This window comes from Maricaulis sp., assembly GCF_048269565.1.
GTDB lineage: Bacteria > Pseudomonadota > Alphaproteobacteria > Caulobacterales > Maricaulaceae > Maricaulis.
In genome coordinates this window covers 114,124-168,335 of sequence record NZ_JBLXIK010000004.1, presented here as the reverse complement: position 1 = coordinate 168,335, position 54,212 = coordinate 114,124, and the positions used below count along the sequence as shown (strand labels likewise).

Annotated in this window: 55 protein-coding genes and 1 tRNA gene (1 of these 56 running past the window's edge); 30 read left to right on the top strand and 26 right to left on the bottom strand. The window is 63.4% G+C overall.

Annotated elements, in window-relative coordinates:
- The 5 genes in view from ACN0YL_RS10075 to ACN0YL_RS10055 are tightly spaced (at most 11 nt apart) and all read right to left on the bottom strand, a layout consistent with a single transcriptional unit that may run on beyond the window.
- Window positions 1–2,641, bottom strand: the 5' portion of a protein-coding gene (locus ACN0YL_RS10075) for a tetratricopeptide repeat protein (RefSeq protein ID WP_417497885.1). Its footprint begins 800 nt before the window's first position; the window shows 2,641 of its 3,441 coding nt (coding positions 1–2,641); the start codon lies at window positions 2,639–2,641; its stop codon lies off the left edge, out of view.
- On the bottom strand, window positions 2,625–3,353 hold the full coding sequence (locus ACN0YL_RS10070; protein ID WP_417497884.1) for a MotE family protein: 729 nt from the start codon (window positions 3,351–3,353) through the stop codon (window positions 2,625–2,627). The genes ACN0YL_RS10075 and ACN0YL_RS10070 overlap by 17 nt, the downstream gene beginning before the upstream one ends.
- 6 nt (window positions 3,354–3,359) lie before the next feature.
- Window positions 3,360–3,749 (bottom strand): DUF6468 domain-containing protein, encoded by a 390-nt coding sequence (locus ACN0YL_RS10065; RefSeq protein WP_417470050.1) that lies wholly within the window; start codon window positions 3,747–3,749, stop codon window positions 3,360–3,362.
- Window positions 3,746–4,876: a flagellar motor switch protein FliM gene (gene fliM / locus ACN0YL_RS10060; protein ID WP_417470049.1), complete on the bottom strand. Its 1,131-nt coding sequence runs from the start codon at window positions 4,874–4,876 to the stop codon at window positions 3,746–3,748. The genes ACN0YL_RS10065 and fliM overlap by 4 nt, the downstream gene beginning before the upstream one ends.
- Window positions 4,877–4,887: 11 nt before the next feature.
- Entirely contained in the window at window positions 4,888–5,502 is a 615-nt protein-coding gene (locus ACN0YL_RS10055; RefSeq protein ID WP_417497883.1) for a flagellar basal body-associated FliL family protein, read from the bottom strand.
- Between the two features lie 255 nt (window positions 5,503–5,757).
- Here ACN0YL_RS10055 and flgF point away from each other — a divergent pair, with 255 nt between their 5' ends.
- The 4 genes from flgF to flgH are packed head-to-tail and all read left to right on the top strand — an operon-like array spanning window position 5,758 to window position 9,008.
- Entirely contained in the window at window positions 5,758–6,507 is a 750-nt protein-coding gene (gene flgF, locus ACN0YL_RS10050) for a flagellar basal-body rod protein FlgF (protein WP_417491319.1), read from the top strand.
- Between the two features lie 17 nt (window positions 6,508–6,524).
- Window positions 6,525–7,310: a flagellar basal-body rod protein FlgG gene (flgG, locus tag ACN0YL_RS10045; RefSeq protein ID WP_417491318.1), complete on the top strand. Its 786-nt coding sequence runs from the start codon at window positions 6,525–6,527 to the stop codon at window positions 7,308–7,310.
- 12 nt (window positions 7,311–7,322) lie between these two features.
- Window positions 7,323–8,252: a flagellar basal body P-ring formation chaperone FlgA gene (flgA, locus tag ACN0YL_RS10040; RefSeq protein WP_417497882.1), complete on the top strand. Its 930-nt coding sequence runs from the start codon at window positions 7,323–7,325 to the stop codon at window positions 8,250–8,252.
- Between the two features lie 15 nt (window positions 8,253–8,267).
- On the top strand, window positions 8,268–9,008 hold the full coding sequence (gene flgH, locus ACN0YL_RS10035) for a flagellar basal body L-ring protein FlgH (RefSeq protein ID WP_417491316.1): 741 nt from the start codon (window positions 8,268–8,270) through the stop codon (window positions 9,006–9,008).
- Between the two features lie 93 nt (window positions 9,009–9,101).
- Here the strand turns inward: flgH and dksA are convergent, their stop codons facing one another.
- Both dksA and ACN0YL_RS10025 read right to left on the bottom strand, forming a co-directional pair.
- A complete protein-coding gene (gene dksA, locus ACN0YL_RS10030) occupies window positions 9,102–9,530 on the bottom strand; it encodes an RNA polymerase-binding protein DksA (protein WP_417470038.1) in 429 nt (142 codons plus the stop codon).
- 175 nt (window positions 9,531–9,705) lie between these two features.
- Complete coding sequence (locus ACN0YL_RS10025; protein WP_417491315.1) at window positions 9,706–10,116, bottom strand: flagellar assembly protein FliX; 411 nt, start codon at window positions 10,114–10,116, stop codon at window positions 9,706–9,708.
- Window positions 10,117–10,363: 247 nt separating this feature from the next.
- Between ACN0YL_RS10025 and ACN0YL_RS10020 the strand changes: the two genes are divergently transcribed.
- Genes ACN0YL_RS10020 through ACN0YL_RS10010 form a run of 3 tightly spaced genes read left to right on the top strand, consistent with a single transcriptional unit; the run spans window position 10,364 to window position 12,281 of the window.
- On the top strand, window positions 10,364–11,479 hold the full coding sequence (locus ACN0YL_RS10020; RefSeq protein WP_417497881.1) for a flagellar basal body P-ring protein FlgI: 1,116 nt from the start codon (window positions 10,364–10,366) through the stop codon (window positions 11,477–11,479).
- Entirely contained in the window at window positions 11,479–11,835 is a 357-nt protein-coding gene (locus ACN0YL_RS10015) for a rod-binding protein (RefSeq protein WP_417497880.1), read from the top strand. The genes ACN0YL_RS10020 and ACN0YL_RS10015 overlap by 1 nt, the downstream gene beginning before the upstream one ends.
- Window positions 11,832–12,281, top strand: a complete 450-nt coding sequence (locus ACN0YL_RS10010) for a flagellar basal-body protein FlbY (protein ID WP_417497879.1) — start codon at window positions 11,832–11,834, stop codon at window positions 12,279–12,281. Before ACN0YL_RS10015 ends, ACN0YL_RS10010 begins: the two co-directional genes overlap by 4 nt.
- A gap of 54 nt (window positions 12,282–12,335) precedes the next feature.
- Here the strand turns inward: ACN0YL_RS10010 and ACN0YL_RS10005 are convergent, their stop codons facing one another.
- A complete protein-coding gene (locus ACN0YL_RS10005; RefSeq protein ID WP_417497878.1) occupies window positions 12,336–15,062 on the bottom strand; it encodes a hypothetical protein in 2,727 nt (908 codons plus the stop codon).
- Between the two features lie 99 nt (window positions 15,063–15,161).
- Entirely contained in the window at window positions 15,162–15,947 is a 786-nt protein-coding gene (locus tag ACN0YL_RS10000) for a cytidylyltransferase domain-containing protein (RefSeq protein WP_417497877.1), read from the bottom strand.
- A 122-nt stretch (window positions 15,948–16,069) separates the two neighbouring features.
- Between ACN0YL_RS10000 and pseB the strand changes: the two genes are divergently transcribed.
- The 5 genes from pseB (at window position 16,070) to ACN0YL_RS09975 (ending at window position 20,634) form a co-directional block, all read left to right on the top strand.
- A complete protein-coding gene (gene pseB / locus ACN0YL_RS09995; protein ID WP_417497876.1) occupies window positions 16,070–17,143 on the top strand; it encodes a UDP-N-acetylglucosamine 4,6-dehydratase (inverting) in 1,074 nt (357 codons plus the stop codon).
- On the top strand, window positions 17,143–18,186 hold the full coding sequence (gene pseG, locus ACN0YL_RS09990; protein ID WP_417497875.1) for a UDP-2,4-diacetamido-2,4,6-trideoxy-beta-L-altropyranose hydrolase: 1,044 nt from the start codon (window positions 17,143–17,145) through the stop codon (window positions 18,184–18,186). The genes pseB and pseG overlap by 1 nt, the downstream gene beginning before the upstream one ends.
- A 48-nt stretch (window positions 18,187–18,234) precedes the next feature.
- Window positions 18,235–18,843 (top strand): formyltransferase family protein, encoded by a 609-nt coding sequence (locus tag ACN0YL_RS09985; RefSeq protein ID WP_417497874.1) that lies wholly within the window; start codon window positions 18,235–18,237, stop codon window positions 18,841–18,843.
- A gap of 76 nt (window positions 18,844–18,919) precedes the next feature.
- Window positions 18,920–20,005 carry a pseudaminic acid synthase gene (pseI, locus tag ACN0YL_RS09980; protein WP_417497873.1) on the top strand — a complete coding sequence of 362 codons (1,086 nt, stop codon included), beginning with the start codon at window positions 18,920–18,922 and terminating at the stop codon, window positions 20,003–20,005.
- Window positions 20,002–20,634 carry a pseudaminic acid biosynthesis-associated methylase gene (locus tag ACN0YL_RS09975; protein ID WP_417497872.1) on the top strand — a complete coding sequence of 211 codons (633 nt, stop codon included), beginning with the start codon at window positions 20,002–20,004 and terminating at the stop codon, window positions 20,632–20,634. Before pseI ends, ACN0YL_RS09975 begins: the two co-directional genes overlap by 4 nt.
- Here the strand turns inward: ACN0YL_RS09975 and pseC are convergent.
- From pseC to flbT, 7 genes are all read right to left on the bottom strand, one after another.
- Window positions 20,631–21,797, bottom strand: coding sequence for a UDP-4-amino-4,6-dideoxy-N-acetyl-beta-L-altrosamine transaminase (gene pseC / locus ACN0YL_RS09970; RefSeq protein WP_417497871.1), 1,167 nt, complete (start codon window positions 21,795–21,797; stop codon window positions 20,631–20,633). The two genes, ACN0YL_RS09975 and pseC, sit on opposite strands and share 4 nt — an antisense overlap.
- A 112-nt stretch (window positions 21,798–21,909) precedes the next feature.
- On the bottom strand, window positions 21,910–22,740 hold the full coding sequence (locus ACN0YL_RS09965) for a flagellin (protein ID WP_417470015.1): 831 nt from the start codon (window positions 22,738–22,740) through the stop codon (window positions 21,910–21,912).
- Window positions 22,741–22,938: 198 nt separating this feature from the next.
- Window positions 22,939–23,307, bottom strand: a complete 369-nt coding sequence (locus tag ACN0YL_RS09960; protein WP_417491303.1) for a flagellar protein FlaG — start codon at window positions 23,305–23,307, stop codon at window positions 22,939–22,941.
- A gap of 107 nt (window positions 23,308–23,414) precedes the next feature.
- On the bottom strand, window positions 23,415–24,239 hold the full coding sequence (locus ACN0YL_RS09955) for a flagellin (RefSeq protein WP_417470011.1): 825 nt from the start codon (window positions 24,237–24,239) through the stop codon (window positions 23,415–23,417).
- Between the two features lie 344 nt (window positions 24,240–24,583).
- Window positions 24,584–25,408 (bottom strand): flagellin, encoded by an 825-nt coding sequence (locus tag ACN0YL_RS09950; RefSeq protein ID WP_417491302.1) that lies wholly within the window; start codon window positions 25,406–25,408, stop codon window positions 24,584–24,586.
- 354 nt (window positions 25,409–25,762) lie between these two features.
- Window positions 25,763–26,143 (bottom strand): flagellar biosynthesis regulator FlaF, encoded by a 381-nt coding sequence (flaF, locus tag ACN0YL_RS09945; protein WP_417470008.1) that lies wholly within the window; start codon window positions 26,141–26,143, stop codon window positions 25,763–25,765.
- Complete coding sequence (gene flbT, locus ACN0YL_RS09940; RefSeq protein ID WP_417491301.1) at window positions 26,143–26,529, bottom strand: flagellar biosynthesis repressor FlbT; 387 nt, start codon at window positions 26,527–26,529, stop codon at window positions 26,143–26,145. The genes flaF and flbT overlap by 1 nt, the downstream gene beginning before the upstream one ends.
- A 190-nt stretch (window positions 26,530–26,719) precedes the next feature.
- Between flbT and ACN0YL_RS09935 the strand changes: the two genes are divergently transcribed.
- The 6 genes from ACN0YL_RS09935 to ACN0YL_RS09910 are packed head-to-tail and all read left to right on the top strand — an operon-like array spanning window position 26,720 to window position 33,228.
- A complete protein-coding gene (locus ACN0YL_RS09935) occupies window positions 26,720–28,504 on the top strand; it encodes a tetratricopeptide repeat protein (protein ID WP_417491300.1) in 1,785 nt (594 codons plus the stop codon).
- Complete coding sequence (locus ACN0YL_RS09930) at window positions 28,501–29,517, top strand: hypothetical protein (protein ID WP_417497870.1); 1,017 nt, start codon at window positions 28,501–28,503, stop codon at window positions 29,515–29,517. The genes ACN0YL_RS09935 and ACN0YL_RS09930 overlap by 4 nt, the downstream gene beginning before the upstream one ends.
- Window positions 29,518–29,577: 60 nt before the next feature.
- Window positions 29,578–30,555 carry a sulfotransferase family protein gene (locus tag ACN0YL_RS09925; RefSeq protein ID WP_417497869.1) on the top strand — a complete coding sequence of 326 codons (978 nt, stop codon included), beginning with the start codon at window positions 29,578–29,580 and terminating at the stop codon, window positions 30,553–30,555.
- Complete coding sequence (locus ACN0YL_RS09920; RefSeq protein WP_417497868.1) at window positions 30,552–31,601, top strand: hypothetical protein; 1,050 nt, start codon at window positions 30,552–30,554, stop codon at window positions 31,599–31,601. The genes ACN0YL_RS09925 and ACN0YL_RS09920 overlap by 4 nt, the downstream gene beginning before the upstream one ends.
- Window positions 31,598–32,326: a cytidylyltransferase domain-containing protein gene (locus ACN0YL_RS09915; protein WP_417497867.1), complete on the top strand. Its 729-nt coding sequence runs from the start codon at window positions 31,598–31,600 to the stop codon at window positions 32,324–32,326. Before ACN0YL_RS09920 ends, ACN0YL_RS09915 begins: the two co-directional genes overlap by 4 nt.
- The gene (locus ACN0YL_RS09910) at window positions 32,323–33,228 is read left to right on the top strand and encodes an N-acetylneuraminate synthase family protein (RefSeq protein ID WP_417497866.1); all 906 of its coding nucleotides are present in this window, start codon (window positions 32,323–32,325) and stop codon (window positions 33,226–33,228) included. Before ACN0YL_RS09915 ends, ACN0YL_RS09910 begins: the two co-directional genes overlap by 4 nt.
- Before the next feature lie 5 nt (window positions 33,229–33,233).
- Here the strand turns inward: ACN0YL_RS09910 and ACN0YL_RS09905 are convergent, their stop codons facing one another.
- Entirely contained in the window at window positions 33,234–33,947 is a 714-nt protein-coding gene (locus tag ACN0YL_RS09905; protein ID WP_417491294.1) for a cupin domain-containing protein, read from the bottom strand.
- Between the two features lie 142 nt (window positions 33,948–34,089).
- On the opposite strand from ACN0YL_RS09905, the gene ACN0YL_RS09900 reads away from it, so the two are divergent.
- The 5 genes from ACN0YL_RS09900 (at window position 34,090) to ACN0YL_RS09880 (ending at window position 38,937) form a co-directional block, all read left to right on the top strand.
- The gene (locus ACN0YL_RS09900; protein WP_417469992.1) at window positions 34,090–34,977 is read left to right on the top strand and encodes an AAA family ATPase; all 888 of its coding nucleotides are present in this window, start codon (window positions 34,090–34,092) and stop codon (window positions 34,975–34,977) included.
- Between the two features lie 12 nt (window positions 34,978–34,989).
- Entirely contained in the window at window positions 34,990–35,613 is a 624-nt protein-coding gene (locus ACN0YL_RS09895; RefSeq protein ID WP_417497865.1) for a hypothetical protein, read from the top strand.
- A 53-nt stretch (window positions 35,614–35,666) separates the two neighbouring features.
- Window positions 35,667–36,317, top strand: coding sequence for a CatB-related O-acetyltransferase (locus ACN0YL_RS09890; protein ID WP_417497864.1), 651 nt, complete (start codon window positions 35,667–35,669; stop codon window positions 36,315–36,317).
- Between the two features lie 243 nt (window positions 36,318–36,560).
- Entirely contained in the window at window positions 36,561–37,802 is a 1,242-nt protein-coding gene (locus tag ACN0YL_RS09885) for a parallel beta-helix domain-containing protein (protein WP_417491292.1), read from the top strand.
- Between the two features lie 10 nt (window positions 37,803–37,812).
- Complete coding sequence (locus tag ACN0YL_RS09880; RefSeq protein WP_417497863.1) at window positions 37,813–38,937, top strand: SO2930 family diheme c-type cytochrome; 1,125 nt, start codon at window positions 37,813–37,815, stop codon at window positions 38,935–38,937.
- Window positions 38,938–38,950: 13 nt separating this feature from the next.
- On the opposite strand, the gene ACN0YL_RS09875 is transcribed toward ACN0YL_RS09880, so the two are convergent.
- Window positions 38,951–39,625, bottom strand: a complete 675-nt coding sequence (locus tag ACN0YL_RS09875) for a TetR/AcrR family transcriptional regulator (protein ID WP_417497862.1) — start codon at window positions 39,623–39,625, stop codon at window positions 38,951–38,953.
- 218 nt (window positions 39,626–39,843) lie between these two features.
- On the opposite strand from ACN0YL_RS09875, the gene ACN0YL_RS09870 reads away from it, so the two are divergent.
- A complete protein-coding gene (locus ACN0YL_RS09870) occupies window positions 39,844–42,255 on the top strand; it encodes a TonB-dependent receptor (RefSeq protein WP_417497861.1) in 2,412 nt (803 codons plus the stop codon).
- 106 nt (window positions 42,256–42,361) lie between these two features.
- Window positions 42,362–43,537: a vWA domain-containing protein gene (locus ACN0YL_RS09865; RefSeq protein WP_417497860.1), complete on the top strand. Its 1,176-nt coding sequence runs from the start codon at window positions 42,362–42,364 to the stop codon at window positions 43,535–43,537.
- Here the strand turns inward: ACN0YL_RS09865 and ACN0YL_RS09860 are convergent, their stop codons facing one another.
- Window positions 43,538–44,026: an NUDIX domain-containing protein gene (locus tag ACN0YL_RS09860; RefSeq protein WP_417497859.1), complete on the bottom strand. Its 489-nt coding sequence runs from the start codon at window positions 44,024–44,026 to the stop codon at window positions 43,538–43,540.
- A 3-nt stretch (window positions 44,027–44,029) separates the two neighbouring features.
- Window positions 44,030–44,653 (bottom strand): glutathione S-transferase family protein, encoded by a 624-nt coding sequence (locus ACN0YL_RS09855; protein ID WP_417491286.1) that lies wholly within the window; start codon window positions 44,651–44,653, stop codon window positions 44,030–44,032.
- Window positions 44,654–44,808: 155 nt separating this feature from the next.
- On the opposite strand from ACN0YL_RS09855, the gene ACN0YL_RS09850 reads away from it, so the two are divergent.
- Complete coding sequence (locus ACN0YL_RS09850) at window positions 44,809–45,135, top strand: chorismate mutase (protein WP_417469976.1); 327 nt, start codon at window positions 44,809–44,811, stop codon at window positions 45,133–45,135.
- Between the two features lie 7 nt (window positions 45,136–45,142).
- Here ACN0YL_RS09850 and ACN0YL_RS09845 read toward each other — a convergent pair whose 3' ends face one another.
- A complete protein-coding gene (locus tag ACN0YL_RS09845) occupies window positions 45,143–45,478 on the bottom strand; it encodes an Hpt domain-containing protein (RefSeq protein ID WP_417491285.1) in 336 nt (111 codons plus the stop codon).
- A 189-nt stretch (window positions 45,479–45,667) separates the two neighbouring features.
- On the opposite strand from ACN0YL_RS09845, the gene ACN0YL_RS09840 reads away from it, so the two are divergent.
- A tRNA-Lys gene (locus tag ACN0YL_RS09840) sits at window positions 45,668–45,743 on the top strand.
- A 270-nt stretch (window positions 45,744–46,013) separates the two neighbouring features.
- Here ACN0YL_RS09840 and ACN0YL_RS09835 read toward each other — a convergent pair.
- From ACN0YL_RS09835 to ACN0YL_RS09825, 3 genes are all read right to left on the bottom strand, one after another.
- Window positions 46,014–47,714, bottom strand: a complete 1,701-nt coding sequence (locus ACN0YL_RS09835; protein ID WP_417497858.1) for a methyl-accepting chemotaxis protein — start codon at window positions 47,712–47,714, stop codon at window positions 46,014–46,016.
- A 122-nt stretch (window positions 47,715–47,836) separates the two neighbouring features.
- Window positions 47,837–49,861 (bottom strand): TonB-dependent receptor plug domain-containing protein, encoded by a 2,025-nt coding sequence (locus ACN0YL_RS09830; RefSeq protein WP_417497857.1) that lies wholly within the window; start codon window positions 49,859–49,861, stop codon window positions 47,837–47,839.
- 29 nt (window positions 49,862–49,890) lie between these two features.
- A complete protein-coding gene (locus ACN0YL_RS09825; protein ID WP_417491282.1) occupies window positions 49,891–50,400 on the bottom strand; it encodes a hypothetical protein in 510 nt (169 codons plus the stop codon).
- A 182-nt stretch (window positions 50,401–50,582) separates the two neighbouring features.
- Between ACN0YL_RS09825 and ACN0YL_RS09820 the strand changes: the two genes are divergently transcribed.
- Window positions 50,583–51,116 carry a paraquat-inducible protein A gene (locus ACN0YL_RS09820; RefSeq protein WP_417491281.1) on the top strand — a complete coding sequence of 178 codons (534 nt, stop codon included), beginning with the start codon at window positions 50,583–50,585 and terminating at the stop codon, window positions 51,114–51,116.
- On the opposite strand, the gene ACN0YL_RS09815 is transcribed toward ACN0YL_RS09820, so the two are convergent.
- A complete protein-coding gene (locus ACN0YL_RS09815; RefSeq protein ID WP_417497856.1) occupies window positions 51,076–51,582 on the bottom strand; it encodes a MarR family winged helix-turn-helix transcriptional regulator in 507 nt (168 codons plus the stop codon). The genes ACN0YL_RS09820 and ACN0YL_RS09815 overlap by 41 nt on opposite strands.
- Before the next feature lie 84 nt (window positions 51,583–51,666).
- Between ACN0YL_RS09815 and ACN0YL_RS09810 the strand changes: the two genes are divergently transcribed.
- Window positions 51,667–52,302, top strand: coding sequence for a fumarylacetoacetate hydrolase family protein (locus ACN0YL_RS09810; RefSeq protein ID WP_417491279.1), 636 nt, complete (start codon window positions 51,667–51,669; stop codon window positions 52,300–52,302).
- 23 nt (window positions 52,303–52,325) lie between these two features.
- On the top strand, window positions 52,326–52,970 hold the full coding sequence (gene maiA / locus ACN0YL_RS09805; protein ID WP_417491278.1) for a maleylacetoacetate isomerase: 645 nt from the start codon (window positions 52,326–52,328) through the stop codon (window positions 52,968–52,970).
- Window positions 52,971–52,986: 16 nt separating this feature from the next.
- On the opposite strand, the gene ACN0YL_RS09800 is transcribed toward maiA, so the two are convergent.
- Window positions 52,987–54,177, bottom strand: coding sequence for a DUF418 domain-containing protein (locus ACN0YL_RS09800; RefSeq protein WP_417491277.1), 1,191 nt, complete (start codon window positions 54,175–54,177; stop codon window positions 52,987–52,989).
- Window positions 54,178–54,212 lie beyond the last annotated feature (35 nt).

Sequence of the window (54,212 nt, the reverse complement as noted above, 5' to 3'; positions counted from 1 at the left end):
TACGGTCAGCTTCGCCGTCAAGGAAAAGGCGGCGGAAGATCGAGACCATATCCTCGCCGATCCGGCGCCCGGCCTCGGTTTCGGGGAAACGTGACTGTGCCGTGCTCATGGTCTCCAGACCACGCGCAAAGCTGCCGGACTGGACATAAAGTTCGCCGAGCAGGCGCACGGTCTCAAGTTCAATCGTGTCGCCACGCCAGCGGAAGCGGAGATTCTCGAGCCCGTCGATCGCCTCGTCTCGCGGCATGCGGCCATCGGCGACCTTCAGCCGGTAGAGTTCGTACAGCGCCCGCGCCTCCAGCGGCGGCACGCCGGACTCGGCGAGGTTTTCGAAACGGCGGATGGCTTCATCCAGATTACCCATTTCCGCTTCCACCCGGGCCGCGATATAGGCCGCATCCAGCCGGGTGCGGCGATCGGGTTCACCCGCGTCGACACTGTAGAGATAATCCTGGGCGGCCGCGATATCACCGAGTTCCAGCGCGGCGCGAGCCTGGGCAACCGCGAAACGGGCCTGCCATTCCGGCGGGTAGGCGCCCGCCACGGCCTGGCCGGCCAGCAGTCGCCGGCGCGCGTCCGGCCAGCGCTCCTGACCGACAGCGACCATGCCGCGCCACAGATCGGCAGCCGGGTCGAGCAATAATGAGGGATCCGCGAGATAGCCGGCGGCATCGTCAAGACGGTACATCTGGTAAGACGCGACGGCCTGCAATGCGCGAACCCCGGAATCATTGCCAAGCTGAGGCTCGCCATCGACGGCAAGATCGAGCATGCCGAGCGCTTCCGGGGCCATATTGCGCGCCAGCAGGAAGCGCGCCAGGGCGATACGGCTTTCAGAGCTGTCCTCGAGGGCCGACTGGCGCAGGCGTGCATTCCAGGCCGGCGCAAACGGCCCCTCTCCCCGCCACTCCGCAAAATGCATCATCGCCGGCGACGCCATCGCCGCGGCATTGGCACCGCTCGCACTGACGGGCCCACCGGCCGGCGTCAGGTCGAGACCTCCGGGACGTCCGATCGCGGCGCCGGCACCGATCAAGCCCAGCTCGAGGTCCTCGGCGATGACTTCCACCGCGCCGCCATGAGCCGAGGGCAACAGGGCGCCGCCGACAAAGTCGCGCCGCGAGACCAGCCCCTGGACCGGGCCGGTCGCGGTCACGACAGCAATGCGGTCACCAACCACAGGGTCCGGGACCCAGCGGATCGCATGGGCGCCATCGAGCCCGATCAGGATACGGCCCGGCCGGTCACGCCGGGCATCGCGGCGGATCTGGATCGGGCGCGGCGGTGCGTCGATCTGGTCGCTGAACACGATGATCCAGCGCCCGCCATCGATGCGGGCCTCGGCCTGGGTCACGCCCGAGGCGACGAGGCGCAGTGCTGAATAATCAGCACCCTGGAGAATTTCATAATCGCGGATATGCGCCTGCGGTCCACGCGGGAAATCGCCCAGCTGCAATGCGGCCGCAGCGTCGAACACGATCCAGATCGCATCGCCCCGCCGGAAGATCGCGGCGCCGACCGGGGCCGCCCATGGGAATTCAGCGCGCAAATCGCCATTCGACTCGGCGAGACTGACCGCGACAATGCCATTCTCGGGCACCGGATCGAGTGTCGCTGCCGGTACCACGGGCTCTGCCGGCGCGATGTCCGACGGGCCGGCACCATCCGGCTGTGCATCGACAGCCAGGCGGACCGGGTCAATGCCCTGCCCCGCAGCCGCGTCACCGGGCGTGGCGGGAACAGAATCATCAGCCCCGGGCACGATAGTCTGTGGCCCGGGCGGCGTATTGGCCTGCGTGCCCAGACTGGCCATTTGCGCCAGCAAGGCGTTCGCATCGGCCGCGGCCGGGTCAGGCAAATCAATATTGACCCGCGCACCATCGGCCCAGGCCCGCGCCTGCACACCGGGCTCGAGCTCCAGTCGCAGGGTCCAGTCATTGCCCTCACGCTGCTGCGAGGCCGAACGCAGGAAATTCGGCGGCGACCCGGTCAGCCGGCCGAGCGAGATCTCCGCTGGCTCGCTGAAGCGCAGTTCGGCAATATCACCGCTCTGGCTGAGCTCGAACGGGACGGCGTGCGGCCAGATCAGCTCCAGCCTTGTATACTCAGTGGTCTGGCCGACGCGGTATCGTACCGGGACCGGATCGATCGGCGGCGGCCCCGCTGGCGTATTGGCGGCAATTTCGGCGGCCCGCGCCGCGGCCTCGCGTTCGGCCTGTTCACGCGGCGAGACGATCGGCGCCAGTGCCGGTGTGCCCGGCGGTGCCAGATCGATCGCCACCTGCTCATAACTGTTGGAGATACGGGTCTCGACGGGAGCGGTCAGGGCGATGCGCAAGGTCGCGCCGTCAGCATCGAGCCGCGCCCGCGCTGCCAGCGGGCCAATCTCGTCGGCCAGTGAAGCGATGTCGGCCTGCAGGGCCTCGCTCAGGCGGACAATCAGGACGGAATGTTCAACGGCAGCAGTGGCTGAGGGCGCCGCACCACCGATATCGTCTTCATAATCGAGAATAATGCGCGCAGTGGCACCGGAACGCTCGACGCGGACATCGCCGAACGTTTGTGCCAGGGCGGTCGAGCTCAGCAGACAGGCGAGCGCCAGACCGGACAGGGAGCCGATATGTCTAGCCGCCTTCGGCAATCCGCGCCTCCAGCTCGGCCACGGTGTCCGGGAGATTGCTGCGCGCGGCCATGCGCTCGGTCAGGCTGGCCGCTGCCAGCGGCGTCATCTCGGCGAGAATGCCGCCGAAGGTGCGTTGTGACATGCGCGAGGCGATCTGCAGCTGGGTATCCAGATCGAGACTGGAAATCCGCGTCGCGGCGTCACCGGCATCCATGGCGGCATACCAGGAGACAATGACATTCATGTCCTCGGACTCACGCTCGGTCAGATCGCCGGCCAGGCTTTCGATCTGGGCACGCAATTCATTGAGCTCACCGATCTTGGTGTCGACGCGCTGTTCCATGGCCAGCATCAAGGCTTCGCGCGTCTCCAGCTCGCTCTCGCGCCGGTCGAGCTCGATCGAACGCTCGCGCAGACGATAGATCACCCGCTCCTCGTCGGCGGTGCGGACACCATTGGCGATGCGGGCGGCGAATTCTTCGGACGGGTTGATCGCGGCGGCGGCCGGCTCCTGCGGCGCGGCGGCGCCCAGGGTGATCGGCGCCGCGGCCTCCGGCTCGGCATCATCCTGCGCACTGGCCGGCGCATCGCCGGATCCCTGCTGCTCCATCGTCGCGGCCTGGGCCTGCCACCAGTCGGCAGCCCCATTGGTGACGGAAATCGCCTTGAGGGCGAACAGGCCGCCCATCAGAATAGCGAGGACAGCGAGCAGGCGCATCGGTTCACGCATAGCGGACTATCTCACATCCTTGAGGCCGTTGATGACGGACGAGCCGGCACCTTCGGGAAAGATTTCCGAAGCGCGGCGGCGTTGCGGCCGGCGCGAAATTGTCTCGGCGGTGCGGTCAGCATGGCCGGTCATCAGGCGCAGCTCCTCAGCCAGCCCCCGTGCCTCGAGCACGCGCGCGTGCAGCACCTCGCCCGACTCCGTCGTCGCCCGTTCCAGCGCCGCCAGGCTGGCCCGCGCCCGGTCGGTTGCCTCGTTCAGCGCGATAACGCCCTCACGGACGCCGTCCTGGCCGCGCTTGAGCGCATTCAGGCGGCGATCGACCCGCCAGCACATGACGACAGCCACCAGCAACAAGGCGGCAACCAGCCCTTCGAAAATCAAACCTGCGAGCGTCATGCGAACCTCATCATTGCTTTTTTGGCCACCGGCGAGAGCGGACCGCTCAGGCGCAGGGCTACGCTATGTCCGAGTCGGCCCATACGGCCACGCGTCAACGGCACATTGCCGCAACGCAACTCCACTTCACTGGTCGGCGAGGCATCGAGGAAGAGCGTGTCGCCAACCTTGAGATCCATCACCCGGCCCAGCGTCACGCGCTGCTCGTCGAGCACGGCGTGGACTTCCATCTTGGTCGACCACAGCTCGGTGGCCAGGTGGCCTTCCCAGATATTGTCGCGACCGAATTTCTCACCCATGAATTGCTGCAGCAGCATTTTCCGGATCGGCTCGAGCGTCGCATAGGGAAGCAGCAGCTCGATGCGCCCGCCGCGGTCTTCCATATCGATGCGCAGCTTGACCAGAATGGCGGCATTGGCCGGCCGGGCAATGGCGGCAAAGCGCGGATTGGTCTCGACGCGCTCGAGATCGAAATCGACCTCGGTCAGCGGCTGGAAGGCCTGTTTGGCATCGCCGAGCACGACCTCGATCATGCGCTGCACCAGCATGCGTTCGATCGTGGTGTAGGGGCGCCCCTCAATGCGCATGGCCGAGGTGCCGCGGCGGCCGCCGAGCAGCACGTCGACGATGGAATAGATCAGATTGGAATCGACGGTCAGCAGACCGTAATTGTCGAGCTGTTTGGCACGAAACACCGCCAGGATCGCCGGCAGCGGGATCGAGTTGAGATAGTCGCCGAACCGGATCGAGGAGATATTGTCGAGACTGACCTCGACATTGTCCGAGGTGAAATTGCGCAGGCTCGTCGTCATCAACCGGACCAGCCGGTCAAACACGATCTCCAGCATCGGCAGGCGCTCATAGGAGACCAGTGCCGAATTGATGATCGCACGAATGCCCGACTTGTCGGCCGCGTCATCGTCGGAGAGCGAGAAGCCGAGCAGGCTGTCGATCTCGTCCTGGTTGAGGATGCGTTCCTGCGCACCGCCGCCCTGGGGCATGTCGGACGAATCATCGTCACCGCCGACCATGGCCTCCCATTCGGAGGCGAGATCGAGATCATCGCCGTCCTCGGCCATCGCTTCCCATTCGGCAGCGAGCGCATCTTGGTCCATATCGTCAGACATGCAGTTGAGTCCTAATCGACAATCATGAATTCCTGGATCAGCACGGCATCAGCGTGTTCCGGCTCGATCGCCAGATTCACGCGCCGTAACAGTTCCAGACGCACCCGGTGCATTCCCGCCGAGCCGTAGAGATCGTCCTCACGCAATTCGCGCAGGAACATGATGAACTGGTCCATGATCGGATCGATGTGGGCATCGATGACCTGGCCGAAGTCCGGATTGGATGATTCCAGCGTGATCTTCAACATCACCGTCACCGGGCGGCCATCGACCGAACGGATATTGGTGATGATCGGATCCTCGGCGCCATCGGCATCGCGCAGGGGGAAGTAATAGGCCTGCGCCTCATGCTCCGGCTCCGGTGCCCCGTGGCCGCCGGACGCATCCGCCATGACGGGCTGACCATGCGAGTCGAGCACGGGCTCACCGTGTTCGTCGAGCACCGCCTCCATGACAGCTTCATCCTCGCCGCCACCGGCAAACATCATGAAGCCGGCCACCCCGGCCAACAGAAGGATGATCGCGGGCAGGCCAATGAACAGGCCCAGCTTGAGCATGCCCATCTTCGGCTTGGTTTCGGCTTCGCTGCCGTCTTCATCTTCATTTTGGTCGGCTTCGTCGGCCATGACGGTCTCCAGCAAGGGAATCGCTTTCCATGATTAACGGCCAGCGCGGTTAACACTCCGTAGCCTTGGCCCCGGAACCGGCAATTCCTGCCCAGTTGCCCGGACAGGTTTGCCCCCGCAAGGCTGGACCTTCAGACCACCACCTGCATCAAGCCACTGATTTCGCGCGACATTAACCTTGGCACGGCGGATGCAATGAATGGGACTGACGCCGCAGACCGTGGCGAACTTCGGCATCCAGAACGGAATATGCCCATGGATAATGCCCTGATGATCGGCCTCTCGCGCCAAATGGCCCTGCGCCAGGCGATGGATGTGGTCGCAAACAACATCGCCAACGCCAATACGGCGGGCTTCAAGGTCGAATCACTTCTGGTCGAGAACATCGCGGCGCCAACGGCTGAACAGGCCGATGGCCCCACCGACCTGCAATATGTCGATGTCTGGGGCATGGGCCGCGATTTCCGCCAGGGCGCGCTGCAGGCCACCGGCCGCACCTTCGACGTTGCGATCGAGGGCGAGGGCTTCTTTGCGGTCGAGGTGAACGGTGCCGAGCAATATACCCGCGACGGTCGCTTCCACCTCGACAATAACGGTCAGCTTGCCGCCCATGACGGTGCGCCGGTGCTCGATGCCGTCAGCCGCAGCCCGATCATGCTTAATCCTTCCGCCAACAGCACCAGCATCACCGAAACGGGCGCTGTCATGCAGGACGGGGTCGAGGTGGCGCGGCTGGGCGTGTTCGAGGTCGCCAACCTGGCCGGCCTGTCGAAACAGGGCAGTGGCCGCTACGTCCAGACCGACAATGCCGACGGTCGCAATACACCGGAGGCGGCCTTCGCCCCCACCGTCCGTCAGGGCTTCGTCGAGGCCTCCAATGTCCAGCCCGTGGTCGAAATGACCGACATGATGACCGTGATGCGCAGCTACCAGTCCGTCTCGAAATTCATCGAACAAACCGAAGACATCAACCGTCGCGCCATTGAGCGCCTCGGCAAGGTCTAAGAGGAAAGAGAACCGATATGCGCTCTCTCATGACAGCCGCCACCGGCATGCAGGCCCAACAGCTCAATGTCGAGGTGATCTCGAACAATCTCGCCAATATGAACACCACCGGGTTCAAGCGCCAGCGGGCCGAGTTCCAGGATCTGCTCTACCAGAACGTCCAGCAGATGGGGATCAGCTCCTCGGACTCCGGCACGATCGTCCCGACCGGGATCCAGGTCGGCCTCGGGGTGCAGACCGCCTCGATCTACCGCATCACCGAACAGGGCTCGCTGGCCAATACCGGCAACCCGTTCGATCTGGCGATCAATGGCGACGGCTATTTCCGTATCCAGATGCCCGATGGCAATGACGCCTACACCCGCGCCGGCAGTTTCGCCGTCAGCCCGGAAGGCGAAATCGTCACCGCGGATGGCTACACCGTCGCGCCAGGCGTCGTGATCCCGGAAGGGGCCCGCAGCGTCGCCATCAATGAGCAGGGGCAGGTCCAGGCGCTGATCGACGGCCAGACCGATCCGCAAACGGTCGGCCAGCTCGAGCTTTCGACCTTCAACAATGATGCCGGCCTGGAAGCGATCGGGAACAATCTCTTCCTCGAATCCGCCGCCTCCGGCGCGGCCGCCACCGGCACGCCGAGTTCGCCGGGCTATGGCTATGTCATGCAGGGTTTTGTCGAAGCCTCCAACGTCAATGCGGTGACCGAGATCACCTCGCTGATCCAGGCACAGCGCGCCTATGAAATGAATGCCCGCGTCATTACCGCATCGGACGAGATGATGTCCGCCACCTCGAACCTTCGCTAGGAGGACCGATAGATGATCCGCGCCAGCCTCATCGCCCTCGCCTGCCTCACCACGGCACCGGCCCTTGCATCAGAGCCTGTCTTCCTGCGCGAATCGCTGGTCGTCGAAGGCCCGCAGATCACGCTTGGGGACCTGTTCGAGTTCAACGGACCGGAAGCGGCCACCGTGCTGGCGCGCTCACCCGCGCCGGGCTCGCGCATCGCGCTCGACGTCAATTATGTCAGCCGCATCGCTGCCGATCACGAGCTCGACTGGGCCAATGCGTCCGGCCTGCTTCGACTGACCGTGTCGCGGGCCAGCCGGGTCGTCGATGCCGGGGAACTGACCGGCATGATCGAGGGCGAGCTGTTTGCCCGCGAGGGCGGCCAGCACGAAGTCCAGCTGTCTAATTCCAACCTCGCCCTGCATGCACCGGTCGATACGGTTGGCGGACCACAGATCAACGCGCTCAACTATGATCCACGCTCGGGCATGCTCAGCGCCGAGATCACGCCCTATGACGGGGCCGAACCGGTCCGCGTGACCGGGCGCGCCTTCGAAACCATCGACATCCCGGTCCTGGTCCAGCCCGTTGCCGCCAATGAGGTCGTCCGGGCCGACAATATTCGCTGGGTCTCGCTGCGCAGTGACCGGATTCGGCCGGACTCGGTGCTCGATCCCGACGCGATCATCGGCCACCAGGCCCGCCGCGCGCTGCGCGCCAGCGAACCCCTGCGTGGCTATGACCTGCAGGACGCCATCCTGGTCAATCGCGGCGATCTGGTCACCCTGATGTTCGAAGCCCGCGGCATCCAGCTCAGCGTCAGGGCCCGCGCCCTCGAAAACGCCGCCGACGGCGAACTCATCCGCTTCGTCAATCTGCAATCCAACCGCACGGTGGAAGCCATGGTGGACGGTCCCGGCCGCGCCCGCGTCTTCGCCAGCCCTGCCGCCAGCTTCTAGGTTCGGGAGAACATCATGATCCGCAAAATCGCCGCCATCGTCGTCGCCGCGCTCGCCCTGCAGGCCTGTGGTGCCACCACGCGCCTGTCCCAGGTCGGACAGACACCGCCGATGAGACCGATCGAGAACCCGGCCGTACTGGCCGGATCCGGGCCATCGCAAATCCCGATGCCGGTGATGCCGGGCCGTCTGCCGGCCACGCAGACCAACTCGCTGTGGAGCGCCAATTCGCCGACCTTCTTCGGTGACCCCCGCGCCGCCCGCATCGGCGACATTCTGACGGTCAATATCGACATCTCCGACAGCGCCCAGCTTAACAACACCACCAGCCGCTCGCGCACCGCCGCCGAGGATTCCGATCTGACCGAGTTCTTCGGAATCGATCTGACCGGTTTCTTCAATGACAGTATCGACCCGTCTTCCCTGACGAGCCTCGGTTCGAGTTCCTCGACATCGGGCACAGGAACGGTCAATCGCGGCGAGTCCATCTCGCTGACGATCGCCGCCATCGTCACCCAGGTCCTGCCGAACGGCAATCTGGTGCTGGCCGGGCGTCAGGAAGTGCGGGTCAATAATGAGGTGCGTGAATTGCTGATCAGCGGCATCGCACGGCCCCAGGACATCGGGTCCGACAACACCATCAGTCACACACAGATTGCCGAAGCCAGAATTTCCTACGGCGGACGCGGACATCTCTCGGAAGTCCAGCGCCCCAGCTATGGTCAGGAACTCTACAATATCCTGATGCCGTTCTAGGACGAAATCCCGCCACCATCGGGCACATCTGGGCCGTCACGCTTCGTCGTGGCGGCCCTTTTTTTTGGAGAAATCAGATAAAGCGGGAACCGGTCAGTCGTCGCGGTGGACGCGTTCCTTGCGTTCGTGACGCTCCTGCGCCTCGAGGCTGAGGGTCGCAACCGGACGGGCATCGAGACGGGCCAGGCTGATCGGCTCACCGGTCTCTTCGCAATAGCCGTAACTGTCGTCCTCGATGCGGCGCAGGGCACTGTCGATCTTGGAGATCAGCTTGCGCTGGCGATCGCGGGCGCGCAGTTCCAGCGACCGGTCGGTTTCGGTCGAGGCACGGTCGGCGATATCGGGCAGAGCGCCCATGTCTTCCTGCAGATTGGTCAGCGTCGACTTGCTCTCCCGGAGGATATCTTCCTTCCAGGCCAGCAGCTTGAGACGGAAATATTCCTTCTGCCGCTCATTCATGAACGGCTCGTCGTCGCTGGGCATATAGCCCGCGGGGAGTTCGATCGGTTCGGATTCCATCATCGCCCTCTACTCAACTTTTATCAGCCAACAGGCGCTCCCCCAGAAAGCGGGCGGAGCATATGCACGGTGTCCTGCAAGTCAACGCGGTGACGCTGTTGGCCCGGAACGGTCCACTAGCAAATATCTGACCAGTTTGACGGAATGGTGTCAGTACGCGCTTGCGGCAGCAGCGCGATCAGCCAAATTTGGCGAGTTCTACCGCGGCCCGGATCTCGACCTCATCGAGCGCGGCTTCAAGCCCGGCATCATTGGTGTCGTCGCGCCGGGTTTGTAACAGATTCATCAGCGCCACCAGCTTGGCTTTCGGCAATCCACCCTCAAGCAGGGAGAGCTTCAGCTCATCGAGCACGTCGAGCAGATTCATCGCCCGGCCGGTCGCCTGTTTGCGCGCTTCGGTGAAGTCGCCAACCGATTGCAGTGCCAGAATGGCATCGACGGAATTGACCCCCGACATCGGCGCGGCCGCCATCGCCGAAGCCGATTGAGCGGCCTGTTCCAGCGTGAAGCTGTCACCACCGGCGCGGGAACCGGAGGTCCGCTTGCTGGATGAAACTGAGCTCGCTGAGCGTGGGCCTGTGACTTTCATGACGAGAATCGCTTCCTGTTGGACAGTTATCAGGGATGCGCCGCCGCCGTTAACAGAGACTTAACCCGGCACTCCTGCCCGGCAAATCCTGCCCGGCGATTGGCGCAACCGGTCAGTTTTACCGCCTGAAGCCCGAAGCCCCGACATCGCAAATAACTGATTTTGCGCAGTTAATTTTATATCCGGCCAGAGAGCAACTGGCACAGGCTTCGCAATGCACATCCCGTATCATTCCGGAGACTGCAAAATGCGTCTGATCATCGCCCTCCTGACCGCCTGTCTGTTGTCGGTGCCTGCCCTCGCCTCGTCCCGAATCAAGGACATGGTTGATGTCGAGGATGTCCGCGACAATCACCTGGTCGGTTATGGCCTTGTGGTCGGGCTCGACGGCACGGGCGACTCGCTGCGCAATTCGAGCTTCACCAATCAGTCGCTTAACGCGATGCTGGAGCATTTCAACGTCAACACCCGCGATGCCAGCCTCAACACACGCAATATCGCAGCCGTGATGGTGACAGCCACGCTGCCGGCCTTCTCCTCGCAGGGATCACGCATTGATGTCACCGTCTCGGCGATCGGCGATGCCGGCAGCCTGCAGGGCGGCACCCTTATCGGCACACCGCTGTTCGACAGCCATGGCCGGGCCTGGGCCGTCGGCCAGGGCACGCTGACCATTGGCGGCTTCTCGGCAGGCGGCGATGCTGCCTCTGTGACGCGCGGCGTGCCGACCAGCGGCCGCATCGCCAATGGCGCCCTGGTCGAGAACCCGTTCGACGGCACCGGTGTCGACCCCTGGCAGGAAATCGCCAACCGGACCTCGCTGCGGCTGTCGCTGCGCAATCCCGACTTCACCACTGCCCGGCGCATGGCCGACGTCATCAACGCCTTCATGGGCGCTGCAGCGGCGCGGGCGACCAACCCGTCGACCGTCGAACTGACCCGTCTGGCTTCCTATAACGGCGACATGATTGACCTTCTTTCGGAGATCGAGCAATTGCGGGTCCAGCCAGACCAGCCGGCGCGCATCATCATTGACGAGAACACCGGCACTATCGTGATGGGCGAGAATGTCCGCGTCTCCACCGTGGCGATCGCCCAGGGCAATCTGACGATTACCGTCCGCGAGAACCCGATCGCCAGCCAACCGGCGCCCTTCTCCGAGGGCGAGACCGTGGTCCTGCCGCGCACCGATGTCACGGTCGCCGAGGACAATACCCAGCTGGGTGTACTCGATGGCGGCGTCTCGCTCAGCGAGCTGGTCGACGGGCTCAATGCCCTCGGTGTCACACCGCGCGACATGATCACCATCCTGCAATCGATCAAGGCAGCCGGTGCGCTGCAAGCCGAAATCGAGGTGCTGTAATGGACGGCCTGCTCGACCTTCAACTCAATCAGGCACTGAGCGCATCGCGCTCGGGCGGCGCCACAGCCCAGACAACCGCCACCACGCCGGAGGCCGCCCGCGCGGCTGCAGAAGACTTCGAATCCGTCTTCCTGGCACAGATGATGGAGGCCATGTTCGCCCAGGTTGGCGAGGATGATCCCTTCGGCGGCGGCCCCGGCGCCAATGCCTTTCGCGGATTGCTCAACGAAGAGTACGCCAAGGTGATGGCGCAGTCGGGCGGCCTCGGCCTCTCGGATCGTCTGACCTCGGAGATCCTGCGCTATCAGGAAGCCGCCGACAGCCAGGGCAGCACACAGGATGGAGACAGCCAATGAGCGAACTTGCAGCCAGAAACGGCACTGAACGGGCCGAAGCCCTGCTGCGCCTGACCAGCCGGCTGACCGAACTGATCCAGGGCGAAACCCGCATGTTCCAGCGCCGCCGTCCACAGGATGCGATCGCCCTGCAGGATGAAAAATCGAAACTGGCCAATATCTATCGTGCCGAAGTGGCTCGCGCCCGCGCCGAGCCCTCGCGTTTTGACGGCGCCTCGCCGGCTGCGAAACAGTCGCTGCGTCAGGCCACAGAGACGTTTCACGCGGCGCTGGCCGAGAACTCACGCGCTGTGACTGCGATGAAAGTCATTACCGAAGGTGTGGTGCGCGCCATCGCCGACGAGGCGGCCCGCCAGCGCAATACAGGCAATGGCTATGGTCCCGGCGCGGCTACTCGCCCGCAGCGCAGCGGCCAGGTCTCGATCGCGTTAAATCAGACCGCCTGACGCCGCTCAGGCCCGAACGCCCGATACAGCCTTCGCGCCGGCTTGCGGCCCGTCCTAGAAATAACCGACGCTGGTCGTGCTGCCGCTGCTGAGCCGCTCGAGCCCGGCCGTATAGTTCGCCAATTGCTGGGTGAGATAGGCCGGCACCGTGCCGCCGGTCTTGCCCGGCCCCTCATTGAGCAAATCCTTCAGCGCTGCCGGCGTCGTCAGCTCGCGATAGGCGCGCTGTACGATCGTCATCGCATGACTGATTGCATCGAAGGCCGTCTTGGCCGTGTCCTTGTCGGTCAGGTTCAGCAATGTCGGCAGGTCCATCGCGAACAGGGGCGGCGCATCGGCCGAACCGTCCGTGTCCAGCGTTGACGCCTTTTTCACGATCGCACCGGGTTCCATGCCCAACGCTTCAAGGAGGTCGCGGCCTTCGGAGCCGGCGAAGAGTTCGATCGTCGAGCCTTCCTTCGGCGTAATGCGCAGGGCATCGCCATTGGTGGCCCGGCGGACATCGGCGGTGCCGTCGAGAACCAGCGCCGCATTGATCTTGAAGGTCAGCGAACGCATCGTGTCGTCGCTGTCGACCGAGATTTTCTCCCGGCGCCCGCCATTGACCGAGATGTAGAAAAAATCGCCATCGCGCGCGGCCGTGCGATCGGTGACCACGCGGCTGTCGGAATAGGTCAGCGTCCCGGCCGGCAGGCCCAGCGCGTCCAGCACGGAATCGCCACCGGCAACGACAGAGACGCCCGTGACCTCGCTGATGCCATTGCGACCGCTCAGCTGCACCGCCCAGTCAAAGGCGCCGTCGGCGGCATTGAAGCTGGCGGCAAAGGCATCACGCTCGCCGATCAGGCTCTGGCCGGGAAGCGAGCCGGTGGTCTTGCCGGCGAGATAGACCTTGCTGCCATCAAGGGTGATGGCATTGGCGGTTTCGTCCTTGTCGGAGCCGAGAAAGGTTGTGTAGTCGACCGTCGCCGCAGCGCCATCACTCAGCTTGACGAGAAAGACATCGCGCTCGCCGCCGGAATAGGCGTTGAGCGGCGTGCTCGGTGCGAAGGCTGAACTGGCCGAGCCGGCGATATAGATATTGGTGCCGTCGACGGCGATATCGCCGATGCGCCCGGCGCCGAGATCGCCGAGCGACTGGGTCCAGAGCGGGCCTGCGGCCAGATCGGCGGTATCGAACTTGCGGATCACGCCGACGCCGTCTTCCTCGCTGGCAATGATCAGATTGCCGTCCGAGGCCATGGTGATCGCCGACACTGATTCTTCGCCGATATCACCAATGCGTGTTGTCGACAGCGTCGTGCCGCTGGCGCTGATCGCGCGCAGATAACCGTCGCTGGCACCGCCCTGATGACTGGCATCGCCAAAGGCCGAAGCGGCCTCGCCGGCAACATAGATCGTGCCATCACTGGCGATGGTGACGGCATTGGGCTGGTCATCGCCGCTGCCGCCGAAGCGGGACAGCCATTGCTCGACGCCATTGGCATCGTATTTGGCGACAAAACTGTCGGTGCCGCCCACATCCGTGGTCGTACCCAGCCCGCCTTCAACAACGCCGGCGACAACGACATTGCCGCTGTCATCAACGGCGACACTGGTGGCTTCGGCATCGGCAGCGGCACCGAGCACACGGCTCCACACCATCTTGCCGGTGGAGTCATACTTGGCCAGGACCATGTCCTGCTCGCCCTTGATCTCGGCACCGCCGAGCGCGGCCGAGGTGGTACCGACGACAAAGACACTGCCATCGATCGCCGTGGCGCTGGCCATGATCTCCAGCGGATTGGTTTCTTCCTTGGTGCGGGTCTCGCCGTCCTCGCCGCCAACAACCGCGACTTGGCTGGTGTCCGGATTGGCCTCGAGCCGGGTGGTGAAAGCCGTGGTCGGCGTCGCGGCAGCGAGGTCGGTCAGCTTCACCACCTGACCGGCAGCGCTGTCATTGAGACCGGATGTGCCGGCCAGATAGATTGCCGGGCTGGCCGAGGCCGCGCTGAAACTGACAACCTCGGTCGAGATGCCGGAAATCTTGAAACCGTAATCGCTGCCGGCGATCACCCCGTCCTCATCGGCGGTGCCGATCTTGACGCGCGAAAAGCGGGTCAGCACGCCGGCGGCATCGAGCGCGGTATTGATGTGATCGGCAACATTGTCGAGCGAGCGCGTCGTCGCGCCCATATCGGCGAGATTGATCGCGATGTCCTGGGTCACGCCATTCTTCTTGACCGAGACGGTAAACTGCACGTCCCCGGTCAGGCTGGCCACTTCGGCGTCATAATCGCCAGTGTGCACGATGCCGGTGGTATAGACCGACTCGCCGCGACTGATGGTCACCGCACTCTCGGCACTCGACACCTGCTCGCCCTTGAGCAGGGTGAGACCGTCCAGATCCATCGCATCATAAAACGAATCCAGCTGCGCCAGACCCTCGGCGAAACGCCGGTCGAGAAAGCTGCGGTCGGTGTCGGAGATGGTCTTGTCCATCGCCTGTTCGGCCACCGCAGACAGGGTCTTGAGCCCGACATAGAGATCGAACAGCGCCTTGTAGTCATCGGGCGCGTCGAGATCGGAAAAGCCGCTTTCATCGAGATTGAAGAACTCGCCATTGGCCAGCACGCCACGCCGCAATTCCTCGATCGATCCGGTGGTACTGGAGACATCCCAGGGCGGGGTGATATTCGCGGCTGCCGTTTCAGCCGCAGACAGGGTCTGGGGCGCAGCAGTGGACGCTTGCGACGCGTAAAGCTTGGACTGGTACCAGCTTGTCAGTACCGATGTATCCAACCCGGAGATGGCCACGACGCGAATTCCTTTTGATCCAGAATACGAACCTAGGCCCAGAGTGCGAATAAAGTCTTGCCGGAAAGGGGCAAAGACGCCCGATCAGGCCGCGACGCGGAAACGGTAGGGCGCGCTGGCCGTTTCGGCCTGTTGCGCCGTCTCCAGCCGGGCCGCATTGTGCCGGTTGGCATTGATGGCCACCAGGTCCGGGCGCCGCAGGCAAAGCGCGGCAAGTTCCGCGGCAGACACCGTCGCCGCGGCCTCACCCAGTTCGGCAAAGATCGCCTGGAAAAAGGCCAGGTCCTCGGGATAGTCGAGCGTCCAGCGCAACCGCTCCAGGCCCTGCCCGGGGCCGGCCAGACAGGCATGGTGCAGATGCGGGTGTTCGCGCAGCCATGGCGTTACATGTTCGCGCTCGGCGGCGGTTTTCGCCAGCCGGTCCGCCTGGTGCAGCAGTACGGCCGGAAAGACTTCGCAATCGAGCCCGTGGGGAAATAGCGGCGGCATGTTGTTGCAGGCGTAGTCGGCCCGGTTTTCACGCAGCAGATCGATGACCCGGCCGCAAATCACCGGATCGATCACCGGACAGTCGCTGGTGATACGCATGACATGGTCGGCACCGCAATCGCGCGCCGCCTTCGCATAGCGCGAAAGCACATCGGTCTCCGAACCGCGGCTGACCGTGTAACCCGCAGCCCCGGCGGCATCGGCAACGGCATCATCGGCCGCGGTATCGGGGATGGCGCAGACCACCCGGTCGGCGCCGGGAATGCGGGCGCAGCGATCAAGCACCCGCGCCAGCGCGGTCTTTTCGCCGAGCGGATTGAGGATTTTTCCCGGCAGCCGGGTGGAGCCGAAACGGGCCTGAACGATGATGGCGAGGGTCATGACCGGCCTCGATGGGTAGCCTGTTGAAACAGTGTTCATACAGTCTCGGCGTCCCGCTCCTAACGCCTCGTTAACCGCTGCAGCCCAGCGTCGAGTCCGACAGGCGAATCGCGAGACCGAAGATGGACGACACCCCGACCCAAACAGATGCGCTGGAACAGCTGGTGATGAGCCGCAGCTTCCGCGAACCCCGCATCGACCTCAACGGGAAGTCTATTCTGATCACCGGCGGCACCGGCTCGTTCGGCAAGCGCTTCGTCGAGACGATCTGCCGCGAATACAAGCCGAAAAAACTGATCATCTTCTCGCGCGACGAGTTGAAGCAGTATGAAATGGCTCAGGAATTCTCGCCGCAGACCCATTCCTTCCTGCGCTATTTCATTGGCGATGTCCGCGATGAGGCGCGGCTGGAACAAGCGATGCGCGGTGTCGATGTCGTCATCCACGCTGCGGCGCTGAAACATGTGCCGATCGCCGAATACAATCCGTTTGAGTGCATCAAGACCAATGTCATGGGCGCCGAAAACGTCGTGCGCGCCACGATCAAGTGCGGCGTCAGGCATGTCTGCGCCCTCTCCACCGACAAGGCCGCCAACCCGATCAATCTCTATGGCGCCTCGAAACTGGCCGCGGATAAAATATTCACCGCCGGCCAGCATATGGGCGGCGCCGACGGGCCGATCTTCTCGGTCGTGCGCTATGGCAATGTCGTCGGCTCGCGCGGCTCGGTCATTCCCTTCTTCCGCAAGCTGATGGACCAGGGCTCCGACCATTTGCCGATCACCGACCCACGCATGACGCGCTTCTGGATCACGATCGAACAGGGCGTGAATTTCGTCCTTTCGACCCTGGCCATGGCGCGCGGCGGCGAGGTGTTCGTGCCCAAGATCCCGTCGATGAGCATGGTCGATCTGGCCCACACCATCGCGCCGGACCTGCCGCACAAGGTGATCGGTATCCGCCCCGGCGAGAAATTGCATGAAGTCATGGTGCCGTCCGATGATTCCCGCTCGACCATCGAGCTGGAGGACCGCTACGCCATCCTGCCCGCCTATTCCGGCGAGCTGATGGCGCGCTATGTCAGCAAGGGCGCGCGCCGCGTTGCCGATGGCTGGTCCTATTCCTCCGACAATAATGTCGAGCAGCTCGACGCTCCGGCCCTGCGTGAACTGATAGGCGAAGCGAACGCCGCCTGATGCCGCCTCCGGCCCTGCCCCCGCGAATACTGGTTCGGGCCGATGCCCGGCCCGAACTCGGTGGGGGCCATATCATGCGGTGTCTGTCACTGGCCGGCGCACTCGGGGCGCACGGCGCCGAAATCGCCTTTGCCTGCGCACCGGGGAGTGCCGATCTGGTGCCGGCCCTGTCCCGTTCCGGCCACTCGATAATGGCTGCGCGCTCCGCCGCCGATTTCGACCTTCCCAAGGCCTGGAATCGCCGGGCCGGCGCCATTGTCGTCGACCTCTACTCATCGACCCGCGCCGACGAGAGCCGCATGCGCCGGATCGCGCCGGTGATCGCGGTGCTGGAGGACCTTCCAGAGCGGGCCCATGACTGCGATCTGCTGGTCGACCAGGGGTTTGACCGGAGCCCGGCCGATTATGCCCGCCGGGTGCCGCCCGGCACCACCCTCTTGCTCGGCGCCAACATGGCCCCCCTGCGGCCCGATTTCGCCCGCTTGCGCACCGCCTCGCTCGCCCGGCGGGGGACCGGCACCGTCCTGTCGCGCGTGCTCGTATCAATGGGGCTGACAGATGTCGGCGGGATCAGTGGTGATATCGTCGCCCTGCTGCGAGACAGCCTGCCGACCGTCACCATCGACGTCATTCTCGGCCCGCGTGCGCCGAGTCTGCCCGGCTTGTTACAGGCCGCCGAAAGCGACCCGAAGCTGAATATCCTGGTCGATGTCGAACACATGGCCGAATGCGCCATGGGCGCCGACCTGGCAATCGGTGCCGGCGGCGGCAGCGCTCTGGAGCGCTGCGTTCTCGGTGTGCCAAGCATTGTTGTTGTGCTGGCCGAAAACCAGAGACCGGCGGCCCGCGCCATGGCTGCGGCGGGTGCGGCCCTGACGATTGAAACGCCCGAGGCGTTGACGGACGAGCTGCCCCGCCTGCTCCGCGATGTGTCCCCGCAGCAATTGGCGGAACTGTCGGCAAATGCGGCCCGATTGTGTGACGGGCGGGGCGCAGGGCGCATCGCTGAAGCGCTGCTGGGATTGATTGCGCAGCGCGATTGAGGTGGAGGGAAAAGGGTTGGTTAAGCTCGGCGCAGCAAAGTCCGCTGAATGCACGTCCTGATTCTCTCCCCCTATCCCGACGCGCTGATCGCACCGGTCGAGGCGCGCGGCGATCACGTCACCGTGCGCTCGGACCTGGTGACCGGGGCCGAGTTTGAAGCCCTGCGCCCCGACTGGATCATCAGCTATGGCTATCGCCGCCTCATCACCGCACCGGTATTGGAAATGTGCGCCGGCCGGATTGTGAATCTCCACATCTCGCTGCTGCCCTTCAATCGCGGTGCCGACCCCAATTTCTGGTCCTGGGTCAATGACACCCCCAAGGGGGTCACGCTGCACCTCATCGATGCCGGCATGGATACCGGTCCGATCCTGGCGCAGCGCGAGGTCGCGCTCGACCCGCTGACCGAAACCCTGAAATCCAGCTATCTGCGACTGCGCCGGGAGGTCGAGGACCTGTTTGCCCGGCAGTGGGACGATATTGTCAGCGGCCGCCTGCAACCGCGCGCCCAGACGACGCGCCTGCCGATGCATCGCGCCGCGCACAAGGCGAAGCTGTTCGCGCTGCTGCCACTGGGCTGGGACAGCCCTGCTGCCGACGTCATGCGTCTGCCGCGGATCGGCCAGACTGATGGCCCGGACCGAACGGCAAATTAAGATTCGCGGCCGAGTGTCGAACGCAGTCGTCACTTGTGATTCGCTTCATGCGCAACGCTGCCGTCCGGGAACCCTCATGCCCACCGCCAACGATCCCACCTTCGATTTCGCCGGCCGCCCGGTTGGCCCCGATCATCCGCCACTGGTCATCGCGGAGATCTCCGCCAATCATCTCGGCCGTATCGACCGCGCCCTCGAGTCAATCGAGGCGGCCGCGGCCTGCGGTGCCGATGCGGTCAAGATCCAGACCTATACCGCCGACACCATCACCATTGATCATGACGGCCCCGGCTTCGTCATCGAGGGCGGACTGTGGGACGGGCGCTCATTGCATGACCTGTACAGCGAGGCCCAGACACCGTTCGAATGGCATGGCGAATTGTTTGCCCGGGCGCGCGAACTCGGCGTGCCGATCTTCTCGACGCCGTTCGACCACACCGCCGTCGACCTGCTGGAATCGCTCGATGCGCCGGCCTACAAGATCGCCTCTTTCGAGATCACCGATCTGCCGCTGATCGCCCGCGTCGCGCGCACCGGCAAGCCGATGATCATGTCGACCGGCATGGCCAATCTGGCCGAGATCCACGACGCCGTGCGCACGGCGCGTGAAAACGGTGTCGGCGGGCTGGCGGTGCTGCATTGCCTCTCCGCCTACCCGGCCCCGATCGACCAGGCCGATCTGCGCACCGTACCGCATCTGGCCGAGGCCTTTCACGCCGTTGCCGGCCTGAGCGATCACACGCCGGGCACCGCCTGCGCCGTCGCCGCCGTGGCCCTTGGCGCGCGCGTCATCGAAAAGCACTTCACCCTGTCGCGGGCCGATGGCGGGCCGGACGGTTCCTTCTCGCTCGAGCCGGACGAGCTGACGCGGCTGGTTGAGGATTGCCACAATGCTTTCGCCGCCCTGGGCTCGGTCCGTTATGAGCTGGCCGGCTGCGAGCGCGGCTCGGCGATCTTCCGGCGCTCGCTCTATGTCGTGCGCGACATCGCGGCCGGCGAGCCCTTCACCCCGGAAAACATCCGTTCGATCCGGCCCGGCCATGGCCTGGCGCCGAAATACTGGAATGATGTAGTTGACCGGCGCGCCAGTCGCGCCCTGAAGCGTGGCGATCCGCTGGCGATGGAGATGATCGACTGGCGCAGCCCTGGAGAGACCGCATGACCAAGACCAACCAGCTCGATGCCTGGCGCGGCGAGTTCGGCGACCGCTATGTCGACCGCAATGAAACCCTGACCGATGTGCTGCGGATGCGCACCCGTATGTGGGCCGAACTGCTCAAGGGCACTTATGGTGCCGAACCGGAGAGCATTCTGGAGGTCGGCTGCAATATCGGTCTCAATCTGCGCTCGATCAACCGGTTGTGCGGCGCCGCGCTTCACGCGGTGGAACCCAATGCGAAGGCCCGGGAGAGATTGCTCCAGGACAAGGTCATCCCAGCGGCCAACCTGCATGACGCGACGGGGCAGAGCCTGCCCTTCGGCGATGGCAGCATGGATATGGTGTTTTCCGCCGGCGTGCTGATCCACGTCCATCCCGATGATCTTGGTGCCGTCGCCGACGAGATGCACCGGGTGTCCGGTCGCTGGCTGCTGGTCGCGGAATATTTCTCCGCCAAGCCCGAATCCATCCCCTATCGCGGCCGCGACGACCTGTTGTTCAAGCGCGATTTCGGCGGCTTCTTCCTCGACCGTTTCAATGATCTTGAGGTCGTGGATGATGGCTTCCTCTGGCAGCGCAGCAGCGGGATCGACGATATGACCTGGGTCCTGTTCCGGAAGAAAAACCGCTAGACGCCCAGAACCTCATTGAGCGCGGCAACCACCCGTTCGGGGTCTTCGGTCGCCATGTCCGCAAACAGCGGCAGGCTCAGCGTGCGCAGGTAGTAGGCCGCAGCGCCGGGCGGCGTCTGGTCGCCATAGCGCCGGCGATACCAGGGCTGTGACGGCACCGGGATGTAATGCACCTGAGAGCCGATACCGCGAGCCTGCAGGCCCCGCATAACGGCCCCACGGTCTGTCCCCGCCGCGGCAAAATCGATCCGCACCGGGTAGAGATGCAGGCAGGGATCGCAATCGGGCGTCCGCGCCAGCGCCCCGATGACGGGATTCCCGTCCAGCAGCGCGTCATAGGCCGCGGCCAGCGTCTTGCGTTTTGCCGCAAAGGCATCCAGCCGCGCCAGCTGTGAGCGCGCCAGTGCCGCCTGGACATCGCACAGGCGGTAGTTCCAGCCCAGTTCCTGCATTTCATGCCACCAGGGCTCGTCCTGGCCCTGTTCCATGCGTGCCGGATCGCGCTCGATGCCGTGGCTGCGCAGCCGCCGCAGGTGCGCCGCCAGGTCAGCATCATTGGTCGTCACCATACCGCCCTCGCCGGCGGCGATGGTCTTGACGGGATGAAAGGAAAAACAGGCCGCATCGGAATATTCGCCCGATCCGACCGGCCGGCCCTGCCAGCTCGTGCCGAGCGCATGGCAGGCATCCTCGACCAGTACCGCGCCGGCCGACGACGCAATCTCGCGCAGCGCTGCCAAGTCTTCGCACTGCCCGGCCAGGTGTACCGGCAGCACCGCCCTCAACCGCCCATCCGGAGCGCGTGACATGGCCTGGCGCAATGTCGCCGGCGTCATCAGTCCTGTATCCGCATCCACATCGGCGAACACGACCTCGGCACCGCAATAGATCGCGGCATTCGCCGTCGCCATGAAGGTGATGGCCGGCACGATGCAGACATCACCGGGCCCGACATCCAGCCCGGCCAGCGCCAGGTGCAGCGCTGTGGTTCCATTCGAGCAGGCAATTGCGTGCCCGGCGCCGGTCGCCGCGGCAAAATCCGCCTCGAAAGCATCGACCTCGGGCCCGGTGGTGAGCCAGTCGGAGCGCAGCACCCGGGCCACCGCCTCGATGTCACTATCGTCGATGGACTGGCGCCCATAGGGCAGGAAGGGTTGGGGCATGGTGTGTCCTCAAAGCACGCCACATCATGACGCGAGTCGCTCAAACGAAAACGGCACCCGCTCGGGGTGCCGTTCCGCAGCAAGGCTGCCGTGGTGGGGCAGGCTAACGAGTCTACTGGAACAGGTTGAGAATGATCTGCGGCTGCGAGTTGGCGATCGACAGGGCCTGAACGCCAAGCTGCTGCTTGACCTGCAAGGCCTGCAGATTCGCACTCTCCACCGCGAGGTCGGCATCGACCAGGCCTCCAACCCCCTTGGTGAGTGCATCAACCAGCTTGGTGACAAAGCCGGAATGCGCCTCGATCTTCTTGGTGTCCGAACCCAGATTGGCAAGAGCCTGGTTGACGTTGTCGAGGCTGGTCGAGATCGCAGCCATCACGGTTGTTGCCAGGGTCGAGGTTCCCAGGCTTGCCGTCGTCGGGATCGTGATTATCGAGCCGCCAATGCTCAGATCCTGGGATTTCAGCGTCACAGCGCGAGCCGCATCAGCGTCTGCCAGGAACTCGACGCCATTGGTCACCGAGCCATCGAGCAGGTTGGCGCCGTCAAACTCGGCATTCTCGATGATGACCCGCACCTGGTCCAGCAAGGCCTTGAAATCGGAGTCATAGGCCTGGCGCGAATAGGAATCGAGCGATGGGTCCATCGCCGCCGTGGCCTTCTCGCGCATCTCGATCAACAGGTCGGAGATCGTCTCTCCGGCGGCCAGCGCGACATCGCCGATGGTCGTGGCCCGGTCGAGTCCGGTCTGGACCGCATCAAGCGCACCGATATCGGCCCGCATACCCTGGGCGACCGCGTAGATAGCGGCATTGTCCTTGGCGCCGGAAATCTTCAGCCCGGTATTGATCCGGTTCTGGACGCTTTCCATCTGGTCATTGGTCTTGTTGAGATTCTGCAGCGCGATCATCGCGGCGGTATTGGTGTGGACACTCAAGGTCATGCGATATTCTCCCGCAATTCACCGCGCCACTCTTGCGTGGCGCCTCGAATGGGAGAGCGCAAATGCCGTGCCGAAGCGCGGGACATGAATTATCGCGCCGTTTCAATTGGTTACGGATTTCTTCGAACTGCAGACAAGCGGGGAAAGTCGGAAATTGCCGAGTCGGGAAGGCCAGGCCGGTCAGTTTTGCCCAGCGTGTCAGGCCGTGCGGTTGATCAGGCCTGCCTGGAAAGTGCGCAGATATTCCACCAGATCGCCATGCGATTCCGGTGGCCATCGACGGACGGTCTCGCCGGTATCCTTGTCGATCATCAGATAGACAAAATCTCCGGTCGGACTCTCGCGCTCGATGCTGAGCCGCGAATTGCTGAAAACATCGCGGGCCAGACGTTCCAGCTGGGCGATCAGCTCGGCTGACGGGCGGTGGGCCGTTTGTGGCATGGCAGCGTGCTTTTCAACCGGCGTGACGCGAGTCGGGTCGGGCCGGGAATGATCGCTGGACGCTTCCCGCGCTTCAATCAGCGGATTGGCCACAAAGGGTGGCCGAGTATAGTTGGTATCAGCCATTTTCTTGTCGCTAACGCAGAGGCGTCAGCGCCTCCAGAGCCTTCCCCCATCAACGATCCAGGGAAGGTGGATGGCGGGCCATGAAACCCGCCATCCGGTTCCGTGGATTAACGGAAGTAGCCCAGGACCGTGCTTGGAGCGCTGTTCGCGATCGACAGAGCCTGAACGCCAAGCTGTTGCTTGACCTGCAGGGACTGCAAACGCGCACTCTCTTTTGCCAGATCCGCATCGACCATATTGCCGATACCCTGCGTCAGGGCGTCAGCCAGCTTGCCGACGAAGTCCTTGTGGATACCCACAGACTTCGAAGCCGTACCCAGGCGAGCCAGGGAGCTGTTGAGGTTGTTCAGCGATGTCGAGATGGTGCCCGCCAGCGTAGCAGCGGTACCGGCCGAATCCATCGAAGCGGTTGCGGCCAGCGTAACGACGCCGCCACCGAGCGAGAGATTCTCGTCGGAGATCGAGATCGTGGACGAGCCCGAAGCATTGGCCAGCGCCGAGATCGACGTGACCGAGTTGTTGATCAGGTTGGTGCCATTGAACGAGGCGTTCGAGACGATCTTGCCGATCTGGTCGCGAAGTGCCTTGAAATCTTCGTTCAGCGCGGAACGCGACGCCGTGTCGAGGCTGGTGTCGGAAGCGGCGAGCGCCTTCGACTTCATCTCGATCAGGATGTCGGAAACGGCCTCACCGGCGGCCAGGGCCACGTCAACCGTGGAGGCTGCGAGGTCCAGCGAGCTGCCGACAACTTCATAACCTTGAACGTCGGCGCGCATTTTCTGGGCGATGGCAAACTTGCCGCCATCATCCTTGGCGGAGGCGACCGCAAGACCGGTGGTGATCCGGCTCTGGACCTGTTCCAGGTCTGCATTGGTCTTGTTCAGCTGCTGCAGCGCAACCATGGCGCCGGCATTCGTGTTGATAGTAGCCATTTCTTGGCCCTTTCCGTTCTGGTTTATCTCGGGCGTTTTGCCCGGCGGATCTTCTGATCCACGGAAAACCTCGCAAGCTACGGGCCAGAAACTGCCTGCTACAACAGGTTAATCGGGGGAAGATTGGCGCAACTGGTGATGTTCGCGAATCACGGCCTGTGGCGGTAACCATTCAATCGGCAAAATTTGCCGTCTCAACCGGACGGGAGGTCGGCAAAACTTGCCGCCGGGAATATTTTTCTGATTTACAAAAGGTTAATTCCTGATTGCAGGCATGCCTAGGAGCCCCCGCTCGCGGAACCAAAAAAATCGGGGCCGCCCGAAGGCGGCCCCGATCGACGAAACTACTGGAAGAAGGACAGGATGGTCTGCGGGTTCTGGTTTGCGATCGAAAGCGCCTGGACCCCCAGCTGCTGCTTGACTTGCAGCGACTGCAGGCGTGCGCTCTCCTTCGCGAGGTCCGCATCAACGATATTGCCGATACCCACTTCGAGGGCATCGGAAAGTTTCGTCACGAAATCCCCGTGAATATCCAAAGATTTCGATGCCGTGCCGAGGCGCGCCAACGCAAGGTTCAGATTGTTCAACGAGGTCGAGATCGTTCCCGCGATGGTGTCAGCGGCACCGGCCGTCGCAAAGGATGCTGTCGCAGTGAGGGTCACGATAGCGCCCCCCAGCGACAGATTCTCGTCGACCACCGAAATCGTGCTGCTGCCGTCTGCATTTGCCAGGGCAGAAATAGACGTCACGGTATTGTTGATCAGGTTCGTGCCATTGAATTCGGCGGTACTGACCATCTTCGAAATCTGGTCGCGCATGGCCTTGAAGTCTTCGTTCAGGGCCGTCCGGGACGCAGAGTCCAGAGAAACATCAGATGCCGCCAGTGCCTTCGCCTTCATCTCGATGAGCAGATCCGAGATGCCTTCGGCCGCCGCAAGCGCGACGTCGACGACTGACCCGGTCCGGTTCAGACTGTCCGTAACAACGCCATACCCGCCCACCTGGGCACGCATGCGCTGAGCGATGGCGAACTTGCCGCCATCATCCTTTGCGCCGGCCACATCAAGGCCGGTGTTGATCCGGTTTTGAACCTCTGTCATCTGAGCGTTCGTCTTGGTCAGGTTCTGCAGAGCCACCATGGCTCCGGCGTTGGTGTTCACTGAAAGCATAGTTATTCCTCCATTCTGGAAGTGGTGAAGTCAGTCTGTTGACCTGGACTTTTTGTCCTGCACACCAGGTCGCAATTCGCGTGCCACCGGTCACGACTTCAAGTCATTGTTTTTTCGGTATCTTTTTTGCTTTGCGTGGGTTCTTCGGCGAAGGTTCGCGCGATTGTGCAGTCCAAATCTGCCGACCCGGCAGATGCTGCCCGTGCCACACCGCGAGCGGCGGTCGACAAACGCCAGCCCGGTCCCGGCGCGCTGCGACGGGTATTGGACGACACGAAAAAGCCGGACGCTTGCAAGTGCGCCCGGCTGCCGGTCTGTCAGGAATGGAAATGCCTGCGGGTGGCAGCGCCGCTGCTAGGCCGCGTTGGTGGCCGCATTTGACTGCGGCTGCGGCGCCAGACCCTGCATGATGGTCCGGTTGAGGTCGATCAGCACCTCAAACTCGCCCGTACCGCGCATGACCTGCGAAGTATATTTGGACACGAAAATCGAGAGGGAAATAATCGAGGCGCGCAACTGATCCGGCAGCTTGTTCTCGGCGCTGGCGCAATCGGTCCCGAGATTGGACCAGAGCCGGCGGTTCCAGTCCAGCGCGTCGATCCGGGAAGCAATCTCCCGCTTGTCGGTCTCGGACGCTTTCATCAAGGCGCGCGTGACCTGGGCAAACAGCCGGTACTCGGTCGAGCGGGGGTCTTCCACGCGCGTCGACGCTTTCTGATAGGCCTGAAAGGACATTATTTAAGGCGCTCCTCTTCAAACGCGATCAATTTCTTGCAGCGCATCAAAGCTTTGTAATACTCGCCCGCCATGACATCGCGGCTGATCGTGACGCAGGATGTCAGCACGTCAGGCGCCGAGATGGCCCCCATGAACTCGTTCATGCGCAGGACGAATTGCTCGTACTGCTCCTCATCGGGCTGATCAGACAGATACATCATCATGATCGGGAAATAGATGTGCCGGGCCGGCGTCGTAACTTCGCTGGCCTGCATGATGTCCTTCTCGCGGAGCACCGAAGCCCGGTTCTGCAACAAGAGCGTGGCGCGGCGATCACCGTTTTCCACCACGGCACCGTTGAGCACGAACTTCTCGCCGGGTTTGAGCGAGATTTTCAGGGCCATGATGTATCTCCAGTCAGCGAAAAAGGGGCTGCAAGCCTTCGACTGCACGGTGGCAAAGCCGGATGAATAAATGGTTTCGGACATGCTGGACACGCAGCGCACCCGTGCGCTGACCCGTTAGCAAGTTTTAAATCGAATCCCGGCCAGCTGACCGGGACCTTTCCATCGCCCCGGACCCGATAGGCTTGTTATGACTGATGCAGCCCTGACCGACGAATTCCAGGCCGAGGCCGAAGCCGCCAAGAATGATGCGGTCGGCGCTCGCGGCGCGCGTGGCCGCCTCTCCACAGACGTGCGGCTGGGCGTGGTCCCCAAGGACCAGCGCGCCAAATACCGCAAGGCCGCCAATCTGGTCGTTCGCGGCATCAAGCTGTCCGATGAGGGCGACCACCAGGAAGGGGCCAAATATATCCTGCGGGCACTCGACATCGCACCGGAAGTGGCTCTGACCAATCATGCCGTCGGCCTGGTCCTGTTCCGGGTCGGGCGCCTGTCCAAGGCGCTGGAATACTATGAACGCGCCTGGAAGCTCGATCCGAAGGACGCGGAAATCTACCTCAATATGGGCATTGTCGCCTGGAAGCTCGACATGCTCGAGGCGGCCGAGAAATTCTACCGTTTGTGTGTCCAGATCGATCCGAAGAACCTCAATGGCGTCATCAATCTCGCCAGCGTCCTGCGCGACCAGGCGCGCATCGAGGATGCGATCGAGCTGTTGCGAACCGCCATTTTCCAGCACCCGGAGAATGTCGAGCTGTGGAACTCGCTCGGCACAGTGCTCGCTGAATCCGGCGATCCGGCGGGCGCGATCACCTTCTTTGAGGAAGCATTGCGCCTGAAGCCCGACTTCGCCCGTGCCCATAACAATATGGCAAACATGTACGAGCTGATCGGCGAGCCGTTCAAGGCAGTCGAACACTTTGAACTTGCACTGAGAAATCCGCAGGACGCGACGGATCGCGCCACGATGGAACACGGCCGCTCGCTGCTTCTGCTCGCCTGTGGGCGTGTGGCCGACGGCTGGAAGGCTCAACAGTCCCGGCTCGACCTGAACAATGCCCAGGCCACGGTCTTCGCGATGAATTGCCCGCGCTGGGAAAGCCATGACCTCGCCGATCTCAGAGGCAAGACGGTTGTGCTCGTGGGCGAGCAGGGGCTGGGCGATGAAGTCCTTTTCCTCAACACAGCGCAGGAATTGATCGACGCGATCGGCCCCGAGGGTGAGCTGCGGATTGCCTGCGAATACCGGCTGGTGCCGCTGGTTCAACGTTCCCTGCCCAAGGCGAAGGTTGGCAATCACACCTCCGCCAAGCTCGAGGGCCGTGATGTGCGCACCGCCAACCATCTCGATGACGGTGCCGACTACTGGACGCCGATGGGTGATCCGCTCAACGCCCTGCGTCCAACGCTGAACAGCTTTCCGAAGCGCCCCGCCTTCCTGACCGCTGACCCCGAACGCGTCGCCGCCTGGCGCGACTATCTCGGACAGATCGGCGGCGGGCTGAAGGTCGGCATTCTCTGGAAATCCCTGAAAATGAACGTCCGCCGGGCCCGTTTCTTCTCCGAATTCGAGGACTGGAAATCGATCTTTGCCGTCGACGGGGTCGATTTCATCAATCTCCAATATGGCGAAATTACCCGCGAGCTGAAGCAGGCCAAGGAGCTGTTCAACGTCGACATCCATCAACCGCAGGGCATCGACCTCAAGATGGATCTCGACGATGTCGCCGCGCTGTCATCGACCTGTGACCTGGTCATCGGTCCGATGAACGCCACCAGCAATCTGGCCGCCGCGACCGGCGGTCTGGTCTGGTTCATTCACGCCCGTTCGACGACCTGGCCACTGCTCGGCTCCGACCACATGCATTGGTATCCCCAGACCCGCTCCTATTTCGGCAAGGGCTTCCGCGAGTTCGACACGCTGATGCCGCGGGTCGCGGCCGATCTCGAGCAATTGGTCAAAGAGCGGAAATGAACAGACAGGCCGCCAGCCTGGCCATCCGCGCCGATGGCGATACCCGGCTCGGCCTTGGTCATGTGATGCGCTGTGCGGCCCTGGCCGACGCCCTGGTTGGCGCCGGACACCGGGTCATCTGGCTGAGCCGGACGCCAGATGCCATCCCGGCAGAACTCGCCGCCAGGATCGAGATTAGCGCCATGGCCCCTGACACCGTCGAGGCTGACAGCCTCGTGCCGGCGCTCGCCGCACTCAGGGCCGACGGCCTCATCGGCGACTGGCAGGCGACCGATCCGGCCCTGTGCCGGCACGTGCGCAGGGCCGGCATCTGGCTGGCACTGGTGGGCAATCACCTCGCAGGCGCCGAAGCCGATATCGTCATTCACCAGCGTTTCGCAGCCGATACGGCCGATGACACCGCCGGCATTTGCGATGGCGCAGCGCATCTTCTGCTCTCCCCCGGCTATGCGGACCTGCCGGTCCGGGCCGTCAAGCCAGAGGTGAAACGCCTGCTCATCTCGCTTGGCGGCAGCGAGACCGCGATCCTGGACCGGGTGCTCGATGCGCTAAGGGGGATGCCAGAGCTTGCCCCTGTCGAGCTTGATGTCCGCCGCGCCGGAGCGCGCGCCACGGCCTTGCCCGACACCGGGCTGCTCGATGCCCTTTGCGCTGCCGATCTCGCCATCCTGGCTGCGGGAACCACGCTGCACGAAGCCGCCGCCACCGGGCTGGCCGCCATTGCCCTGCCGATCACCGGCAACCAGTCGGACCGCGCGCGGCAATACCAGGCCCTCGGTCTCGGGGTCAGCCTCGACCCGACCGAAAGCGGGTTCGAGACCCGGGTGCGGGAGACAGTGGCGGGCCTGCTCAACGCGGCCGAACAGCGACAGAGCTTCAGCGCTGCCGGACAGGCCACAGTCGACGGGCACGGCGCCAGACGGGTCGCCGCCCGCATCGGCGCCATGATTTCGCGCGCACCGGAACATCCGGACGCAAGTCTTTCAACGGCAATTGCTGGTCCGCCATCCTGAATCAGGATCAGTATTTGCACGATCAACGCCCCGCCCGCCGGCGGCATAAGGGAGAGCCGTGTGAGTCACGTGCCCACAGACGAAACCGCCCGCCCGGAAGTGCCGGCCGTGACCGGCTGGCCGGACTTTCTGGTGATCGGTGCACCAAAATCCGGCACGACCTCGCTCTATCACTACCTGCGCCAGCACCCGGACATCTTCCTGTCGCCGACGCGCAAGGAAGGCCGCTTCTTCTCCGACATCTGGAAGGGAGAGGTCTACTGGCCCGACTTCTATCATTTCGACGCGCCCGCCTCGGCCGCTGATTACCAGGCGCTGTTTGCCGAGCGCCGCAATGAGGCCCGTGCCGGCGATGTCTCGCCCGATTACCTGTCCTATGCCGATATCGCCGCGCCGCAGGCACTGGAGCTGTGCGGACCGCAAACCCGGATCATCGCCATCCTGCGCAACCCGGTCGACCGGGCCTGGTCGCACTATCTGCAGAATGTCCGCCGCGATGCCGAATTCCTCTCCTTTGCCAGGACGCTGGAGCTCGAGGCCGAACGCAAGGCCGCCCATTGGGGTTTTCAGTGGCTCTACACCGATACCGGCCGCTATGCCGGCAAGCTGGCACCCTGGCTCGACCGGTTCGATCACACACTGGTCCTGCTCCAGAACGAACTCGACCAGGACGCGGCCGGCACGATGCGGCGCATCTTCGACTTCCTCGAGATTGATCCCGACGCACCGGTCTCGCTGCAACAACGCTTCAACACCGGCGGCATTCCGGCCGCAAAGCTGCCCATTCTGGAAGGTGCCTATGATCACCGCAGCGACGAAAGCTTCGAGGCGCTGCACGCCGAACTGGTCGCGCCAGTGACCGGCGTCTCCTCGGCCTCGACCGCCGATGGCGTCTATCCGCCACCCGGCACGGCACCGGTGCAGGTACCGCCGATGGACGCCGCCACCCGTGCCATGCTGGACGCCCGTTTCGCGCCGGAGATTGAGGTGCTGGAAGCCCTGCTCGGCCGTTCGCTCGATATCTGGAGGCCGGCATGAAGCTGCATGAACTCTGCCGCGGCGTCCTCGTCACCGGCGTCGGCGCGCCTCCCGGACTAGGCACAGTCCGTTCGCTCAAGGGCGCTGACGGCGCATTGAACATCGTCGCCGCCGATCTCAATCCCCTCGCCGCCGGCCTGTTTGAACCCGGCGTTGCAGCCAGGCTGCTACCCGCCGCCAGCGATAGCGAGGCCTATCGCGCTGCCGTGCGGGAAATCTGCGCCACGCACGGGCTCGACATTGTCATCCCCGGCTCGGAAGCCGAAGCCGCTGCCCTCGCCCCCGTCGCGCGCGAATGGGCGAAAGACGGCCTGCGTGTGCCGGTACCGGACCCGGATGTGTTGCGCTTCGGGATCGACAAGGGCCTGCTGCTGACGCGCATCGCCGAGGCCGGCCTGCCCGTGCCGCAAACCCTGCAACCCGACAGCGCCGCCGATCTGGAGCGCTGGGATGGCGGCTTTCCCTGCGTACTCAAGCCGCGCTGCTCGCGCGGCGCGCGCGGTGTCAGCTACCCCGCTGACATGTCGACGCTGAAGCGCGACTGGCCCGAGACCGTCGCCGCGCACGGGCCCAGCCTGGTGCAGCAGCTCATTCCTGGCGGGCCGGAGACGATCTACACCATCGGCACGTTATGGAATTGCGGCGAGCTGATCGTCTCGACCCTGCACCGCAAACTGCAGACCAATCCCCCCAGCGGCGGCGCCGCCATTGCCGGCGAGACGGTGGTCGACCCCGGCCTGACCGAGGCGGGCCTCGCCATCCTGCGCGCCACCGGCCCCTGGCACGGCCTTGCAGCGGTGGAACTCAAACGGCCATCTCCGGACGCCCCGGCCTATCTGCTGGAGATCAATCCGCGCATGTGGGGCTTTGGCTATCTGATGACGCTGGCGGGGCTGAATGTCCCGGCCCTGCTGGTGCGGATGCTGGCCGGTCCGGAGCATCTTGCCGGCCATATCCCGTCAACCTTTCCGCCCTATTCTCCCAAACGAATGCTGCGATCCTGGCAGGACATTGAAATTCCGCTCGATGGGGAAGGTGACACATGAAACGGACCGTCGCCGTCATCCAGGCCCGGATGGGCTCACGCCGCCTGCCCGGCAAAATTCTCGAACCGCTGCACGATGATGTCTCGCTGCTGGCCTATCAATGCCGCCGCCTGCGCCATACCGAGGGCGTCGACGAGCTGGTGATCGCCACCACAACGGCGCGCCGCGACGATGTCATCGCCGAGCTGGCGCAGCGCGAGGGCCTTCGTGTCTGTCGCGGTTCCGAGCACGATGTGCTCGGCCGCTTCGTGCTTGCTGCGGATATGAGCCTGGCCGACACCCTGGTGCGCATCACTTCCGACAGCCCGTTTCGCGATCCCGGCGTCATCGCCCGCTGTGTCGCCGAACACCGCGCCCATGGCGCCGAATATACAAGGCCGCAAGCGGGGCATTTGCCCAAGGGGCTGCGCGCGGAGATCGTCGAGACGCGCGTCCTGCGCCAGATCGACAGCGACCGCGCGACAACGGATCGCGAGCGCGAGCATGTCACGATCCGCATTCGCGAAAACCCGGATGCCTATCGCTGTCTTGCGGTCGGCTTTGCCGACAACCTGCACCATCCGGAATTCGACCTTTCGGTCGATACCGCCGACGAGCTGGAATTTGTCCGCATGATCCATTCCAGCCTCCAGGCTCGCGCCTGGCCCGCCGATATCGACCATATCTGTGCCCTGCTGACGGAAACGGCGTTGGCGCAGCCGCAACAACAAGGACTCGCATCATGAGCGCCGCCATCACCCTGATCGCCGAGATCGGCTCCAATCATGGCGGCAGCCTTGATGAGGCCAAACGCTATATCGAGGCCAGCGCGAAGGCCGGCGCCGATATCGCCAAATTCCAGTCGCTGACCCGCGAAGGCCTGATCGCCCGCAAGGCGAGGGATGCCGCGACCGGGCAATGGATCGACAATCCGCGCTATGCTGCCTTCACCAATCAGGGCCTGCCCGATCACTGGTTGCCCGAGCTCAAGGCCTGCTGCGACGATAACGGCATCGAATTCATGTCGACGCCGTTCGATCTGGACGCCGTCGACAAGCTCGAGGCCACCGGCGTCAAACGCTACAAGATCGCCTCGGGCGACCTCACCTTCACGCCGCTGCTCAAAAAGGTCGCCGCCACCAGCAAGGCCGTCATCATGTCGACCGGGGCGAGCTATCTGGAAGAAGTGGCGACCGCCATCGAAACCCTGCAGGAGGCCGGCTGCGCCGATCTGACCGTGCTGCAATGCACGGCGAGCTATCCGCCCAGCTGGGAAGACCTCAATCTCAATGCCATCACCACGCTGAAGCAGACCTTCGGCCTGCCGGTCGGCCTGTCGGATCATTCACCGGGCCATGTCGCCCCGATCGCGGCAGCGGCGCTAGGTGCGACGGTGATCGAGAAACACGTCACCTTCGACCGCGCCACACTGGGCCCGGACCATCCGTTTGCGATGGAGATGGAAGAGTTTGCCGGCCTGGCCCGCGATCTGGCGGCGCTGGCAACAGCGCTCGGCGATGGCGAAAAGCGTCCGGCGGCGAGCGAGATCAATCGCCGCAATAATCTGCGCCGCGGCGTCTATGATCCGGACACGGGACTGCCGACCGAGGCCGCCAACGGCGTCTGGCTGCGTCCTCAATACAAATAGCAAAATCAGGCGGTACGGATCTTGTCGATCTGCCGGGCCGAGACGCCATCAACCATCGTGCGGTTGATCATCGGGTGATCCTCGTCCTGGGGTCCGAAATCGCTGTCGGGGTGATAGGCGATCACCCGCATCTCGCTGTCGAAGGTGCGGAATTTGTGATTGCCCTCGAACGGGATGCGGAACATCACGCCCGGCTCGAGCGGGATGATGCCTTCCGGCGTTTCGCATTCGCCGCGGCCCGAGAAGACAACGCCGATCCGGTCTGACGGATGCGTGTGCGGCGTCTGGTCAATGCCGGGCGGGAAATAGAGCAGGTTGAGACAGGCATCGCCCATCCGCACCGGCGGGATCAGCAGGCTGTCGGTGCAGCCATCGATATATTTCAGCCGTCCCTTGTCCTCGACCGGACCGCCGAGCATGAAAAAGCCCTGGGCGCGGTCGCGGGCGATGACAATGCCGCGGCCGCCGGAAATCTTCACCTGGTCATTGACCGAGAAATACATGCCCGGCTTCAGGGTGAAGCGGCCGGAGTCGCACTCGATCACGGTCTCGCCGTCCTGGACGAAGCCGAAAAAGGCCGTTTCCGGCTGCAGCAGATCAAGCGGTTCACCATCCCAGGCATGCAGCGTCGTCGGGAAGTTGGGATCGCAATCGGCGATCTTGCCGGTCTTCCAGTCGAAGCTGTAGAAATTGCGGGTTGGCGTAAGCTCGATCGGCATGGAACGCACTCCTGATTGCATAGCCTGCCCATGCGGCGGGGATTCGCTTTATGGATGGTTAATGCCACATCGAAACCACCGCTTTTCGCGGAGCTGAAACGCGCCCCTACCCTCGGCTGCGCAATCGCGCTAAGTCGGTGGCATGCGTTTTCAAGGTACAGACAGTTACGTCGCTGACAGCGAATTGAGCGCCGCGGTTAACGCCGCGATCGCTCTGGAGCGTCCGCTTCTCGTCAAGGGCGAGCCGGGCACGGGAAAAACCGAACTGGCGCGCCAGGTCGCGGATGCCTTGGGCATGCCGCTGCTGGAATGGCACATCAAGTCGACCACCAAGGCCCGCCAGGGCCTGTATGAGTATGATGCGGTCGGGCGCCTGCGCGATAGCCAGCTCGGCGATGAGCGCGTCCACGACATCTCCAACTATATCCGCAAGGGCAAGCTGTGGGAGGCCTTCACGGCCGAGAAACGCTCGGTCCTGCTGATCGACGAGATCGACAAGGCCGATATCGAATTCCCCAACGATCTCCTTCAGGAGCTCGACCGGATGGAATTCCACGTCTACGAGACCGGCGAGACCATCAAGGCCGCCGAGCGTCCCGTCGTCATCATCACCTCGAACAATGAGAAGGAATTGCCCGACGCTTTCCTGCGCCGCTGTTTCTTCCACTTCATCGCCTTCCCCGACGAAGAGATGATGCGCGCCATTGTCGAGGTCCATTTCCCGGGTCTGAAAAGCCGGCTGCTGGCTGAAGCGCTGAAGATGTTCTACGAGATCCGCTCGGTCCCCGGCGTCAAGAAAAAGCCCTCGACCTCGGAATTGCTCGACTGGCTCAAACTCCTCCTGATCGAGGATATCGACCCGGCCGTGCTGAGCGAACAGGACCCGCGCAAGCTGATCCCGCCACTGCACGGCGCCCTGCTGAAGAATGAGCAGGACGTGATGCTGTTCGAGAAACTGGCCTTCATGGCCCGGCGCGGGCCGGCCGGTGGCCCGGGGCGCGGGCCTGGCGGCGGACCGGGCGCGGCGTAAGAGGAGAAGGTCATGGAATGGGCGTGCCAGATCGATTGGCAAGCTTGGGCTACCTTTGCGAACGCCGTAGCAATCGGCGTCGGAATTCTAATCGCTCGGCAAGCTGTGTCGCGGATTTGGATTGAGCGTTCAGCTATTCGAAAATCGGAAGTGGCCGAGGAGGCCTTGTCGAATCTCTACGAAGCGCAAGATGTCTTCGAGTTTCTACGCAACCCATTTTCTCGCTCGGCCGTCGAGGATTTGAAGGAGCCCATTCAGCTACGGGCGGCAAAAACTGTCTACTCTCGCTTGGACGCCCAACGCGATTTCTTTGACAAGGCGCGAACCACTGCACCTAAGGTGCGCGCACTATTCGGGGCTGCGGCACACGATCATTATGAGACAATTTTTGTGCTCAGGAATAAAATCGCAAATGCCGCTCAGAACTATGTAGATTTCGCGGGCGACCCGCCTGATGATGAAATACGTGAAATCATGAAAGACATTCGGCGTACACTTTATGCTCGCGAGAAAGATGACCCCATAAGCGGCGATATCAACGACGCCATCCAAGCCGCAGAGAAAATATTCCTCCCAATTCTCCGTCCCGGTACAGGCGGCCGCGCGAACGATTCCACCCAAACTGAACCTAGGTGATCTTCCACTCTGTGAGATACGCTTCCTGAAACTCATACCGTGCGGAGTCGTCCATGACTGAATCCCACCCCGCCCTCGACCCGATGACGCTGCACCCGATGCCGGCGGCGCCGTCGATGGCCTATCTCAAACCGCTGCTCGCCGATCACCCCAAGATCCAAGCCGGCGATTACAGCTATATCCATTCCTTTGGCGATCCGGCGCGTTTTGCCGAACAGGTGAAATACGCCTTTGATTTCATCGATGACCGTCTGGTGATCGGCAAATTCTGCTCGATCGCCGCCGATGCCAGCTTTGTCCTCAATGGCGGCAATCATTTCGCCGACCGGCTCTCGAGCTATCCCTTCCCGATCTTCGGCTGCTGGGGCGAACCCGATCCGGGACCCTGGCCCGACAAGGGCGGCATCACCATCGGCCACGACGTCTGGATCGGCTGGGACGCGACCATCATGCCCGGCGTCACCATTGGCCATGGCGCCATCATCGCCGCCAAGGCGGTCGTCACCAGCGACGTCGCGCCCTACACGATTGTCGGCGGCAATCCGGCCCGGCCCATCAAGCACCGCCTGCCCGAAGCCGATATCGAACGCATGCTGGAGCTGGCCTGGTGGGACTGGCCGGTCGAGCGCATCGCGGCGGCGTCAGACGCGCTGATGCAGGCGGATGTCGAAGCCCTCAGCCGGCTGCGCCCACCGCCGGCATAGGCTGCCGCCAGGAACTTCGCCTCACCAAACACCGCCGTCCCGGCCAGCCCTCACGGCACCCGAGCCGGGAACGGCGGCTACGACGGCTGCTGCGCTGTGACCGATTCCGGTCAACTGCGGAAAAATCGGAAAGTGTTTCTGTTTCTGATTGTATCGATGTCCGGAATGTGGAATTTTTGCCATCATGACACTCATCGTCCGCAAGGCGGCCGAAATACGCGAATGGATCCAGGGGAGATCGGGATGAAGACGACGATACGGAATATGATGCTGGGCGTTGCGGTGTTCGCACTGGCCGGCTGCGGCAACCCGGCCGATACCAGCCGCGACCTGTCGGCGGCCGACACCGATTACCAGAGCGTGCTGCTGGAACAGCTGATCGACGCCCAGCCCGGCGATGTGATCGAGATTCCCGCCGGCATCTACAGCTTCACCCGCTCGCTCAGCCTCAATGTCGATGGCGTCACCATTCGCGGTGCCGGCATGGACGAGACGATCCTGAGCTTCCAGAACCAGATCGCCGGCGCTGAAGGCCTGATCGTCACCGCCAATGATTTCACCCTGGAAAACCTCGCCATCGAAGACACGATCGGTGACGGTCTGAAAGTGAATGGCGGCGAGAACATCATCATCCGCGGCGTCCGCGTCGAATGGACCAATGGCTACGCCACCGAAAATGGCGCCTATGGCATCTATCCGGTGCAGACCACCAATGTCCTGGTCGAGGACACGGTCTCGATCGGCGCTTCCGACGCCGGCATCTATGTCGGCCAGTCGCGCAATGTGATCGTGCGCAACAGCCGCGCCGAATACAATGTCGCCGGCATCGAGATCGAGAACTGCATCGGCGCCGATGTCTATGGCAATACGGCGACCAACAATACCGGCGGCATTCTCGTCTTCAACATGCCCAACCTGCCGCAGCCGGGTTATCATACCCGCGTCTACGACAATGACGTCTTCGGCAATAATACCGAGAATTTCGGCCATGCCGGCACCCCGGTCGCCAGCGTTCCGGCCGGCTCGGGCATCGTCATCAATTCCAACGACCAGGTCGAGATTTTCAATAATCGCCTGGCCGACAACAACACCGCCAACATCATCATCTCCAGCCTGCATTCGACCGGCTATTCCTCCTACTCGGTGCAGGAGAATTTCGATCCCTATCCCGAGGCGATCTGGATTCACGACAACACCTATTCCGGCGGCGGCACCGATCCGGACGGGCTCGACCTGACGGCGCTGAAAGTCACCATGTTCGGTCTCAATGGCGCCCTGCCCGACGTGCTGTTTGATGGCTATATCGATGACGGCAAATTCGTCGATGGCGCCATGCCGGCCGAATTGCGCATCTGCAACAGCGATCCGGTCGACGTGCTCAATGCCGACGGCCCGAATGGCTATGCCTCACCGCGCGTCGACACGGCGGCCTTCAGCTGTGCCCTCGAGCCGCTGGGCGGCGTTGAACTCGCCTTCGCCAACTAGGAGAATGATCATGGGTGGGTTGCGTGGATCCCTGCTGCTGATTGCGATCGCCCTGGCGGCCTGTTCGCCGGACGCACCGACCCCGCAATACCACGCCAATGACGATCCCCGGCTGCTCTCCGAATGGGGACAGCTGGGCATCGCCGGCGGCGAGCTTCGCCTCGCAGACGGCGTTGTTCCCTATGATCTCAATACGCCGCTCTTCACCGATTACGCCCTCAAGCTCCGCTCGATCTGGATGCCGGCCGGGCTGCAGGCCGGCTATCGCGAAGGCGACACGCTCGACTTCCCGGTCGGCACCGTCATCACCAAGACCTTCTATTATCCGCTGGCGGACACGCCCGGCATGGTCGCCGCCGGGGACGGGCACAGCCTGACCAATGCCGATGGCAGCCTCGACCTGTCGCGCGTGCAATTGATCGAGACGCGTATCCTGGTCCACCGCGAGAACGGCTGGGCCGCCATCCCCTACCGCTGGAATGAAGACCAGACCGAGGCCGTGCTGCATCGCTATGGCGATATCGTGCCACTGCAGATGATCAGTGCCGATGGTGGTCAGATCGATTTCACCTATGTCATGCCGGACGCCAACCAGTGCGCCAGCTGTCACGCTCCGGATTCCAATACCCGCGCCATCGCGCCGATCGGCCCGAAACCGCGCCATCTCAATCGGGATTTCGACTATCCGGACGGCACACGCAACCAGCTCGAATATCTGACCGAGATCGGTTACCTGAACGGCACACCGGCGTCAGCGCAAGCGCCCCGCAACGCCGACTGGGAGGACGTTACCGCCCCTCTGGAAGCGCGCGCCCGCGCCTATCTCGACGCCAATTGCTCGCATTGCCACAGCCCGGTCGGACCGGCCGACACTTCGGGTCTGGATCTGGAACCCAACGTCCCGCACGGACCGGCAGCCGGCTTCTGCAAGCCGCCGGTCGCCGCCGGTGCCGGCACGGGAGATCGCCCGTTCGATATTTTCCCGGGCCGGCCTGACGATTCGATCCTGCTCTTCCGTCTCGACAATATTCATCCCGACCAGATGATGCCGGAAATCGGCCGCTCGACCATCCACGCCGAAGGCGTCGCCCTGATCCGCGAATGGATCGAGAGCCTGCCAGGCGATTGTGGCTAGCCCGGACGCGGGTTCAGTCAGTCTGTGGGGCGAGGTAGGGAGCGAGATAGCGCTGCAACGCCATCAGCGCCTCTGTGAAATAGGCCTCGCCCTCCTCCGGATTGTCCCGTGCCTCGAAGATCAGGATTTCGGCGGAACAATAGATTTCGACGGCCATGCGCGCGACAATCTCCGGATTGCCGCCATGAAAGCCGTCGAGCCCCCCGCGCCACCGAGTCGCGAGCACACCGGCAAGACGCAGATTCCAAGCTTGCCGGACCGCACGCAATTCATGCGTCATCAGCGTGAGACGGAAAACGGCACCGTAGGACGGGTTATTGGCGACCAGTTCGCGCAATCCGAAGATCATGCTGGAGAGGCTCGCCTCCCAGTCCTGCTCTTCGGGATCTTCCAGGATTCTTGAGACGATCCTGTCGGTCTCGATCTTGAACTCTTCCAGAATTGTACGGTGGATCGAATAGATATTCGGGAAATAGCGATAGACCGAACTGACCGGCACGCTGGCCTCGGCGGCGACAGTGGTGGTGGTGATGGAATCAATTTCATCGCGTTCCAGCAGACGCTTGGTCGCCGCGACGATCTGCGCGATCCGGGCCTGCGAGCGCTTTTGCTGCGGGGCCGCTCGCCGCTCCAGGTCGACCATCTCTGTAGGGGCACGCTCGTTCACGGTCAGCCTCGTTGATTTCATTTTGCAAAATCGCACATCACGGCGCACAGGCAAGTGTGACCAATTTACGTCAGGCGACCACCAACGCACCTGCCAGCCAGCTGGACGCTTGCATACCTGAAAAAAATTCTGTTTCGCTTATACGGCAAGCAAGCCCAATATTCCATGCGGCAAGACGGTCGGCGGCGCACAAATCGGGATGCTCGGACCGGAACGGGCCACAGGCCCAGGGGGAGAAAATGAATTTCAAGACACCGACACGCCGGCCTGGCCTGCGCTTCGCGCTGGCGACAACAGTTGCCTGCATCCTGGCAGCACCCGCCATGGCCCAGGACGTCATCACCGTCACGGCGCAGCAACGCGCCCAGTCCTCGCAGGATGTGCCGATTTCGCTCCAGGTGCTCGACAGTGAGTTCATCGATTCGGTTGCGGCCGATGACATGGGCGATCTCGACGCTTTCGTTCCCGGCCTCGACGTCTCCAATGGCAGCCCGACCCAGCCGCGCTATTCGATCCGCGGCATCACCACGAGCGATTTCGGCGTCGGCACTGATCCCGCGGTCGGCATCTATGTTGACGGCATCTATGCCGCCCGCTCCGGTGCCTCCCTGCTCGCCTTCAATGATATCGAGCGCATCGAAGTGCTGAAGGGACCGCAAGGCACGCTGTTCGGACGCAATTCCGCCGCCGGGGCGGTCTCGATCGTCACCCGCGCGCCCAGCGATGAACTCGAGGGCCGGTTGGCGCTGCGACTGGGCAGTCATAACCGCGTCCGCACCGAGGGCATGATCAATATCCCGATCACCGACAACCTGGCGGTCCGGGCCAACTTCCTGAGCAACAAGGCCGATGGCTGGCTCACCGATGCCGTCACGGGCGAGGACTACCGGCGCGAAAACGGCTCGGCCGACCGGATCACGGTGCGCTGGAATGCGACCCCGTCGACCGAGATCCTGCTTCGCCACAGCCGCGACAATATCAGCCAGGATGCGCGTCCGGCGATCGGCATTGTCGACCTGCCCGCCTATCCGGCCACGCCCGCCCTGCCGGTTGATTCCAGCACCTATCTCGACCCGTTCAACGCACCGATCCGCAATGATGTCGCCATCAATCGCGAGTCGCGCGACCTGGCTGAAACGACCCTGACCATCCATCAGGACATCGGCGCCGTGACCCTGACCTCGCTGACCTCTTATCGTGAATTTTCGACGATGAATCGCGAGGACGAGGACGGCACGAAACGGATCGACACCTATTTCGACACCAGCAATGTCGAGGAAAATGAGGCTTTCTACCAAGAGTTCCGCCTCGCCGGCACGTCCGGCCCGGTCGATTGGCTGATCGGTGCAAGCTATTATGACGAGACCGCCGACCAAGTCTCCGAGACCCACACCTATACCGATACGGTCAATACCGTACTCGGCAATCTCGGTGCCGGCACGCCCTTCACCGATCTGGAATATGGCCTGCTGGTGCCGTTCGGCCTGTCCTACACCATGCTCGGCCATTCCTGGTCGGAGAATATGTATAATCACGGCGAATTCACCGCCAGCGCCATCTATGCCGACATGATCTGGTCGGTGACGGACCGGATGAATCTCTCGGTCGGCCTGCGCTATACCGAAGACGAGAAGAGCTTCCAGTGGATCAATGGTAGCCGCCAGGCCGACAGTCTCGACCAGACCCTGGCCGCGCTGGACGGTGCCGGCATTCTCGGCCTCGCCGGTGCCTCGCCGGCCGACTTCCAGTTCGACTTCGTGTTCGACCTCGCGCCGCTTGCCGGTGTCGCCTGTGACAATGGGGTCAATGTCGCGGAGAATGTCGCCTGCATCCAGCAGGACAGCTGGAGCAATCTGAGCCCGCGCGTCGTGCTCGATTATCAGCTGACCGACAATATCATGGTCTATGGCTCGTTCAGCGAGGGCTACAAGGCCGGCGGCTTCAACTCGGTCGAGGTCGGCTCGCGCTTCGAGAACGAAACGGTCACGAACTGGGAATTCGGCTTCAAGTCCGACTTCATCAATCCCGACCTGATCTTCAACATGTCGGTCTTCTCCTACCTGTATGAAGGCAAGCAGTCTGTGCGCCTGGTTGTGCCAACCGGCGGCGGCATTCCGCAATACCTGGTCCAGACCTCCGATGATGAAGCCATCGGCGTCGATCTCGAACTCGACTGGAGCGCGTCCGAAGCGCTGCGGCTCTACGGCAATGCGCAATGGCTCGACTCCACGCACAAGCGCCGGGTCGACAGCAATGGCGCCGATCTGGCCGGTGAGCCCACGGGCGAGCCCTACTGGAATCTCGCCGTCGGTGCGGAATATGTGATCGACTGGGGCGACCATGGCGATCTCACCCTGCAGGCCAATCACGCCTATCGCGGCGAAACCCGCTGCAACAGCCAGTCGGTGCTGCAGGGCACCTGCGGCGGCTATGCCGCCTTCGACACCGGCGAGGCACGCAATCGCACCGATCTGCGCCTGCGTTGGGCGGCACCAAACGGCAATCTGACGGTCAGCGCCTTTGCCAACAATGTGTTCGACAGCCAGTATGTCGAGGGCGTCAACAACATCACCGCCGACACGCTCGGCACGCCGTTCGCGACCATTTCGACACCACGCGTCCTGGGGGTGGAGATCGGCTACGATTTCTAGAGCCGGTCTTCCGGGTAGCAGGACGGCCCCGCCTTCAGGCGGGGCCGTTTTGCGTTGGACAGATGGCCGCCTTTTCCTGCGGCGGGAAGACCGCTAGGTTGCGGCCATGCTCCATCATTTCTTCACCCAGCTGCGCGCCGCCAAGATCCCCGTCACGACGCGGGAATATCTGACGCTCCTCGAAGCCCTCGACAAGGGCGCGATCGATCCGGATATCGGCCATTTCTACGCCGTCAGCCGCGCCGCACTGGTCAAGGACGAGAAGGCCTTCGACAAGTTCGACCAGGTCTTCGCCCACGTCTTCAAGGGCGTCGAGACCCTCGGCGATCTGTTCGGCGAAAACGAGATCCCCGACGACTGGCTCAAGGCCATGATGCAGAAACTGCTCACCGAGGAAGAGATGGCGGCCATGGAGGCTCTGCCCTTCGAGGAATTGATGGAGACGCTGAAGAAGCGGCTTGAGGAGCAGGAAAAACGCCATGAGGGCGGCTCGAAATGGATCGGCACCGGCGGCACCTCGCCCTTCGGCCATGGCGGCTATAATCCGGCCGGCGTACGCATTGGCGGGCCGGGCAAGCATAATCGCGCCGCCAAGGTGTGGGAACAGCGCCGCTACAAGGATCTCGATGGCGACCGCGAACTGGGCACCCGCAATCTGAAGGTCGCGCTGCGCCGCCTGCGCAAATTCGCCCGTGACGGCGCCCAGGAGGAACTCGACCTCGACAATACGATCAATGCCACAGCGCGCCAGGGCTGGCTTGATGTCGTGATGCGGCCGGAACGGCGCAATGCGATCAAGGTGCTGGCCCTGTTCGATGTCGGCGGCTCGATGGACCCTTACGTGAAGCTTTGCGAGGAATTGTTCTCGGCCTCACGCTCGACCTTCAAGAACCTGGAATATTTCTACTTCCACAATTGCCCCTATGAGGGCGTCTGGCGTTCCAACCTCCGCCGCCGCGCCGAGACCGTGCCGACGCTGGATCTGATCCACAAATACCCGCACGACTGGAAAGTGATCATCGTCGGTGATGCCGCCATGGCGCCCTATGAGATCACCCATGCCGGCGGCTCGGTGGAAGGTTGGAATGACGAGGCCGGCGCCGTCTGGATCAAGCGGCTGGTCGAGACCTGGCCCAACCTGATCTGGCTTAACCCGCAGCCCGAGGAATGGTGGGAATATTCCCACTCGACCAAGCTGGTTCAGGATCTGATCGGCGCCCAGCGCATGTTCCCGCTGACACTGGAAGGTGTCGACGAGGCGATCAGGGAGTTGGCCCGCTAATCAGCGCCGCCCGTGACACACCCGTCCCATGCGCAGCCATTGCGTCACCGCCCAGGCGGCGGCCTCGTGGCGCAGACGCGTCAGCGCCTCGTGCGGGTCGAGCCAGACCAGTTCGTGATCGTCCTCGATCTTGCCATCAGTCATCGCGTCCAGCGTACACAGGAAAAAGCCGCACCGATTGCGCCGGCGCTCGCCGGTGCGGGTGATGGTGAATTGCTCGGCCCGCGTCACCAGTGCACCGGGGCGCACCGTCCAGCCGGTCTCCTCGCAGAACTCACGTGCCAGCGCCTGACCCTCGCTCTCGCCGGGATCAATCATCCCGCCGGGCAGATCCCAATTGACATAGGTCTCGCGCGCAATGCGAACAACGGCGATGCGAGCCCGTTCGTCGAGCGCGATACCGAAGGCGCAGGGGCGTGCAATATAGGGCGCGCCGGCCTCGCACAGGCCGAATTGCGGCACCGCTTCAAAAGTTTGTGTCAGCTCCACGCCCTAACCGATCGGGTTGACGCGGCCATCATCGACATCGAGCCCGAGCTCCTGGTCGATGCGGGCGACCCAGCCGCGCACATTGAGGAATTCATCGAGATCGAAACCGCCCTCATCCGCCAGTCGTGTGTAGGCAACCAGCGCGATATCGGCGAGCGTCATCGAGTCGCCAACGATAAAGTCACGCGACAATAACCGCATTTCCATCACCCCCAGCGCCCGGCGCCCCTTGGCCATCAGCGCCGGATCGATCGAATCCTCCGGCAGTTTCAGGAATGCCTTCTGGAAGCGGCGCACCGCAATCGCCGGCTCGTGGCTGTATTGTTCCCAGAACATCCATTCGAGCATTTTCGCCTTGTCGAAACTGTCGACGGGTATCAGCGGCGAACCACCGGCAAGATGGAAAATGATCGCGTTCGACTGCGCCAGCAGCCGGCCGTCTTCTCGCTCCAGGCACGGCACCTGGCCGGCGGGGTTGATCGCGAGGAAATCATCGGTCCGGGTCTCGCCTTTCACGACATCGATTTCGTGCCATTCATAGGGAATATCGAGATAGTCCGCAGTCCATTTCACCTTCAGGCAATTGCCGCTGCGGCGATCGCCATAAATCCTGACCGGCTGCGTCATACAGACTCTCCCTTGTTGCGCTACCACCATAGCGCGGCTGACCGGCAGGTCGAACAGACAATGCGGCCCGCCGTGCCGGGTGTGACAGCTCGCCTCTTGGGGGATGCCGCAGCGACGCTTATAAGCGGGTCAGGACTGCAACAGGTTGACCCGATATGACGACAGTGATCGCTGCCACACGCACCGCCCCGGAGGCGTGCACCAGCATGGCCCAGGTCCGCGAGGGCGTTGACGCGATTGACCGCGAACTGGTGACGCTGATCGCCGAACGGGCGCGGTATATGGAAGCGGCCGCGCGCATCAAGCCGTCGCGCGATGTCGTGCATGATGACTGGCGCATCGAGGATGTGATCACCAAGGTGACGACCGAAGCCAAGCGCCTCGGTCTCAGCACGGCGATTGCCGAGCCGGTCTGGCGCGAACTGGTCCGTCAGTCGATTGCCTATGAATTCGAGGTCTGGGACCGCACGCGCGAGGACTGACAGCGGATTAGCCGGCGTCGAAACGACGCCGCGTTTCGGCAAAGGCCAGGGCCACGGCTTCGGCGGCCGTCGGCCAGCCGCTTTGCGGTGCCGTCTCCGCCGCCTCGCAGGCCTCGCCCAGCGCAAAGGCACCGACGCCGCGTGCCGCGCCCTTGAGCGTGTGCAGGGCCGAGATCCAGGTCTGGCGATCCGGTGCCGCGGCAATCAGGCCGATACAGCGCTCGGCCTGCTCGCACATCAGCGCCAGCAATTCCGCCTTCAAGGCAGCATCACCGCCGGTATAGCGGGCCAGATGGGCGGCATCGAACACAGGCGCCGCAGTGTGGGCAGGGGCAGATCTCATCGCCGCACGCTCGCATGCACGTCCTTAACAACCCGCTTAACGCCTTGGCCAGGCGCCACGGTTTCTGCGGCCAGGGTAAACACGAGCTTGCCGCTGGTGGCGATGACAGGGCCGGGCCGGAGCAGCGCTGAGATCAACCTCTTGCTTTGTCCCAATTCTCGCGTATGTTCCGCCGCCTCCAACCCCGGCGCGCCTATAGCTCAGTTGGTAGAGCAGCTGACTCTTAATCAGCGGGTCCTAGGTTCGAATCCTAGTGGGCGCACCAATCTTTCGATCTCACGGCAGTCCGCGTAGCGGACGCCTCCGAAGGGGCGGCCTGACCGGCCGGCGCGCGGTCGCGCTTGCGAACCCGTCGGGTGCGAAATGGCGCTTCTATGGCGCCCCGATTTTTCTTACTGCAGAACTCACCCGGGCCCGGACGGGCGTTTCGGCGCGGTGCCGGTCGCCTGCTGTACGTTGACCGGCGACAGAAAAGCGCCCGGACTGGATCAGTCCGGGCGCCGTGTTCTGCAGATTGCTTCCGATGACAGGCGGATCAGCCCGCCTTGCGAACCTCATTGAGGAAGGTCTCGACCGTCTTGTTGAGCCGGTCGGCACGCTCCGAAACCGCGCGAACCGATTTGAGCACTTCCTGGGAAGCCTCGCCGGTCTGCATGGCCGAACGCGACACCGCATCGACATTGTCAGAGACATTGCGCGCACTGGTGGCGGCGTGGGCGACCGAGCCGGAGATTTCGCGGGTCGATGCGCTTTGCTCTTCGGAAGCCGCCGCAATCGCTGCCGAGGCGCGGCTGATTTCCGCGACGGCTTTTGTGACATCGCCAATCGAGGTTGAAGAGGACGCCGCAGCCTCCTGGATCGCTTCGATCTGGCCGCGGATATCGCCGGTGGCCCTGGCCGTCTGGGCGGCGAGAGATTTCACTTCCGACGCCACAACGGCAAAGCCCTTGCCGGCTTCACCCGCGCGCGCCGCCTCGATGGTCGCGTTCAGCGCCAGCAGATTGGTCTGTTCGGAAATATCATTGATCAGCTGGACGACATTGCCGATCTGCTGCGCCGCCGAGCCGAGATTTTCGACGACCGACTGAACCGCCTTGGAGCGCTCATCGGCCTGGGCTGCCATTGTCGATGAATTCTGGATCTGCTGCGTCACTTCCTGGATCGAGGCCGACAATTCCTCCGACGCGGCCGCAACGGATTCGACATTGCTCGACGCTTCAGCGGCCGACTTGGCCATCATGCCGCTCTTGGACGACCCTTCGATGGCGGCGGTGGAGAGCTGTTCGGAGATGGCCGACATCGAGGAACAGGCCTCGGTGACCTCGCCCAGCAGCGTCATGACTTCGGCATCGAAAGCCTGTGCCAGATTGTTGATCTGGGTCGCACGGCGTTCCTGGGCCGCCGAGGCGGAGCGTTGCTCCTGTTCAAGCTCTTCGGCCTTGAGGCCGCTTTCGCGGAAGCGTTTCAGGCTCTCGACCACGGCGCCGAGCTCGTCAGTGCGTTCCAGCGCGACAATATCAAGGGTGAAATCGCCATTGGCGAGGGTCTCGGTCGCTTCGGCGATCGAGCGCACGGAATGGGAGATCCGCGTCCCGAAGAAGGCCGCGACGGAAATCAGGCCGGCTGCGACCAGAACGGTGAGGCCGATAAAGACCATGATCGCGGTGCGGGCGGCGGCATCGGCCGCTTCGGCATCGGCGCGTGACAGACTGGCCGCCGTATCGGCAAGCTGGGTGAGGTCGCCGCTCAGATCGGTGAACACCGCGTCGAAGGGCTCGAGAAAGGCAACCGAGCTGGCAAAATCGAGCTCCAGCATCTGACCGACGAAATCGAGGGCGTCCCGGTAAAGGGCCAATTGTTCGGTCAGGCGGTCAATCGTCTCGCCGCGACCGGTTTGGTCCGCGAAGGGACGCAGGGTCTCGACCTGTGCCGAAAGGCCGTTGATATTCTCGGCGACCGGCTCGAAAGCCGCCATGACATCGACACCCTGGCCGGCAGCCTGGGCGGTGATGATCTGAAAGACGTCGGCATTGATGGTTTCCAGCGTCGTCTGCATGCGCGTCAGCTCAACGCCGACCTCCATGCCTTCAATCACACGGGCCTGGCTGGCTGATGCCTGCATCAGGGACCATGTTCCCAGACCGGCCACAGCGGCAAGCGCCAGGATGGCTGCAACAGGCGCCACGGCGAATGACCGCGCGATCGTGAGGTTGAACAGTTTTGATCCCTTGGCCATCGGGCCCTCCTGCCGGTCAGTCCGCAAATGCGAATCGCCTTGTTTGAACGATCCGCTGAAATCTTTGAAGTCAGAGTTAACGCCCCGGTGTTTGTGCACCGGGGCGTTACTCGGTTCATGCGTTAGAAGCCGGCGGCAAAGGAAAGCCAGAAGCGGCTTTCATTCTGGCCGAACGTGTTGGTCACCTGCGGATCGTCATAATTGGCGTTCTGGGCGTTCAGGGCGACCGTGAAGTGGTCATTGACCTGGTAGGCACCGCGGAACGACACCGCGAGCTGACTGTCGATTGGCACGAGATTGATCGCACCGAAAGTGCCCTGCACCGGCATTTCGATGTCGGACACGTAGTTGGCATAGCCATCGACGGTGATGCGTCCATTGGTCCAGCCGAGGTGTGCATTGGCGAGATGGCTCGGCGTCGCGGCTTCGAAATTCAGCGGCGTATAGAAGCTGAATGCCGACAGATCGTCCTCAACAGTCTTGTAGGTATAGTTGACGTCCCAGACCCAGCCACCCGCCGGCCGGCCGGCCAGGGTCACTTCAGCGCCGGCAACATTCGTGTCGCCCCGGTTGGCGAAGGTGAAGCTCACGACCGGTGCATTGGGCGGCAACAGATCCGGTGCCCCACCAAATGTGCCCTTCACATCCTGGGTTTCCTGGTAGAAGACCGCCGCCCGCAGCGTGATCGTCGGGCTCAGGCTACGGTCATAGGCGAGCTCGTAATTGGTCACGATGGAGGGCTCGATCGACGGGTCGCCGAGCAGGGCCACCGTAAAGCCGCCCCCCATATCGACTGGCAGGGTGAAGCCCATGTCGAACATGGTCGGCGCCTGAACACCGCGCGCAGCCGTGGCGCGAACAGCGCCGCCGGATTGTGGGCGCCAGACGAGGGCCGCATTATAGCTCAGCTCTTCGATCGAACGGTCATAATCGGCGCGCGTGTAAGGATAGAGACCCGGGTTTGGCTCAGCCTCACGGCTCCAGGCGACGCTGTCGAAACGGGCCGCGAGTGTCATGTCGAGCGATGCGTTGAAATCATGGCTCCACATGGCGGCCACAGAGGTCGTCGTATAGCCGAAATCACCATTCGACGGGTCGGGGAAGGACGCGGCGGTTGCATCGCGGTATTCGACGGAGACACGCACGATATCGCTGGACGTGACGCTGATCAGGTCCTGCAGCCGGAAGGTATTGATCGAGCTTGTGAGCGGTCCGAAGCTGTAGTCGATCTCGGACTCATTGCGGAAGGCAGAAGCCGTGATGAAGCCCCAGTCCGTATCGGCCTCAAGCTGGCCCTGATAGGAATTCAGCGCATAGACGGACCGACCACCATAATAGATCGAGTCAAACTCCAGGTGTTCCACATTGGAGAATGTGTATTCGCCGCTCAGGCTGACCTTGTTCGAAATCCGGTAACGCGCTTCAACAGCACCGGTTTCGCGTTCGAACATCGCGCCGCCTGCCGCGCGAATGCCCGCATTGGCATTGCCGGTGAACGTCTCGAACTCATTGCTTTCCGAGGCGCCGTAGCTGACCCGCAGGGCGAGGTTTTCGCCGATCTGCCGGCCACCGGTGAGCGAGATGCCCTGGTATTCATCGGTGCCGGTATTGGCGCGGATGGTCGCGTAGTCGCCATGCATCGGATTGCGGGTGATGATGTTTACCACGCCGGCGACGGCGTTGAAGCCGTACAGCGCCGATTGCGGCCCCTTGACGACCTCGATCTGCTGGATCTCGTCGAGCTGGACCGGCAGGGTCGACCAGGCGGTATAGCCATAGCTGTCGAGATAGACTTCACGGCCATTGACCAGAACCAGAAGGCGCGGCGTATAACCCGTCGCGGCCCCACGAACGGATACCTGACCGTCGCCAAAGGCATAACGGGTGACGTCAACGCCGCCATAATGGCGCAGGATGCCGGGAATGTCGTATTCCGGGAAACGGGCGATCTCGTCCTGGGTGATGATGATCATCGTCGCCGGAACATCGGATGCGCGCTGTGGTGCACCGGTGGCGCCGGCCGTAACCGGCTCGCCGAACATTTCGCTCATCGAGGTGTAGTCGAGCTGTTGTGCAGACACGCCGGCGCTGAAAGCGGCCGAGAGCGCGAATGCGGAAATCGTCGTCAGAAGGGTAGTCGTTTTCATGATATGTCCTCGTTCGGGCTTCTGCCCACCTAGATTTCTTCAACCATCATTGCGAAGGCCGCTGCGAAGGAGATCGATGAGGCCGAAGCCGCGCCGCCATTAACGACGATCCGCACCGACGGTGCGCTCTGGACGCCCATCACGCATTGGCCGGCTTCAACACAGCTCATGTCAGTGGAAACGCTCATCACGCCATTGGCGCTGGTGGCGGCAAACACACCGGCATCGCCGGCAGCGGAGCCCAGCAGCACGGCCGCGTCGGCACCGGCCAGACTGGCGGTATCGGAAGCGGCAACGAGACGGGGGGTAAGCGTGACGCGGCCAGCGGACAGGCCGCCACCCATTGTTGCGGCGAGGGCCTGGGCTTCGGCTTCGCTGCCGGGATCATAAACAATTGCGACAACGCGGCTGCTGCCGCTTGCGCCCTCAACAAAGCCCAGGGCGCGGCCGATAACCTCGAGGTCACGCTGGGTGGTTTCAGCCATGGCCGGCGCCGTCAGGAGCGCGCCCGCGAGGACTGTCAGTAGGAGTTTTTTCATTGGGAATCCTGTCCTTTCACGATGACACCCGGGGGGAGATTGCGTGTCGACAGTTTCTTTAGTTTCCCACTCTTAACCATGTCCTTATTGCGAGTAATACGTTATTACCTGAAGCACCGCGTTGGCAGAATCGCTTTTTGACTTGTCGTTACTTGGCCTGCTTTAGGGGCAATGAATCTCTCATGGGGAAAGTCGGGGAAGACATCGCGCGCGGCGCCCTTGCCGATCAGCGGGCCGGACAGACCACGACGGCGCTGCTGGTCCTGGGCTCTATCCTCCTGCCTCTCGGCCTGCTCCTGCCGGCGCTGAAGACCACGTCATTCGGTCTGTGGAGCGGCGAGCACTCCATTCTCGGCTTTGGATGGGCCCTGCTGCAGGACGGCGAATACCTGCTCGCCGCCGCCGTACTGGGCTTCTCGGTCGCGTTTCCGGGCTTCAAGCTGGTCTGGATGTGGCGGCTGCAATTTTCCCGTACGCCGGACGCCGGCGGCCGGAATCTGCGCTGGCTCGAACGCCTGGGCAAATGGTCAATGGCGGATGTGCTGGTGCTGGCGCTGGTGATTTTCGGCGTACGCGACAATCTCGTCTTCGCGGCCTCGACCCTGCCCGGCGTCTATCTGTTTGCAGCGGCCACGATCCTGGCCATGCTCGCCTCCGGCCGCATCATCAGCCAGCTCAACGCCCGGCGCGAGGCGATCCAGGTGATCGCGACTTGAGCTCACGCGCGCGATCCCGCAGCCGGTCGAGCAGATCGGCGAGCTGCGCGACATCGCCCGGCGACAGGCCTGCGAGCAGGTCGCGCTCGGCGGCCAGTGCCACCGGTGCAATCTCGGCATAGATCGCCTGCCCGCCGGACGTCAAAGCCAGCAGACGCGACCGGCGGTCGGCGGCATTGTGTGACCGGCTGATCAGGCCGCGATCGGCCAGGGCGCGCACCGCGCGGCTGACCGAGACCTTGTCCATCGCCGTAACGTCACACAGGGCCTGGGCGGTGAGCGGTCGCCCCTCGCCAAGAATGGCGATCACGCGCCATTCCCAGATCGTGATCCCGAACCGGCTCTGATAGGCCTGCGCCACCATGGACGAGACCTGGTTGGACGCAATCGCCAGCCGGTAGGGCAGGTAATCGCCCAGCCGCAAGGGAGCAGCGTCAGTCTCGTCCTGGGTCGGGCCGTCATTCATGATCGGTCTGGTGCCGCAAACGTGTTGCAGCGGCAAGCCAAATGTCGCTCGACGCCGACCTGCCTGTCGCGCTATCCCACATCCATGACCGACATCATCCCCACCCCCGCCCTGCCGAGCCTGCCCATCGAGGGCGATGCGAGGCGCTTCCCCGTCCGCCGCATCTTCTGCATCGGACGCAATTATGCCGAACATGCCAAGGAGATGGGCGCCGAAACCGACGCCATCTTCTTCATGAAGCCGGCCGATGCCATCAGCACGGCGCGCACCATCCCCTACCCGCCGGCGACGGCGGACCTGCATCACGAGGTCGAGCTCGTGCTCGCCCTCGGCGATGGCGGCGCGATCATGGGCTGCGGCGTCGGCGTCGACCTGACCCGGCGCGACCTGCAGGGGGCGATGAAGGCCAAGGGCGCACCGTGGGAAATTGGCAAGGCGTTCGAGAATTCGGCCCCGGTCGGCCTGTTGCGCTTCGGCCCTGTGCCCGAACGCGGTGCCATTTCGCTGAAAGTGAACGGCGTGCGCCGCCAGTCCGGCGATCTGTCCGACATGCTGCTGCCGCCCCGCCGCGTGCTGGCGGCGCTGTCGCGTTACTTCACGCTGAAACCCGGCGACCTCATCTTCACCGGCACCCCGGCCGGTGTCGGCCCCTTGCAGCGCGATGACCGCGTCACGGCCGAAATCGAAGGCCTGCCGACGCTCGAATTCAGCATCAGCTGAGCACCGGCCCGAAGGAGACTGCGATGAAACCCGTACTCTATGGCTATTGGCGCTCCGGCGCCGCCTACCGGCTACGCATCGCCCTCAATCTCAAGGGCGTCGAATACGACCAGGTCGCGATCAACCTGAAGACCGGTGAGCAATCGAGCGAGGCCTGGCGCGCCATGCAGCCGCAGGGCCTGGTGCCGGTGCTCGAATATGGCGAGGCGCGATTGATGCAATCGCCCGCCATCCTGGAATGGATCGAGGAAACCTGGCCTCAGCCGGCGCTGCTGCCCGCCGACCCGATCGAGCGCTGCCGGGTCCGCGCCTGGGCCGCGGTGATCGGCTGTGACACGCACCCGCTGCAGAATTTGCGGGTGCTGAAGGCGGTCGGCAACGATCTCGGCCAAGGCCCCGAAGGCATGAAAGCCTGGGCGCATCGCTGGACCCGGTCGGGGCTGGCCGCGCTGGAGACACTGGTTGCCGGTGTCGCACGCAACACGGCCTTCCTGCATGGCGACAAGCCGGGGATGGCGGAGGTCTATCTGCTGCCGCAACTGGTCAATGCCCGCCGCTGGGAGGTCGATCTTGACGCCTTCCCGACCCTGATGGCGGCCGAGGCGGCCTGTCTGGCGCTGCCGGAATTCCAGCGCGCCATGCCGGAGAACCAGCCCGACGCCGAATGATTGCGGCCCGCGGCCGTTAGGCCCGCCAGACTTGCGGCCGGCCGGCCGCGAGCGAGCGCCACAGCCATTCCACCGGACCATAGCGATAGCGCTGCAGCCAGAAGATCGAGCCGAAGACCTGGGCGACCCAGACCGAAAGCACGATCAACGCCTGGCCCATCCGGTCGATCTGGCCAAACTGGCCCAGCCCGGGAAAACCGGTGAAGATCAGCGTCATCACCAGGGTCTGGAACAGGTAATTGCTGATCGGCATCCGCCCGACCGCGGCCAGCGCCGCCCGTCCGGCACCGGCAAGATCAAGCTTGGCCACCAGCATGAAGGCCGCCGCATAACCCAGGGCCAGCACCAGACTGCCGAAATACTGCGCCACCCGGTTTTGCAGCACGCTGGCGGGCGAAAAGCCTGTGGCGAGCGCGTTCCAGGCCCCCGCAAGGCAAAGCCCGACACCCAGCAACAAGGCGGCACCGGCGATCCAGGCGTAGTGCCGGATGGGCCATTGCCCGGTGAGAAAACCGCTGCGCAGCCCGGCCATGCCGAGCAGCATGCAACCGGCAATGCGCCCGCTCATGAACACGATCTGCATCATTTCCGACTGCAGCGCGATGCTCATATTATAGCCGAGCCGGGCGAAAAACCCGGTGCGGTAGAGCGTCTCGATCCCGGCGATCGCCTCGGGATTGAAGCCCATCGCCTCAGCCGCCGTGATCCGGGAACCGATCAACCCGCCAATCGCACTGCCCGCCAACAGCATCAGCCCGGTGAAGCCGAGCAATCCAAGTCCGAGCCCCCAAAGCCCGCGCAGCGTCATGCCATTGGCCGCCACGACAATCATCGCCACCAGGGCGAGCGGCACCAGCATGTCGCCATACCAGAACAGATAGGCGTGCAGCAGGCCCAGCAGGAGCAGCCAGCTCAGGCGCGGCCAGTGCCGGACCGGATTCTCCCGCGCCGCCTGGGCGCTCAGGACGAGGGCAGCGCCGAACAGGGTGATGAACAGGGTTGTGCCCGATTGCGAGACCAGGCTCTGGGTCACCAGCCAGATCGCCCGATTGCCCCAGCCGGAAAAATCCGTCTGCAGACCCGGTATATCAGCCGCAATCCAGACCATCGCAAACAGCTGGACATTGACGGCGAGCATGGCCAGCACAGCGAAACCCCGCAGGGCGTCGAGCGTGTCATGACGGCGGGATGGCGCATTTTCCGGCATTTTGCTCCCCTGGGGCGATTTCGCCCGGTTTCCGC

What these genes read in the sequence shown, in the direction of transcription:
- ACN0YL_RS10070 (WP_417497884.1), bottom strand. Translation starts at nt 3,353, where the DNA reads ATGCGTGAACCGATGCGCCTGCTCGCTGTCCTCGCTATTCTGATGGGC.
- ACN0YL_RS10065 (WP_417470050.1), bottom strand. Translation starts at nt 3,749, where the DNA reads ATGACGCTCGCAGGTTTGATTTTCGAAGGGCTGGTTGCCGCCTTGTTG.
- fliM (WP_417470049.1), bottom strand. Translation starts at nt 4,876, where the DNA reads ATGTCTGACGATATGGACCAAGATGCGCTCGCTGCCGAATGGGAAGCG.
- ACN0YL_RS10055 (WP_417497883.1), bottom strand. Translation starts at nt 5,502, where the DNA reads ATGGCCGACGAAGCCGACCAAAATGAAGATGAAGACGGCAGCGAAGCC.
- flgF (WP_417491319.1), top strand. Translation starts at nt 5,758, where the DNA reads ATGGATAATGCCCTGATGATCGGCCTCTCGCGCCAAATGGCCCTGCGC.
- flgG (WP_417491318.1), top strand. Translation starts at nt 6,525, where the DNA reads ATGCGCTCTCTCATGACAGCCGCCACCGGCATGCAGGCCCAACAGCTC.
- flgA (WP_417497882.1), top strand. Translation starts at nt 7,323, where the DNA reads ATGATCCGCGCCAGCCTCATCGCCCTCGCCTGCCTCACCACGGCACCG.
- flgH (WP_417491316.1), top strand. Translation starts at nt 8,268, where the DNA reads ATGATCCGCAAAATCGCCGCCATCGTCGTCGCCGCGCTCGCCCTGCAG.
- dksA (WP_417470038.1), bottom strand. Translation starts at nt 9,530, where the DNA reads ATGATGGAATCCGAACCGATCGAACTCCCCGCGGGCTATATGCCCAGC.
- ACN0YL_RS10025 (WP_417491315.1), bottom strand. Translation starts at nt 10,116, where the DNA reads ATGAAAGTCACAGGCCCACGCTCAGCGAGCTCAGTTTCATCCAGCAAG.
- ACN0YL_RS10020 (WP_417497881.1), top strand. Translation starts at nt 10,364, where the DNA reads ATGCGTCTGATCATCGCCCTCCTGACCGCCTGTCTGTTGTCGGTGCCT.
- ACN0YL_RS10015 (WP_417497880.1), top strand. Translation starts at nt 11,479, where the DNA reads ATGGACGGCCTGCTCGACCTTCAACTCAATCAGGCACTGAGCGCATCG.
- ACN0YL_RS10010 (WP_417497879.1), top strand. Translation starts at nt 11,832, where the DNA reads ATGAGCGAACTTGCAGCCAGAAACGGCACTGAACGGGCCGAAGCCCTG.
- ACN0YL_RS10000 (WP_417497877.1), bottom strand. Translation starts at nt 15,947, where the DNA reads ATGACCCTCGCCATCATCGTTCAGGCCCGTTTCGGCTCCACCCGGCTG.
- pseB (WP_417497876.1), top strand. Translation starts at nt 16,070, where the DNA reads ATGGACGACACCCCGACCCAAACAGATGCGCTGGAACAGCTGGTGATG.
- pseG (WP_417497875.1), top strand. Translation starts at nt 17,143, where the DNA reads ATGCCGCCTCCGGCCCTGCCCCCGCGAATACTGGTTCGGGCCGATGCC.
- ACN0YL_RS09985 (WP_417497874.1), top strand. Translation starts at nt 18,235, where the DNA reads ATGCACGTCCTGATTCTCTCCCCCTATCCCGACGCGCTGATCGCACCG.
- pseI (WP_417497873.1), top strand. Translation starts at nt 18,920, where the DNA reads ATGCCCACCGCCAACGATCCCACCTTCGATTTCGCCGGCCGCCCGGTT.
- ACN0YL_RS09975 (WP_417497872.1), top strand. Translation starts at nt 20,002, where the DNA reads ATGACCAAGACCAACCAGCTCGATGCCTGGCGCGGCGAGTTCGGCGAC.
- pseC (WP_417497871.1), bottom strand. Translation starts at nt 21,797, where the DNA reads ATGCCCCAACCCTTCCTGCCCTATGGGCGCCAGTCCATCGACGATAGT.
- ACN0YL_RS09965 (WP_417470015.1), bottom strand. Translation starts at nt 22,740, where the DNA reads ATGACCTTGAGTGTCCACACCAATACCGCCGCGATGATCGCGCTGCAG.
- ACN0YL_RS09960 (WP_417491303.1), bottom strand. Translation starts at nt 23,307, where the DNA reads ATGGCTGATACCAACTATACTCGGCCACCCTTTGTGGCCAATCCGCTG.
- ACN0YL_RS09955 (WP_417470011.1), bottom strand. Translation starts at nt 24,239, where the DNA reads ATGGCTACTATCAACACGAATGCCGGCGCCATGGTTGCGCTGCAGCAG.
- ACN0YL_RS09950 (WP_417491302.1), bottom strand. Translation starts at nt 25,408, where the DNA reads ATGCTTTCAGTGAACACCAACGCCGGAGCCATGGTGGCTCTGCAGAAC.
- flaF (WP_417470008.1), bottom strand. Translation starts at nt 26,143, where the DNA reads ATGTCCTTTCAGGCCTATCAGAAAGCGTCGACGCGCGTGGAAGACCCC.
- flbT (WP_417491301.1), bottom strand. Translation starts at nt 26,529, where the DNA reads ATGGCCCTGAAAATCTCGCTCAAACCCGGCGAGAAGTTCGTGCTCAAC.
- ACN0YL_RS09935 (WP_417491300.1), top strand. Translation starts at nt 26,720, where the DNA reads ATGACTGATGCAGCCCTGACCGACGAATTCCAGGCCGAGGCCGAAGCC.
- ACN0YL_RS09930 (WP_417497870.1), top strand. Translation starts at nt 28,501, where the DNA reads ATGAACAGACAGGCCGCCAGCCTGGCCATCCGCGCCGATGGCGATACC.
- ACN0YL_RS09920 (WP_417497868.1), top strand. Translation starts at nt 30,552, where the DNA reads ATGAAGCTGCATGAACTCTGCCGCGGCGTCCTCGTCACCGGCGTCGGC.
- ACN0YL_RS09915 (WP_417497867.1), top strand. Translation starts at nt 31,598, where the DNA reads ATGAAACGGACCGTCGCCGTCATCCAGGCCCGGATGGGCTCACGCCGC.
- ACN0YL_RS09910 (WP_417497866.1), top strand. Translation starts at nt 32,323, where the DNA reads ATGAGCGCCGCCATCACCCTGATCGCCGAGATCGGCTCCAATCATGGC.
- ACN0YL_RS09905 (WP_417491294.1), bottom strand. Translation starts at nt 33,947, where the DNA reads ATGCCGATCGAGCTTACGCCAACCCGCAATTTCTACAGCTTCGACTGG.
- ACN0YL_RS09900 (WP_417469992.1), top strand. Translation starts at nt 34,090, where the DNA reads ATGCGTTTTCAAGGTACAGACAGTTACGTCGCTGACAGCGAATTGAGC.
- ACN0YL_RS09895 (WP_417497865.1), top strand. Translation starts at nt 34,990, where the DNA reads ATGGAATGGGCGTGCCAGATCGATTGGCAAGCTTGGGCTACCTTTGCG.
- ACN0YL_RS09890 (WP_417497864.1), top strand. Translation starts at nt 35,667, where the DNA reads ATGACTGAATCCCACCCCGCCCTCGACCCGATGACGCTGCACCCGATG.
- ACN0YL_RS09885 (WP_417491292.1), top strand. Translation starts at nt 36,561, where the DNA reads ATGAAGACGACGATACGGAATATGATGCTGGGCGTTGCGGTGTTCGCA.
- ACN0YL_RS09880 (WP_417497863.1), top strand. Translation starts at nt 37,813, where the DNA reads ATGGGTGGGTTGCGTGGATCCCTGCTGCTGATTGCGATCGCCCTGGCG.
- ACN0YL_RS09875 (WP_417497862.1), bottom strand. Translation starts at nt 39,625, where the DNA reads ATGAAATCAACGAGGCTGACCGTGAACGAGCGTGCCCCTACAGAGATG.
- ACN0YL_RS09870 (WP_417497861.1), top strand. Translation starts at nt 39,844, where the DNA reads ATGAATTTCAAGACACCGACACGCCGGCCTGGCCTGCGCTTCGCGCTG.
- ACN0YL_RS09865 (WP_417497860.1), top strand. Translation starts at nt 42,362, where the DNA reads ATGCTCCATCATTTCTTCACCCAGCTGCGCGCCGCCAAGATCCCCGTC.
- ACN0YL_RS09855 (WP_417491286.1), bottom strand. Translation starts at nt 44,653, where the DNA reads ATGACGCAGCCGGTCAGGATTTATGGCGATCGCCGCAGCGGCAATTGC.
- ACN0YL_RS09850 (WP_417469976.1), top strand. Translation starts at nt 44,809, where the DNA reads ATGACGACAGTGATCGCTGCCACACGCACCGCCCCGGAGGCGTGCACC.
- ACN0YL_RS09845 (WP_417491285.1), bottom strand. Translation starts at nt 45,478, where the DNA reads ATGAGATCTGCCCCTGCCCACACTGCGGCGCCTGTGTTCGATGCCGCC.
- ACN0YL_RS09835 (WP_417497858.1), bottom strand. Translation starts at nt 47,714, where the DNA reads ATGGCCAAGGGATCAAAACTGTTCAACCTCACGATCGCGCGGTCATTC.
- ACN0YL_RS09830 (WP_417497857.1), bottom strand. Translation starts at nt 49,861, where the DNA reads ATGAAAACGACTACCCTTCTGACGACGATTTCCGCATTCGCGCTCTCG.
- ACN0YL_RS09825 (WP_417491282.1), bottom strand. Translation starts at nt 50,400, where the DNA reads ATGAAAAAACTCCTACTGACAGTCCTCGCGGGCGCGCTCCTGACGGCG.
- ACN0YL_RS09820 (WP_417491281.1), top strand. Translation starts at nt 50,583, where the DNA reads ATGGGGAAAGTCGGGGAAGACATCGCGCGCGGCGCCCTTGCCGATCAG.
- ACN0YL_RS09815 (WP_417497856.1), bottom strand. Translation starts at nt 51,582, where the DNA reads ATGAATGACGGCCCGACCCAGGACGAGACTGACGCTGCTCCCTTGCGG.
- ACN0YL_RS09810 (WP_417491279.1), top strand. Translation starts at nt 51,667, where the DNA reads ATGACCGACATCATCCCCACCCCCGCCCTGCCGAGCCTGCCCATCGAG.
- maiA (WP_417491278.1), top strand. Translation starts at nt 52,326, where the DNA reads ATGAAACCCGTACTCTATGGCTATTGGCGCTCCGGCGCCGCCTACCGG.
- ACN0YL_RS09800 (WP_417491277.1), bottom strand. Translation starts at nt 54,177, where the DNA reads ATGCCGGAAAATGCGCCATCCCGCCGTCATGACACGCTCGACGCCCTG.